This is a genomic window from Stenotrophomonas sp. YJH_SMC_43 (genome assembly GCF_059372535.1).
The window spans coordinates 228,159-283,039 of the sequence record NZ_JCAFVQ010000003.1; the positions used below are offsets into that span (position 1 = coordinate 228,159).

Here is a 54,881-nt window from a genome sequence, read left to right on the forward strand (position 1 = left end):
TCGCCAGCTTCTCGGCGGCTTTCAGGCGGCCATGCACCAGCCCCACGCGTACGCCGGGCAGCAGCGCCTGCAGCGATTCGTAGGTGGCCTGCGCGGGCGTGGCGTCCAGCTCTTCGCTTTCCTCGATGAGCGTGCACACCCAGTACACCTGCCGCCCTTCCTGGCAGGCCAGGGCGATGCGCTCGATCAGCTCCGGGCGACGATCGTTGTTCAATGCGACGGTCTGCACCGGGGTGCGGCCCGGCGGCAGTTCGTCGATGGCCGAGACATCCAGGTCTGCGTACTCGGACATCGCCAGCGTGCGCGGAATGGGCGTTGCGGTCATCACCAGCTGGTGCGGCACGCTGTTGCCGCCTGCGCCCTTGTCACGCAGCGCCAGCCGCTGGTGCACGCCGAAGCGATGCTGCTCGTCGACGATGGCCAGGGCGAGATCCTGGAACACCACCGCCTCCTGCATCAGCGCGTGGGTACCCACCACCACCTGCGCTTCGCCGCTGGCGACCTGCTCCATCACCTTGGCGCGCGCCTTGCCGGTGACCTTGCCGGCCAGCCAGGCGATGCGCACGCCGAGCGGTTCCAGCCAGCCGCGCAGATTGTTGAGATGTTGTTCGGCCAGCAGTTCGGTGGGGGCGGCCAATGCGACCTGCTTACCCTGCTCCACCGCCAGCATCGCCGCCAGCGCGGCGACCACGGTCTTGCCGGAGCCGACATCGCCCTGCACCAGCCGCAGCATCGGGCTGGGGCGCGCGAGGTCCTCGCGGATCTGCTTGAACACGCGCGCCTGTGCGCCGGTCAGGGCGAACGGCAGCTGCTTCAGCAATGCCTTGGCCAGCTTGCCGGGGCCGGCCAGCGGCGGTGCATGGTGCGCCTGCAGCGCGATGCGCTGGCGACGCAGGCTGAGGTGGTGGGCCAGCAGCTCTTCCATCGCCAGGCGACGCTGCGCTGGATGAGTGCCGGCGGCCAGTGCGGCCAGGTCGGCATCCGGCGGCGGCCGGTGCACGGTCAGCAGCGCACTGCGCAGCGACGGCAGGCCGAGGCCATCGAGCCAGCCGCTGGGCAGCAGTTCCAGCGTGCCTTCCTCGGGCAGGCGGTCCAGCGCCTGGCCGATCAGCTTGCGCATGGTCATCGGGCCGACGCCTTCGACGGTGGGATACACCGGGTCGAGGCGGTCACCGAGTTCGGGATCGTCGTTGCGGCCCAGTACCTGGTAGCTGGGGTGGACGATTTCCAGGCCGAGCTGGCCCGGTTTGGGCGTGCCGAAGCAGCGCAGCCGGTTGCCGACCGCGAACTGGCCGACCTGCTGCTGGCGGAAGTGGAAGAAGCGCAGCACCAGGGTGCCCCGCCCTTCGTCTTCCACTGCCACTTTCAGCATCGGCCGGTAGCGCATGCCGCGCTCGACCGCGACCACCCGCCCTTCCACCTGCGCCGGCACGCCGTTACGCAGGTCTTCGATGCGGGTCAGCCGGGTGCGGTCTTCATAGCGCAGCGGCAGGTGAAGCCAGAGATCCTGCAGGGTGGCCAGGCCACGCGCCTGCAGTTTGGCGGCCACGGCCGGACCGACGCCCGCGAGCATCGCCAGGGATGCTTCGCCGGACGGTGACAGGACCGGGGTGACCGCCGCCTTGCGTGCCACGTGGCGGTCAGTCGATGACCATCACCGCGTCGACCTCGAAGTTGGCGCCCTTCGGCAGGCCGGAGACTTCGATGGTGGAACGGGCCGGGTACGGGGCCTGGAAGTAGTCCTGCATGACCGCGTTGACCTTGGCGAACTCGCCCAGGTCGGTCAGGTACAGGCCCAGGCGCACGACCTTGTCCAGCGAGCCGCCGGCGGCTTCGGCCACGGCCTTGAGGTTGTCGAAGGCGCGGCGGGCCTGTGCTTCGACGTCACCGGCGCCGACGATGTCGCCGGTGGCCGGGTCGAGCGGGATCTGGCCGGAGAAGTACACGGTGTTGCCGGCGCGCACGGCCTGCGAGTACGGGCCGATGGCGGCGGGAGCCTTTTCGGTGTTGATGATCTGGCGGGACATGGGTCGCTCCGGTGCTTGGGGGAAAACAGAGCGGTGATTGTACCGGGTGGGGGTGCATCCACGCATGGCGTGGATCTACGGCAATCCGGTCATGTGATGCGCCGTCTGTAGAGCCGAGCCCATGCTCGGCTGCCTCGGGCTGGAGCAGCCGAGCATGGGCTCGGCTCTACAGAAAGCATCCACCCATGGCGTGGCTCTACTGCCGGCGTACCGATTGCACGACCGACAGGCGGCGCAGGCGGCGCATCACTTCGGCCAGGTGGTTGCGGTCGCGTACCTGGATGTTGAACGCCAGCACGGCGGCGTTGAAGTCGCGGTCCAGGTAATCCACGCGCTCGATGTTGGAATGGCTCTGCGCGATGGCGGCGGCCAGCTGCGCCAGCACGCCGGTGCCGTTCTCCACTTCCACCACCAGCGAGGTGTCGTAGTCGCCGGAAACGGTGGTGTCCCAGCCGATCGGCACCCAGCGCTCGGGCGACTTGCGCAGTTCGGCCAGGTTCGGGCAGTCCATGCGGTGCACCACGATGCCCTTGCCGGCGGTGTGGTAGCCCATGATCTCGTCGCCGGGAATCGGCTGGCAGCAGCCGGCGAAGGTGACCACGCCGCGCTCGCTGCCGTTGATCAGGATCTTTTCCTGCGAGTGGTGGCGCGAATGCGGGCCGCCACGCAGTTCGGCGTAGGCCATCAGCGCCTGCGCGGCCTGGGTCGGCATCCAGTTGCCCAGTGCGACCTCGGCCAGCAGCGCCTCCAGGCGTGGGAAACGATGCTCGGCCAGGAACGCATCCAGGCGCCCCTTCGGCAGCCGTTCCAGCGACGAATCCATCGCTTCCAGCGCGCGGTCGAGCATGCGGTGGCCCAGCTGCACGGCGTCCTCGTGCTCCAGCTGCTTGAGCTGGTGGCGGATGGCGGTGCGCGCCTTGCTGGTGACCACGAATTCCAGCCACTGCGGTTTCGGCGTGGCCGAGCGTGCGGTGATGATCTCCACCGACTGGCCCGACACCAGCTTGGTACGCAGCGGCACCAGTTTCTTGTCCACGCGCGAGGCCACGGCCATGTTGCCGACGTCGGTATGCACGGCGTAGGCGAAATCGAGCGCGGTGGAGTTGCGCGGCAGCGCCAGGATCTTGCCCTTCGGGGTGAACAGGTAGACCTCGTCCGGGAACAGGTCGACCTTGACGTTGTCGAGGAACTCCAGCGAGGAACCGGCAGCACGCTGCGAATCGATCAGTTCGACGATCCAGGCGTGCGCACGGCTCTGCGCACTGTTGGGTGAATCGCCGCCGAACTTGTAGGTCCAGTGCGCGGCCACGCCGCGTTCGGCGATCAGGTCCATTTCCTCGGTACGGATCTGCACTTCGATCGGCGAGCCATACGGCCCGAACAGCACCGTGTGCAGCGACTGGTAACCATTGGCCTTGGGAATGGCGATGAAATCGCGGAAGCGGCCATCCAGCGGCTTGAAGGTGGCATGCACCGACCCCAGCGCGTGGTAGCAGCTGGGCACGCTGCGCACGACCAGGCGGAAGCCGAACACGTCCATCACCTGGTCGAACGATTTGTTCTCGTCGCGCATCTTGTTGTAGATGCTCCACGGCGTCTTGATGCGGCTGACCAGGCGGTGCTCGATGCCTTCCTTCGCCAGCCGCTGCGACAGCTGAACTTCCACCTGTGCCAGCGCTTCACGGCGTACCACCGGCTGGCTGCGGATGTGCTTTTCCAGGATCGCGTGGCGCCACGGATACAGCGCCTTGAAGCCCAGGTTCTGCAACTCGCTCTTGACCAGGCTCATGCCCAGGCGTTGGGCGATGGGCGCATAGATCTCCAGCGTCTCGCGGGCGATGCGGCCGCGCGCTTCGCGGCTCTGCGCGCCCAGCGTGCGCATGTTGTGCAGGCGATCGGCCAGCTTGATCATGATCACGCGCAGGTCGCGCGACATTGCCAGCAGCATCTTGCGGAAGCTCTCGGCGGCCGCTTCCTGGCGGTCGCGGAACTTCAGCTTGTCCAGCTTGGTCACGCCGTCGACCAGTTCGGCCACGGCTTCGCCGAACTCGGCAGCCAGCGCCTCACGGGTCAGCGGGGTGTCTTCGATGGTGTCGTGCAGGATCGCGGCGATCAGCGCTTCCACGTCCAGGCCGAGCTCGGCCAGCACCTGGGCCACGGCCACCGGATGGGTGATATAGGGCTCGCCCGACTTGCGCGTCTGCCCAGCGTGCGCGGCGGCTCCGACTTCCCAGGCGCGGCGCAACAGCGGCAGCTGTTCCGGCGGCAGGTAATGGGCGGCGCGTTCAAGCTGGAGGACGTAGTCGGGTACGGCGGCAGCGGGGGCTGCGGCGACCTTGGCAGTGGGGCCTGGGTTCATGCCCGAAGCCTATTCCAGCGCGACGTTTACGGCAAATCCTGAATGCGAAACAGCCCGCACGGGGCGGGCTGTTCGGCGATCCAGCAATGACGTTGATCGATGCGATCAATCGTCGTTCTTGGACATGTCTTCGTCGGCGACCACTTCGGCGGCGGCCCACTCCAGCGCTTCGCGCTCGGCGCGCTCACGCTCGGCCTTCTCGACTTCGTCGATCAGCGCGTTGTCGATCTTGCGGGCGGCGATTTCGCGCAGCGCCAGCACGGTCGGCTTGTCCTCGGTCTCGCTGTTGTCCAGCGTGGCCTGCACGCCGTTGGCGAGCTGGCGGGCACGCTTGGAAGCCATCATGACCAGTTCGAAACGGTTGTTAACGACTTCCAGGCAATCTTCTACGGTGATGCGGGCCATACGGGCTCCCGGCGACCGGTCGGCCGCTCAGTCGAATGAGGGAAAGGGGACGGAGTGTACTGGCAGGGGCTGGACAAAATCAAGCCAACCCTCACCCGATTCTTTTGGAATCAGTCAGTTGCGCCCGAATCAGGGGTCAACAGGGCCTGGATCAGGCCGGCGTGGCGGACCTTCTGGGCCTCCCGGCGCAGGCGGCTGGCGGTGAAGATGGCGCACAGCTCGTCCACGGCGGTGTCGAACACCTCGTTGACGATGACGTAGTCGAACTCGTTGAAGTGCAGCATCTCGTCACGGGCCGCGCCCAGGCGCTGGGCGATGACCGCCTCGCTGTCCTGGCCGCGCTTGCGCATGCGGTCCTGCAGGGCCTGCTTGGACGGCGGCAGGATGAACACGGTGACCGTGCCCGGCACCAGCTGGCGCACCTGCTGCGCGCCCTGCCAGTCGATCTCCAGCAGCACGTCCTGGCCGGCGGCCAGCTGCGGTTCAACTGATTGGCGGGCGGTGCCCTTCCAGTCGCCATGCACCCAGGCATGCTCGAAGAAGTCGCCGGCGGCGATCATTTCCTCGAACTTTTCCGCAGAGACGAAATGGTAGTGCTGGCCGTTCACTTCACCCGGGCGCATCGCACGCGAGGTGAAGGAGATCGACAGGGCGATCTGCGGGTCACGCGCCAGGGTGGCATTGACGATGCTGCTCTTGCCGGCACCGGACGGGGCGGCAACGATGTACAGCGTGCCGCGCGCAACGGCCTCCGACGGCTTCGACGGTGCGCTCATGCGGGGGATCCAACGGGTTGATTTCGCAAAATTTTTCCTCGATGTTCCAGATCCGGCGCGGAGGATCGCGCCAGGACGGCGGGGGCTGCGCGGAACATCCTGGAACCAGGCCCGGCAGACGCTTTCCCCGGGGTGCGGGCACGCAACTTTACCAGAGCCGCCCCGTTGCGCGCCCGCCCGGCAGGCGCCGGGCCTTGTGCCACATGGGCGTGCGGGGGCCTGTGCTATAACCGGGCCGTACCCAACGACAGCCCGGAGGCCTGCGCCTCCCCGCCATCCCAGGAGAACGGCATGCCATCGATGAGCCGCCGCCAGTTCCTGAAAGTGACCGGGACAACCCTGGTCGGCTCCAGTCTGGCACTGATGGGCTTCGCGCCCGGCATCGCGCTCGCGGAGGTCAGGCAGTACAAGCTGACCCGCGCGACCGAGACCCGCAACACCTGTACCTACTGTTCGGTGGCCTGCGGCATCCTGATGTACAGCCTCGGCGATGGCGCCAAGAACGCCGAGCCGAGCATCTTCCATATCGAAGGCGACCCGGACCATCCGGTCAACCGCGGCACGCTGTGCCCGAAGGGTGCCGGCCTGGCCGACATCATCCACAGCAAGTCGCGCCTGCTCTACCCCGAGTACCGCGCGCCGGGCTCGAACGAGTGGAAGCGGCTGAGCTGGGACGATGCACTGGACCGCATCGCACGGCTGATGAAGGAAGACCGCGATGCCAATTTCGTGCAGAAGAACGAGGCCGGGCAGACGGTCAACCGCTGGCTGACCACCGGCATGCTGGCAGCCTCGGCCACCAGCAATGAAACCGCGGTGCTGACCCACAAGGTCGTCCGCTCCCTTGGCATGTTGGCATTCGACAACCAGGCACGTGTCTGACACGGCCCGACGGTGGCAGGTCTTGCCCCGACGCTAGGCCGTGGTGCGATGACGAATCACTGGGTCGACATCAAGAATGCCGACCTGATCCTGATCATGGGTGGCAATGCCGCCGAGGCGCATCCGTGCGGGTTCAAATGGGTGACCGAGGCCAAGGCACACAACAAGGCCCGGCTGATTGTGGTCGATCCGCGTTTCAACCGCTCGGCTGCGGTGGCCGACGTGTACGCGCCGATCCGCACCGGCACCGACATCGTGTTCCTGGGCGGCCTGATCAACTACCTGTTGACCGAGGACCGCATCCAGCACGAGTACGTGCTGAACTACACCGACATGTCGTTCCTGGTGAAGGACGAGTTCGCCTTCAAGGACGGCCTGTATTCGGGCTACAACGAAGAGAAGCGCAGCTACGACCGTTCCAGTTGGGACTACGCCTACGGTGACGATGGCTTCGTGCGCAGCGACCCGACGCTGCAGGACCCGCGCTGCGTCTACACCCTGCTCAAGCAGCACTACGCGCGCTATACCGTGGAGATGGTCGAACGCATCTGCGGCACGCCGGCCGACAGCATCCGGCAGGTCTGGGAGATGATCGCGTCCACCGCCGGCAAGGACAAGGCGATGACCATCCTGTACGCGCTGGGCTGGACGCAGCACTCCATCGGTGCGCAGAACGTGCGTGCCGGCACCATGGTGCAGCTGCTGCTGGGCAACATCGGCGTGGCCGGTGGTGGCATGAACGCGCTGCGCGGGCATTCCAACATCCAGGGCCTGACCGACATCGGCCTGATGTCCGACCTGCTGCCTGGCTACCTGACGCTGCCGAAGCAGGACGAGCAGGACTACGACGCCTACATCGCCAAGCGCACGCAGAAGCCCCTGCGCGCCAACCAGATGTCGTTCTGGCAGAACTACCCGAAGTTCCACGTCAGCCTGATGAAGTCGTGGTGGGGCGATGCTGCCACCGCCGACAACAACTGGTGCTTCGACCATCTGCCCAAGCTGGACAAGCCGTACGACATGCTGCAGGCGTACGAGCTGATGAACGAAGGCAAGATCCACGGCTACATCTGCCAGGGCTTCAATCCGCTGGCCTCGGCGCCGAACAAGGGCAAGCTGATCAGTGCGTTCTCCAAGCTGAAGTTCATGGTCAGCATGGACCCGCTGGAAACCGAGACCATCGCGTTCTGGCAGAACCACGGTGCGCTGAACGACGTCGACCCGAGCGCGATCCAGACCGAAGTGTTCCGGCTTCCGACCACCTCCTTCGCCGAGGAGAACGGCGCGGTGGTGAACTCCTCGCGCTGGCTGCAGTGGCACTGGAAGGGGGCCAATCCGCCGGGCGAAGCGCGCAGCGACATCGAGATCATGTCCGAGCTGTTCCATCGCATCAAAGCGATGTACGAGAAGGACGGCGGTGCGTGGTGGGAGCCGGTGCGTGATCTGGCCTGGAAGTATTCCAACCCGGAACTGCCGACGCCGGAAGAACTGGCGATGGAATACAACGGCAAGGCGCTGGCCGACGTGTTCGATCCGAAGGACCCGACCAAACTGGTGCGCAAGGCCGGCGAGCAGCTGGCTGCGTTCGGCGACCTGCGCGACGACGGCAGCACCGCCTCTGGCTGCTGGATCTACATCGGTGCCTGGGGCCCGACCGGCAACATGATGGCGCGGCGTGACAACAGCGACCCCACCGGCATCGGCAACACGCTGGGCTGGGCCTGGGCGTGGCCAGCCAACCGCCGCGTGATGTACAACCGCGCCTCGTGCGACGTGGCCGGCCAGCCCTTCGATCCGCGGCGCACGCTGCTGGCCTGGAACGGAAAGAACTGGGGCAGCGTGGACGTGCCGGACTTCAAGGCCGACGAAGACCCGGCCGGCGGCATGGGCCCGTTCATCATGAACCCGGAAGGCATCGCGCGCTTCTTCGCCAAGGCCGGCATGGCCGAAGGCCCGTTCCCGGAGCACTACGAGCCCTTCGATACTCCGCTGCGCAGCAACCCGCTCAGCCCGGGCCAGGCGCAGACGCTCAACAACCCGGCCGCGCGCGTGTTCGCCAGCGACCGTGCCCAGATCGGTTCGCCGGACGAGTTCCCGCACGTGGCCACTACCTACCGCCTGACCGAGCATTTCCACTTCTGGACCAAGCACGGCAAGCTCAACGCCATCATCCAGCCCGAACAGTTCGTCGAAATCGGTGCTGCACTGGCCGACGAGCTGGGCATCAACAACGGCAGCCGCGTGCGCGTGAGTTCCAAGCGCGGCCATATCGAAGCCGTTGCGATGGTGACCAAGCGCATCAAGGCCCTGCAGATCGATGGAAAGACCGTGCACCAGGTGGGCATTCCGATCCACTGGGGTTTCCTCGGTGCGGCCAAACCCGGCTACATCGCCAATACGCTGACCAACGCCATCGGTGACGGCAACTCGCAGACGCCCGAATCGAAGTGCATCCTGGTCAAGGTCGAGAAGGTGTAGGAGACACGCCATGTCACTGCAATCGCTGGACATCATCCGCCGCTCGGCCACCACCACGCCCTCGCCACAGGCGCGCAGCGCGCACACCGGCCAGGTCGCCAAACTGATCGACGTGAGCAAATGCATCGGCTGCAAGGCCTGCCAGGTCGCGTGCATGGAGTGGAACGACCTGCGCGACGAAGTGGGCAGCTGCGTTGGCAGCTATGACAATCCGCCGGACCTCAGCGACCAGTCGTGGACGGTGATGAAGTTCCGCGAGTACGAGGACGAGAAGGGCAAGCTGGAGTGGCTGATCCGCAAGGAAGGCTGCATGCACTGCAGCGATCCGGGCTGCCTCAAGGCCTGCCCATCGCCCGGCGCGATCATCCAGTACGCCAACGGCATCGTCGACTTCCAGGAAGAAAACTGCATCGGCTGCGGTTACTGCGTGACCGGTTGCCCGTTCGACGTGCCGCGCATTTCCAAGAAGGACCACAAGGCCTATAAATGCACGCTGTGTTCGGACCGGGTGGCGGTGGGCCAGGAACCGGCCTGCGTGAAGACCTGCCCGACCGGCGCGATCACCTTCGGCAGCAAGCAGGCGATGACCGAACATGCGGCCGGCCGTGTGGAAGACCTGAAATCGCGCGGCTACGAGAACGCCGGCCTGTACGACCCGCAGGGCGTGGGTGGCACCCACGTGATGTACGTGCTGCAGCATGTGGACAAACCCGAGCTGTACGCCGATCTGCCCAAGGACCCACGCATCAGCCCGATGGTGGAGGTCTGGAAGGGCGTGGCCAAGCCGCTGGGCGTGCTGGCGATCGCCGCCACCGCCTTCGCCGGCTTCCTGCATTACATCGGCATCGGCCGCAACACGGTCAATGACGAGGAAGAAGAGGAAGCCGAACACGAGGCGAAGCAGATCGAAGAGGAGCAGCGGCCATGAAGTACGCCCCGCATCCGCGCCAGATCATCCGCTACCGTGCGCCGACCCGCATCAATCACTGGATCGTGGCGATCTGCTTCGTGCTGACCGCGCTGTCCGGGTTGGCGTTGTTCCACCCTGCTCTGTTCCCTTTGACCCAGCTGTTCGGTGGTGGACCGTGGACGCGCATCCTGCACCCGTTCGTTGGCCTGGCCATGGTGGTGGGCTTTGCCTTGCTGGCCTTCCGCATGTGGCGCGATAACCTGCCGACCGCCGACGACCGCGCGTGGATGCGCGGCATGCGCGATGTACTGCGCAACGAGGATGAGAAGCTGCCGCCGGTGGGCCGTTTCAATGCCGGCCAGAAGCTGTTGTTCTGGGCCATCATCGGAAGCCTGTCGGCGCTGCTGCTGACCGGCTTCGTGATCTGGCGGCAGTACTTCAGCCACTTCTTCCCGATCGGGGTGATCCGCTTCTCGGTACTTGCCCATGCGCTGTTCGGCTGGGTGCTGATCTGCGCGATCGTGGTGCACATCTATGCGGCGATCTGGATCAAGGGGTCGGTGCGGGCGATGACCCAGGGCAAGGTGACCTACGGGTGGGCGTACAAGCATCACCGGCAGTGGTTCCGGGACATCCTGCGCGGGCGCCGGGAAGAGGGGTAGCGGCAGGGCCTGCGGCCCTGCACCCGCAGAGGCAACGTCAACGTCAAAAGCTGGCTGCCTTGGAGAGGCGGGGTGGGTCCGGTTGCGGGGGACGCCGTAAACCCGTCCTTGGGGGCTTGGCCGCGGCATCCATGCCGCGGACACCCCCGCAACCGGACCCACCCCGCCTTCGACAGTTTCCCGCTGCTGTCGGAATGGCATGAGCTGCTCTTGGTGGGTGTCGACCTTGGTCGACACGATGAACATGGCAACGACCGAAACCGGTTTTTGTAGAGTCGAGCCATGCTCGACTGCTTTGCTCGACTGCGTTGTTTGAACACGCTGGACGCCAGAGCCGACAACGGCGAGGATGGAGGCTGGTTCTTCTGGCTGGCCCTGCATGGCGCAACGCATCCTTGAACCCGGTGAGATCGAGACACTGGCCTCGCGCGATGTTCCGCGCATCATCCTGCCCGATGTCGCGTCCCTGTTCGCCGAGCGCGCGACGCGCCTGCGCAGCCTGGCCGCGCACAGTGCCATCGGCGGCTACCTGCAGCTGCTGGCGGCGTTGGCAGATGCACAGCAGGCACTGCTGGACGAACTGACACCACAGCAACGCGAAGCGCTGCAATCGCAGGCACGTGCGCAGCAGTCGAGTGCGGCGGCCGGTGCCGGCATGCCGTTGCGGCCGGCCAACACGCTTCACCTGGATGGACGCTGGCGCGGCTGGCTGCGCACGCTGTGCCAGCACTGTGCCGACGAGGCCGGGCTGCCGGCGGAAACCCGCCAGGAGTTGCAGCGCGTCGCTGCGGCCGACGATGCCTGGCTGGAGGCGCAGGCCCATGCCGTGCTGGAGCGTGATGATGCGCCATCGGTGGACGCGGTCGCGGCGCTGCTGGTAATGAACGCACTGCAGGTCTACTGGGCGGTGCTGGCGGACAGCTTCCGCTCCACCGACCTGAAACCGCTGGCCGATGCACCCGGCCTGTGCCCGTTGTGCGGCTCGCTACCGGTGGTCAGCGTGGTGCAGGCACGCCCACCCTATGCGTCCTACCGTTACCTGTCGTGCTCGCTGTGCGCGTGCCAGTGGCACTACGTGCGCGTGCAGTGCAGCCAGTGTGGCACCGCCGGCAAGGACATCGCCTACCGCGCCCTGGCCGATGTGGATGGCGACAGCGGCGAGGCCGTGCGCGAGAGCGCGGTCCGTGCCGAGACCTGCGACCACTGCCACAGCTACCGCAAGATCCTGTACCTGGAAAAGGATCCCTCACTGGAACCGGTCGCCGATGACCTCGGCACGTTGGCGCTGGACCTGCTGCTGGGCGAAGAAGGTTATGCGCGCGCCAGCCAGAATCCGCTGCTGTGGCAATCCGACGGCGAGTGAGGCGATGACAGCCACGCCCTCCACCCCGGCATCGGTTTCCGCCCTGCCCTCGCTGGACCGGTTGCTGCGCCTGCCTGCCCTGGCAGCACTGATCGAGGGCCACGGCCGTAGCCGCATCACCCAGCTGCTGCGTTCGCACCTGCAGGTGCTGCGCGACCGTATCAGCGCCGGCCAGCTTTCGGCCGCGCAGCTGCAGGAAGCGGTTGGCGGTCCGGCGCTGGTCGCGGCGATCGAGTCCGCACTGGCGGCCGATGCCCGGCTGGATCTGCAGCCGATGTTCAATCTGACCGGCACCGTACTGCACACCAATCTCGGGCGCGCATTGCTGCCCGATGCCGCGGTGCACGCAGTCAGCCGCGCGATGACCGCGCCGGTCGATCTGGAATTCGACATCTCCCGTGGCCGTCGCGGCGACCGCGATACGCGGGTGCAGGCATTGATCTGCGAACTGACCGGCGCTGAAGCCGCCACCGTGGTCAACAACAATGCGGCGGCGGTCCTGCTGCTGCTCAACAGCCTGGCCAACCGCCGCGACGTGGTGGTGTCGCGCGGCGAACTGGTGGAGATCGGTGGCGCCTTCCGCATTCCCGACGTGATGCGCAGCGCCGGTGCCCGGCTGCTGGAAGTGGGCACCACCAACCGTACCCATCCGGCTGACTTCGCCAACGCCATCGGCGCGCGCACCGCACTGCTGATGGAGGTGCACGCCAGCAACTACGCGATCACCGGCTTCACCGCCAAGGTCGACACCGCGGCGATGGCGGCAATCGCGCACGAACATGGCCTGCCGCTGGTGGTGGACCTGGGCAGTGGCAGCCTGTGCGATCTGGCCACGTTCGGCCTACCGCACGAGCCCACTGTGCAGGAAACGCTGGCAGCCGGCGCCGATCTGGTTTCGTTCAGTGGCGACAAGCTGCTGGGTGGGCCTCAGGCCGGCATCATCGCCGGCCGCGCCGACCTGATCGCGCGGATCAACCGCAACCCGCTCAAGCGCGCGCTGCGCATGGACAAGATGGGCCTGGCTGCGCTGGAAGCGGTGCTGGCCCTGTACCGCGAACCGGAGATGCTGGCACAGCGCCTGCCGACCCTGCGCACGCTGTCGCGCACGCAGGACGACATCGATGCGCAGGCCCAGCGCCTGCTGCAGCCGATGCGTGCCTCGCTGGCGACGGACTACACCCTCGATCCTGCTTCGATGCACAGCCAGATCGGCAGCGGCGCGCAGCCACAGGCGCAGCTTGCCAGCGCCGGACTGCGCATTGCCAGCGCACACCGTGGCGGACTGGATCGCCTGGCCAAGCGCTTGCGTCAGCTACCGCGCCCGGTGCTGGGCCGAATTGCCGATGACGCGTTGTGGCTGGACCTGCGCTGCCTGGAACCCGGGGACGAAGCGGCCTTCCTCGCCCAATGGAGCGCGCTGCAGGCATGATCGTCGGCACCGCCGGGCATATCGACCATGGCAAAACAAGCCTGGTACGCGCACTGACCGGCATCGAAACCGATCGCCTGCAGGAAGAGCGTACGCGCGGCATATCGATCGAACTGGGCTACGCCTATGTCCCGGTGGAAAGCAGGGACGTCGAAGGCTCGGCCGCGACGCTGGGCTTCGTCGACGTTCCGGGCCATGAGCGCTTCGTGCACACGATGGTGGCCGGCGCCACGGGTATCGATGTCGCCCTGCTGGTGATCGCTGCCGACGACGGCGTGATGCCACAGACCCGCGAGCATCTGGCCATCCTGCAACTGCTGGGCGTGAACCGGGGTGCGGTGGCGCTGACCAAAATCGACCGTGTGGATGTAGCGCGCATCGCCCGGGTCGAGATCGAGATCGCTGCGCTGCTGGCCGGAACGCCGCTACAGGATTCCCCTGTATTCGCCTGCAACAGCACCTCAGCCGATGATGCCGGCATCAGTGCACTGCGTACCCAGCTGCACGCGTGGGCGGCGGACGACGCCAGCGCGCGCCAGGCCGCACTGCGCAGCGAACTGTTCCGCATGCCGGTGGACCGCGTGTTCTCGCTGGCCGGCCACGGCACGCTGGTGACCGGCGCGGTACATGGCGGCATCGCCTTGGTGGGTGAGCATCTGCAGCTGATGCCGGCCGCCACTGAAGTGCGCATACGCAGCATCCACGCGCAGAACCAGGCCAGCGACCACGCGATGGCCGGGCAGCGCTGCGCGTTGAACCTGGCAGCCATCGCTCGTGACGACATCCGCCGTGGCGACTGGATCGCCGACCCGCGCGCACTGCTGCCCACCACCCGCGTTGATGTGCGCCTGCGGCTGTCCGCGTTGGCCGCGCCATTGCGCGACTGGGCGCCGCTGCATATCCACTGGGGCACGATGCACCGGCAGGCCCATGTGGTGCTGCTGGAGGACGACGATCACGGCAATGGGCAGTTGGTGCAACTGGTGTTCGATGCGCCGGTCTGTGCGATGTGTGGCGATCGCTTCATTGCCCGCGACTCGGCGGCAACCCGTACGCTGGGCGGCGGTGTCGTACTCGATCCGGATCCGCCACAGCGGCGGCGGCGCAGCCCTGCACGCCTGGCGTGGCTGGTGGCGCTGGAACAGCTGGCCACCAGCGCAGATGTTGGCCCGCTGCTTCAGCAGGCGGCCACCGGAATTCCATTGGCCGCACTGCAGCGCTACTGCCGGCGCGCCGCCGACCGGATCGATCTTCCTGCAGGCGCACAGCGCATCGCCACCCGCGACGACACGGTGGTCATCCTCGCTGCGCACTGGCAGGTGCTACGCGAACAGGTAATCGCCTCACTGCGTGGCTGGCATGAACGACGCCCTGACGAACCCGGTGTCGACAGCGGGCGCCTGCAACGCAGCACCCTGCCTGCACTGGCAACGAGCCTGTGGAACGCGCTTCTCCAGGACCTGCTGGACGACGGCAGCGTGCAGCGCGTGGGCGCCTGGTGGCGCCTGCCCGGCCATGACCATGCGCCACCGGAACGCGAGCGTCTGCTGCTGGAACGCGTGCTGCCGCAACTGCACGCCGGTGGCTTCGATCCGCCGTGGGTGCGCACCCTGGCCGCCGACATCGGCCTGGCCGAAGACGAGGTCCGCGCCATCCTGCGCCGTGCCACCACACGTGGCGAACTGTTCCAGGTGGTACCGGACCTGTTCTATGCACCGGCCCGCATTGCCGAGCTGGCCGCGATCGTCGCGCAGCTGTCGCAGGCCAGCGGCGCGGTGGATGCGGCCGCTTTCCGCGATGCCATCGGCCTGGGCCGCAAGCGCAGCATCCAGATCTTGGAGTTCTTCAATCGCGTTGGCTACACTCGACGCGTCGGTGACCAGCATCGGCCGCGTGGCGACCTGCAGTGGAACGCAGCCCGCGACTGAGCCCACCGCTACCGCCGTACTTTCGGAAGGCATGCGCATCCGGGCATGCGGCTGGGCTTCAAACCCAGTAGGGGGCGTCGATCGTTCCCTGGTAGGTTCGACTCCTGCTGCCTTCCGCCATTCGTGTTTCCGCAGGAGATGTCGGCATGGCCACGCACGCGCAGTCCCCCGCCCCATCCACGGCCGATGCCCCGCAACGACTGACGTCTCTCGCGCATGGCGGCGGCTGCGGCTGCAAGATCGCGCCGGGCGTGCTGACGGAACTGCTGCGCGGCGTTCCAGCACTTCCCGCACCGGCCGAACTGCTGGTCGGCCGCGAGACCAGCGACGACGCCGCGGTGTACCGCCTTGATGACCGCCAGGCGATTGTTGCCACCACTGATTTCTTCATGCCGATCGTCGACGATCCATTCGACTTCGGCCGCATCGCCGCCACCAACGCGCTGTCGGACCTGTATGCGATGGGCGCGCGCCCGCTGTTCGCACTAGCCATCGTCGGCATGCCGATCAACAGCCTGCCGCAGGACACCATCCGCGGCATCCTGCAGGGCGGCGAACGTGCCTGCGCCGATGCCGGCATCGTGGTGGCCGGTGGCCACAGCATCGATTCGGTGGAACCCATCTACGGCCTGGCCGCGATCGGCGTGCTCGATCCGCAGCGGCTCAAGCGCAATGCCGATGCCCGCGCCGGCGATGTGCTGGTGCTGGGCAAGCCGCTGGGCGTGGGCGTGTATTCGTCAGCATTGAAAAAAGAAGTGCTGGATGCCGACGGCTATCGGCAGATGATCGCGTCGACCACCCGACTTAACACCGTGGGCGTGCCGCTGGCCGCGCTGGACGGCGTGCATGCCATGACCGACGTCACCGGCTTCGGCCTGCTCGGCCACCTGCTGGAAGTGTGCCGTGCCAGTGGCGTTGCCGCCGAGGTGGACAGTGCACAGGTGCCGCTGCTGCCACAGGCGCTGGAGCTGCTGCAGCGTGGCTGCGTGACCGGCGCCTCCCACCGCAACTGGACTTCCTATGGCACCGAGGTGCGCTTCGCCGAGGGGTTGCCAGCACATTGGCAGCCGCTGCTGACCGACCCGCAGACCAGCGGTGGCCTGCTGGTGTCTTGCGCCCCGGAAGCGGTGGATGCGGTGCTGGCCTGTTTCCACGACGCAGGGTTCGTCCAGGCGGCCGTGGTGGGGCGCTTGGGCGAAGGAGCGCCGGGCGTCAGCGTGCGCTGATGCGCGGAAACGACAAGGGCGCCCGAAGGCGCCCTTGTCGTTTCGCCGGGTGCAGCATCACTCGATGTTCTGCACCTGTTCGCGGATCTGGTCGATCAGCACCTTCAGCTCCACCGCGGCATTGGACGTGCGGCTGTCCACCGACTTCGAGCCCAGCGTGTTGGCTTCGCGGTTGAACTCCTGCAGCAGGAAGTCCAGGCGGCGGCCGACCGGCTCACGCTGCTTGAGCACGCGGCGGATCTCGACGATGTGGCTGCCAAGACGGTCCAGCTCTTCATCCACGTCCAGCTTCTGCAGCCACAGCACCAGTTCCTGCTCGGTGCGGCCGGGATCGACCGGGTGCGGCAGGTCGGCCAGGCGTGCGGCCAGCTTGGCACGCTGGCCGTCGCGAATGGCCGGAATCAGCGTGCGGACTTCGGTGGCGATGCGTTCGATGCCGTCCACGCGCTCGCTGATGGCGGCCGACAACTTGCCGCCTTCGCGCTCACGGGCCTCGACGAAGCCGTCCAGCACCTGGTCCAGCAGGGCCAGTGCCTCGACCTGCAGCGCGGCGGCATCGGTGGCCTCGCCACGGGTCACGCCCGGCAGCTGCAGCAGGTCGGTGAAGCTGACCTGCAGGTTGGGGAAATCGGAGGTCAGGCGGTGGGCCAGGCGGCCCAGCTGGCCCAGCAGGGCCTCGTCCACCTGCAGGTTGGCCGCCGCTTCCGGCGCGCGCAGGCGCATCACCAGATCCAGCTTGCCACGGCTCAGGCGTGCGGCGATGCGCTCGCGCAGCTGCGGTTCGAGCGCCCGCAGTTCCTCGGGCAGGCGGGTGCCGACCTCCAGGAAGCGGTGGTTGACCGAGCGCAGCTCGCAGCCCAGCGTGCCCCACGGGGTGACCCGCTCGCCGCCGGCATAGGCGGTCATGCTTCGAATCATGGATTGTGTCCGGTGCGTGCAAAGGGGGAATGGTACCCTAGCGCCCTCATCAGAGCCCCCTTGCCCGCCCCGTGAAGGCCGCGGGCGTGGCGGCGTACTCCCTCGCCATTACGGAACCCGCACCATGTCCGATTCCCGCCCCAGCGGCCGCCAGCCCGACCAGCTCCGCCCGGTCGTCATCCAACGCGGCTTCACCCGCCACGCCGAAGGTTCGGTGCTGGTGTGCTTCGGTGAAACCCGCGTGCTGTGCACCGCCAGCGTCGAGAACCGCGTGCCGGGCTTCCTGCGCGGCAAGGGCGAAGGCTGGGTCACCGCCGAGTACGGCATGCTGCCGCGCGCCACCCACACCCGTAGTGACCGTGAAGCGGCCCGTGGCAAGCAGGGCGGCCGCACACTGGAGATCCAGCGCCTGATCGGCCGCAGCCTGCGCGCGTGCGTGGACCGCAACGCGCTGGGCGAACGCACCATCACCCTCGACTGCGACGTGCTGCAGGCCGACGGTGGCACCCGCACCGCCGCCATCACCGGCGCCTACGTGGCCCTGGTCGATGCAGTGAACGTGCTGATGAAGCGCGGCGACATCAAGCGCAACCCGATCCTGGGCGCAGTGGCCGCCGTGTCGGTGGGCGTCTACCGCGGCACCCCGGTGCTGGACCTGGACTACGCCGAAGACAGCGACTGCGACACCGACATGAACGTGGTGATGAACGACGGTGGCGGCTTCATCGAGCTGCAGGGCACCGCCGAAGGCCATGCCTTCCGTCGCGACGAGCTGGACGCGCTGCTGGGCCTGGCCGAAAAGGGCGTGCGCGAGCTGCTGGCCGCGCAGCAGGCAGCGCTGTCGGCATGAACCGGCGCCTTGCCCTGACCACCCTGGTGGTGGCCGATTACGACGAAGCCATCGCCTGGTACACCGGCAAGCTCGGCTTCGCACTGTTGGAGGACATCGACCAGGGCCACAAGCGCTGGGTGGTGGTCGGCCCGACCGATGGCAGTGCCGCCGCGCTGCTGCTGGCCCGTGCCAGCGACGAGGAACAGCGCAGCCGCATCGGCAACCAGACCGGTGGCCGGGTAGCCTTCTTCCTCAACACCGATGACTTCCACCGCGACCACGCGGCGATGCTGGCCGCCGGCGTCGAGTTCCTGGAAGCGCCGCGCGAAGAACCCTATGCAACGGTTGCGGTGTTCCGCGATCTGTATGGCAACACCTGGGACCTGCTGGAGCCCCGTCAATGAAGAAACTGGTACTGGCCAGCCACAACGCCGGCAAGCTGGTGGAGATGCAGGAGATCCTCGCCGACCTGCCGCTGCAGATCACCTCGGCCGCCGAGCTGGGCCTGGGTGACGTGGAAGAGACCGGCCTGACCTTCGTCGAGAACGCGCTGCTGAAGGCGCGCGCCGCCTGCGAAGCAACCGGCCTGCCGGCGCTGGCCGATGATTCGGGCCTGATCGTCGATGCCCTCGGCGGTGCGCCGGGCCTGTACAGCGCGCGCTATGCCGGTCACCCGACCAACGCCGCGGCCAACAACGCCAAGCTGCTGGACGCGATGGCCGATGTTCCCGACGGCCAGCGCAGCGCCCGCTTCTATGCGGTGATCGTGCTGCTGCGCCACGCCACCGACCCGCAGCCGCTGATCTGCGAAGGCCGCTGGGAAGGACAGATCATCCGCGAACTGCGTGGCACCAATGGTTTCGGCTACAACCCGGTATTCCTGGACACCACCCACGGCCTGACCGCCGCGGAAATGGAGCCGGCACTGAAGAACGCCATCAGCCACCGCGCCATTGCCCTGCAGCAGCTCAAGCAACAGCTGGCGACGCTGTACTGACGCCACCCGATCAAACCAGGGAAGCCGGCCAGCGGCCGGCACTACCGAAGAAGCCCATGCCGCACGCCCACGACCACTGCAACCACCTGCCCGGCGAAGCCTGCTCCGCTGACCACGACAGCCCGCCGCGGCTGGTGCCGCCACCGCTGTCGCTGTACGTGCACCTGCCGTGGTGCGTGCGCAAGTGCCCGTACTGCGATTTCAATTCGCACCAGGCCAAGGGCGAACTGCCGTTCGATGCCTACATCGACGCACTGCTGCGTGACCTGGACCAGGACCTGCCGCTGGTCTGGGGCCGGGTGGTGCACAGCGTGTTCTTCGGCGGGGGTACGCCCAGCCTGTTTCCGCCGGAAGCGATCGACCGCTTCCTGCAGCAGGCCAGTGCGCGCCTGCGCTTCGCACCGAACGCCGAAATCACCCTGGAAACCAACCCGGGCACCGCCGAGCATGGCCGCTTCGACCGCTACCGCGCGGCCGGCGTGAACCGCCTCAGCTTCGGCATCCAGAGTTTCGACGACGCGATGCTCAAGCGCCTGGGCCGCATCCACGACAGTGGCGAAGCCGAGCGCGCGGTGAAGATGGCGCAGGACGCGGGCTACGACAACTTCAACATCGACCTGATGTACGCGCTGCCGGAACAGACCCTGGCCGGCGCCGAGGCTGATCTGGAACGCGCGTTCGCGCTGCAGCCGGCGCACATCTCGCACTACCAGCTGACCCTGGAACCGAACACGGTGTTCTTCGCGCGGCCGCCGCAGGGCATTCCCGATGAGGACAACGCCTGGGACATGCAGGAACACTGCCAGGCACTGCTGGCGCAGGCCGGTTTCGGCCAGTACGAGGTCAGCGCCTATGCGCGCCCCGGCCGGCAGAGCGCACACAACCTGAACTACTGGCGCTTCGGCGATTATCTGGGCATCGGTGCCGGCGCGCACGGCAAGATCAGTTCAGGCGCCGAAGAACACGTGCTGCGCCGCTGGAAGCTGAAGCATCCGCAGGCCTACCTGGACAGCGCGGGTACCCCGGCCTCGTTCGGTGGCGACGACGTGATCGCAGCCGAGAGGCTGCCGTTCGAGTACATGCTGAATCTGCTGCGCCTGCACGAAGGTTTCGGCCTGCGCGATTTCGAGTCGCGCACCGGGCTGCCGCGCGGCGTGCTGGACGCACCGCTGGCCGAGGCCGTGCAGCGCGGCTGGCTGGACGTGACGGATGGCCATGTGCAGCCGACCGAGCTGGGCCGCCGCTTCACCAACGATGTGGTGAGCCTGTTCCTGGAAGATTGATCTCGCGTGACAGAGGGCCATGCCTGGCGAACGGAAGGCACATCCACCCTAAAGTAGCGCCGACAGCGGCCGACACGGTAGATTCACCAGATCGATCCGCGGGAATCCGGGTACCGCCTGCCGATGTCAGCCGTCTTTTCCATCACTCCTGCCGACAAGAACCGACTGGCCGCCAGCGACCTGCCACCGCGGGTACGTGAGCTGTTGGGCGCGCTGATCGGCCTGTGCCGGCAGACGCTGGCCGCGCCCCTGATCCTGACGGTGGAGGCGCTGGAGCAGAATCTGCTTCACGACGCCGACCGCGCACGTAATCCGCAGCAGCAGGCCGAGCTGATGGCGCAGCGTGGGCAGCTGCATGCGTTCTCCGGCCACTTCGCCGACCGTATGCTCGACGCCGTGGCCGATGCCCTCGCACGGCTGCGCGAACCGGCCAGCGGTGTCAGCACCAGTGCTACGCCGCCAGCGCTGCCGGGCATGCTCGGGCTGTCGCTGGTCGATGAGCATGAAGTGGATCGCGACCTGCTGCTGACCGAGATGGTGCGGCGCGAGACGCTGCGTTCAACCAACACACTGAACCTGCTGGGCCAACGCCTGGGCGTACTGGCGGCGGCGCCGGCCTTCGAGGCCGACACCCTGCCACTGGCACCGCAGGCACTGTGCGCGATGGTGCGCCGGATTGCCGAACAGGACGCGCTGAGCGTCGAGGTACAGCTGGCGCTGTATCGCAGTTTCGAACGGCAGGTGCTGGAACGGCTGGGCGATATCCTTGACCGTGCCAATGCCCTGCTGGCCCAGTCCGGCGTACTGCCGGGGCTGGTCTACACCCCCTACCTGGCACGCTCGTCGAGCACGCGGCGGATCATCACCCAGTCGGTGGGTGGCGGCCGCACCACGCAGCCGGCCAAGCGCGCCGCAGCCCCGCTGACCGGCTGGAACGGTTCGGCACCGGCCGGCTCCTGGTCCAGCCTGGTACAGGACGCCTTCCACGGGGGCGGCGCAGCCGGCCCCGCCACGCCGGGCGTAACCACGTCCACCGGCGGTGCATTGCATGAACTGCTGCAGCAGGCACGGCATGCCCGCCCTGCCCCGGCGGACAGCGGCGCGGTGCCCAGCGCGGCAGTCGACGCGGTCCTCGCGCGCCTGCAGGCCCAGTCCAGTGCCGCAACCGGAGTGGCCGACCTGCAGGCTGCCGTGGTCGCGCAGCTGCGCAGCGAGCATGGTGCGCAGGCCCAGCTGGGCAGTCACGACCGTGACAACCTCGACCTGCTGCGCATGCTGATGCAGCAGGTGCAACAGCAGCAGCGTCCCGATCCGGTGCCGGCCGCGCTGCTGGCGCGCCTGCAGGTGCCCCTGGCGCGCGCGGCCATGGCCGACCCGGGCTTCTTCGTGCGCGACGAACACCCCGCGCGTGAGCTGCTCAACCAGATCGCCGAAGTCGGCGCCAACTGGCTGGGCGATGACGATGTGGACCCACAGCTGCTGCAGCGCATGGCGCAAAGCGTGCAGGGCCTGCTGGGGCAGGATGCACGTGCGCCGGAGGCCTTTGCCGCCGCCAACGAAGACGTGCAGCAGCACCAGCGCGCGGCGGCCCATCGTGCCGAACTGGCCGAGCGCCGCCATGTGGAAGCCGCGCGCGGCAAGGAACGATTGGAACTGGCCCGTCGCCAGGCCACCGCGCAGATCGACCAGTGCTGCGACACGCAGTCGCCGCCGCGCTTCGTGCAGACCCTGCTGCGCCAGGCCTGGGCCGATGCACTGACCCTCACCCGCCTGCGCCATGGCGACGATTCGCCACAGTGGCAGGAGCGCCTGCAACAGACCGAGCGCATCGCTGCCATCACCGCACAGGCCATCGACGCCCCTGGCGGCACCGATACCGCGCTGGCAGCGGAGGTGGAAGCCGCACTGCTGCAGGTCGGCTACCACGCCGAGGAAGCCGCCGCCGTCGCGCGCAGGCTGGCCACGCCCGGCGGCGAGGATGAAAGCACCTCGCGTACCGAGCTCAGCGCACGCCTGAAGGCACGTGCGCGCCTGGGCGAGCACGCCGGCACGAACAGTGGCACCGCACCTGCCACACCGCGCAGCAGTGCTGAAGAAGCGGCCTACCAGCAGCTGTCCACGCTGCCGTTCGGCAGCTGGTTCGACATCGATACGGGCGATGGCACGCTGCGCCGCCAGCGCCTGTCCTGGTACAGCCTGCTGACCGGCCACGCGTTGTTCGTCAATGCGCGCGGGCAGAAGATCACCGATACCGACCTGGATACGCTGGCACGGCAGATCAGTGCCGGGCGCGCGCAGCTGGTCACCGAAGACAAGGGCCGGCTGGTCGACCGTGCCTGGGAAGCCAGCCTCGGTGCGCTGCGTGCACTGGCCACGGGCCGCGCACAGGAGACCCCCGCATGAAAGCCGTACCGCCGCAGGACACCCGCCGCGCGCCGCGCCGCCAGGTCTCGGACCTGGTGCCGGTCACCGACCAGATGCGCGAGTGCGTGGTCGGGCGCCTCGGCAATGTCTCCGAAACCGGCATGCTGATGCTGGCCAGCGTGCCGCTGCGCGAGGATGCGCTGTACCAGCTGCGCTTCCCGTTGCCACTGGGTGATGGCCGCCAGCAGGCCATCGACGTGGGCGTGCATCTGCTATGGAGCGAGCCCGCGCACGTACCCGGGCAGAGCTGGACCGGCTTCCGCTTCCTCACCCTGTCACGCGAGCATCGGCAGCTGCTGCGGCAGTGGGTGGGCGAGGACAGCGACGAGGGACCGGTTTCGACGGCCTGAGTGCCGGTTCCGGCACAGCGGTTTTTCGCGGTATGCGGCAGAATCTAGGGCCGTTTTCCGTGTCGAGCCACCGCAATGATCCAGCAAGACCCCGGCGCCCTGTATTCCGACCACCTGGCCGTGCTGTGCCGACGTGCCGAACAGGCGCTGGCCCGCGGTGGCTTCGATCACCTGGTGGTGCCCAGCGGCACCCTGCACTACCAGGTGTTCGACGACCGCGACTACCCATATGCGGTCAATCCGCAGTTCAAGGCTTGGCTGCCGCTGACCCGCGTGCCCAACAGCTGGATCGTGTTCACCCCGGGCAAGCGCCCGGCCGTGATCTTCCACCAGCCCTTCGACTACTGGCACGTGGTGCCGGACGCCCCCAGCGGCTGGTGGGTGGAGCACTTCGACATCCACATCATCCGCAAGCCCGAAGAGGCGCTGGCCCTGCTGCCGGCCGACCCGGCGCGCTGCGCGATCCTCGGCGAACCGCAGAGCGCGCTGGGCAACTACGCGCCGAACAACCCGGCGCCGGTGGTGAATTACCTGGAATGGCACCGCGGCAGCAAGACGCCGTATGAGATCGCGCTGATGCGTCAGGCGCAGGTGCTGGGCGTGCGTGGCCACCGTGCCGCCGAAGCCGCGTTCCGCAACGGCGCCGACGAGTTCAGCATCCACATGGCCTATTGCCAGGCCGTCGGCCAGGACGCCAACGAGCTGCCGTACGGCAACATCGTGGCCCTGAACGAGCACGCTGCGGTGCTGCACTACACCGAGCTGGGCCGCAAGGCGCCGCAGCCGCTGCGCAGCTTCCTGATCGATGCCGGTGCCAGCGCCTACGGCTACGCCAGCGACATCACCCGCACCTACGCCGCGCAGGGCCACGACGAGTTTGCTGCGATGATCGCCGCCGTCGACGCGGCCCAGCAGCAGATGTGCGCGGCGGTGCGCCCGGGCTTCGACTACAAGCAGCTGCACGTGGACGCGCATCTTTCGCTGATGGGCGTGCTGAAGGACTTCGGCGTGATCAAGGTATCGCCGCAGACCGCGCTGGAGACCGGCGTCAGCGCCGCATTCTTCCCGCACGGCATCGGCCACCTGATCGGCCTGCAGGTGCACGACGTGGCGGGTTTCGCGGCCAGCGACGAAGGCGGCCGCATCGAACGCCCGGCCGGCCACCCTTACCTGCGCCTGACCCGCGTGCTGGAACCGGGCATGGTGGTGACCATCGAACCGGGCCTGTACTTCATCGACATGCTGTTGAACGAAGTGAAGGACGCCGGCCATGGCGATGCGATCAACTGGGAGCGCGTGGACTTCTTCCGCCCGTATGGCGGCATCCGCATCGAAGACGAAGTGCTGTGCACAGAGGGCGAGGCGGACAACCTGACGCGGCCGGAGTTTGCGGCGGCCAACGGCTGAGCCCCTCGTGGTTGGGCGCTCAGAGCAAAAGCCGCGGTTGGCGGGGCGGGATGGGTTCGCGGGGGACGCCGTGAATCCGTCCGTGGAGGCTTGGCCGCGGCATCCATGCCGCGGACACCCCCGCGCCCCCATCCCCCCCCCCCTCTGACAGTTGCCTGCCGCGTCCAACCGCGGAAAAGAAAAAAGAAAAGCAGAAGCGGGTCGCTTGCTGCGCTCGCTCCGTGTCGACCAAGGTCGACACCTACCAACAGCCGCGCGAACCAACAACCGCAATTGCCAGTAGATCCACGCCATGCGTGGATGATTCATTCGATGTCTGACAGATGTGCCGACCAACGGTCGGCACCCACCAACAGCCCCGTGAACCTGTCGAAGGCGGGGTACTGTGGGTTTGCGGGGTGTGAGCCGCATGGATGCGGCGACCAAGCCTCCAGGGATGGATTCACGGCGTCCCCGCAAACCCACAGTGCCCCGCCAGCCCACGGATAGCCCGCTGTTGCTGTTGCTGTTGCCTCTGCGGGTGCAGGGCTGCAAGCCCTGCCGACCCCCCTTACCCCGCCATCACCGCTTCGATCTCGTCGGCGCTGCGCGCCAGGCCTTCGGTCAGCACACGATGTCCGTGATCGGTAATCAGCACGTCGTCCTCGGTACGGATGCCGATGCCGCGCCAGCGCGGCTCCACCGTCGTGTCGTCCACGCCGATGTACAGCCCCGGCTCGATGGTGAACGCCATGCCCGGCTCCAGCAGGCGTGAATCACCGGCGAGGCGGTAATCGCCTACATCGTGCACGTCCAATCCGATCCAGTGCCCGGTCTTGTGCCGGTAGAAACGCTGGTACAGGCCCTCGGACAGGTTCTTTTCCAGCGTGCCCTTCAACAGGCCCAGCCGCAGCAGGCCTTCGGTCAGGGTCTGTACCGCCGCCAGGTGGCCAGCCTCATACGGCACGCCCGGCTTGGCCTGGGCCAACGCAGCGGCCTGCGCATCGCCGACCAGGTCGTGCAGTGCACGCTGCTCGGCACTGAAACGGCCATTCACCGGGAAGGTGCGGGTGATGTCGCTGGCGTAGCCGCGGTATTCGGCACCGGCATCGATCAGCACCAGCTCACCATCGCGCGAACGCGCGTTGTTGTCGCGGTAATGCAGGATGCAGCCGTTGCGGCCGGCACCGACGATGCTGCAGTACGCCGGCACGGCATCGTTGGCACGGAACACACGCTCCAGCTCGGCCTGCAGTTCGTATTCGTGGATACCTGCCTTGGCCACCTGCATCGCAGCCAGATGCGCACGCACGCTGATCTGCGCGGCGTGGTGCATCAACGCGACTTCCGCACCCGACTTGAACAGGCGCTGCTCGTGCAGCAGGTGGCCCAGCTCCAGGAACTCATGCGGTGGCTGCGCGCCGTGGCGCACCTGCGAACGCACGCGGTTGACCCAGCCGATCAGCTTCAGGTCGAAGTCGGCATCGCGGCCGAAGTGGTAGTAGACGCGCGAGCGCCCTTCCAGCAGGCCCGGCAGGATGTCGTCCAGATCGTCGATCGGGTAGGCATCGTCCATGCCGTACTGCGCCACCGCCCCTTCCTGGCCGGCGCGGCTGCCGTCCCAGGCCTCGCGCTCGGCATCGCGTTCGCGGCAGAACAGGATGGCCTCGCCGTGGCGCCGGCCCGGAATCAGCACCAGCACCGCTTCCGGCTCCGGGAAGCCGCTCAGGTACTGGAAGTCCGAATCCTGGCGGAACGGGTAATGGGTATCGAGGCTGCGCACCTTCTCGGCTGCGGCCGGCAGTACCAGGATCGCGTCCTCGCCGGCCATGTCCATCAGCTGGCGGCGGCGACGCTTGTATTCGCCGGCCGCGATGCCGGTGCGCTGCTTGATGTCCATCAGTTCAGGCGCTGCCGATGGCGCGAGGCCAGCACCACGTCACCGTGCAGCAGCAGCACCGCCACGCGGATGAATTCCTCGATCTCCGACAGGGCTTCGTCGTCATCATCGCCGCCGGCCTCGAAATCCTCGCTGGAGGCGCGGGCCAGGCTGGCCATGTCGGTCAGCGCTTCCTCGCCCTCTTCGGACAGGGCTGGCCGGTTGCCACCACTGCCCAGACCGAAGCCGCCCAGGAACGAGCGGGTCCAGCTGAACATGGCATCGGCCTGCGCGGACACGTCATCGTTGTCGGTCAGCAGCAGTTCGAAGGCGAAGTCACGGTCTTCCAGCTGCTTGATGGTGGCCTGCAGCAGCTGCCCCAACACGCTGTCGGCGGCCACCGGCGGCAGGTTGTCGTCGGCCAGCACGCGCGCCGGCCAGTCATTGCCGGGGGCGCCGCCGGCGGCCAGCCAGCCACACAGCGCGCCGTGCAGCTCGGCAGCGGTGGCGCCCAGGCCCAGCTCCTGGCTGGCGCGGGTAACGTCGTCGACGGAGGGAAGTTCGGTCATCGTGCGGCTCGTTCGGAAAGGAAACCCGGGGCGCGCACGCGCGCGCCCGTGAGACCCCGTAGTGTAGCAACCCGACGGCATCCTCTCCGCAGCCGTCCAGCCTTGCTGCGACAACGCTTGACCGCCCTTACCCGGCTTGCCTATCGTGCCCGTATGGAACCCGCTGATCCCCTTGCCCAGCTGCAGGACTTCGCCGCCCGCGTGGAAGCGTTGCTTGAACGCAACCAGCGCCTGGCCGAGGAGAACCGCAGCCTGCGCCACCAGCAGGAACAGCTGGTGGCCGAGCGCTCGACGCTGCTGGCCAAGAATGAGCAGGCACGTTCGCGGGTGGAAGCAATGATCAGCCGGCTCAAATCCCTGGAGCAGCACACATGAGCGCCGAACCGGTCAGTGTCCGCATCCTCGATCGTGAATACACCGTGGGCGTCGGCGGCGATGAACGCGACAGCCTGATGGCCGCCGCGCGCCTGCTGGATGCGCGCATGCGCGAGATCCGCGGCAGCAACCGCATGGCCGCGGTCGATCGCGTCGCCGTGCTGGCCGCGTTGAACCTGGCCCACGAACTGCAGCTGCTGCGCGACGAAAACGCCCGCCAGGCGGTGGCCCTGCAGCAGACGCTGGCCGACCTGAACCGGCGCCTGGACCGCGCCATCGACGGCAACGCCTGAAGGTCGTGCACAACGCGTCTTCTCATATCTGAATTGGCACGGACTGTTGCCGACGAACGGCCTATCCAGATCCTGCGTGCTGGCTATAATGGCCACGCGTTCTCTGCGGTACTCGACGGCATGTGCAAACATTCGCCTTGTCCCTTAAGAACGACACCGGGAGCGCGACAGCGCCGGGAGTGCAGGTCCGCCTTGTAGCGGGAAGCCCGATGGTTCTCCAGCGTTCCCACTTGAGCCCCCGGGTTCAAGGTCGTTTCGCATGCATCGACATTGCGGAGAATGCAATATTCCAGCAAGGGCGGCGTCTTCGGGCGTCGCCCTTGTTCTTTGCGGCACAATGACGGCTGATCCTTGCCGCACGCTGCCATGACCGACCCGCGCCAGGCCCTGCGCCACGACCTGCGGCAACGCCGCCGTGACCTTTCCGCCGCTGAGCGCATCGCCGCCGCCGAATCCCTTGCCGATGCCCTGCTGGCGCTGCCGTTCGCCCCGCGCGAAGGCGCCGTGGCTGGCTACTGGGCGCTGGATGGCGAAATCGCCCTGCACCGCTGGCAGCTGCAACTGCCCGAAGGCCTCACCTACTGCCTGCCGGTGCTGGCCGGTGAGGTGCTGCGCTTCGCACCGTGGCGGCCGGGGCAGCCGCTGACCAGCAACCGCTACGGCATTCCCGAACCGGACGTGGCGCTGGAAGACACCCTGGAACCAGCGCAGATGGCGCTGGTAGTGACCCCGCTGGTGGGTTTCGACGCGCAGTGCCGGCGGCTGGGCATGGGGGGCGGCTGGTATGATCGCAGCTTCGCCTTCCGCCACGATCGGCCGGCGCCGCCCTGGCTGGTCGGTGCTGCGTTTGCGGTGCAGCAGGTCGAGTCCTTGCCGGTGGCGTCGTGGGACGTGCCGGTGGATGCGATCTGCACCGAAGACGGCACCCTGTTCCCCTCCGCTGCCCCCGTGAACGCATGACCGCCCGCAAGCGCTACTGGCTGATGAAGTCCGAACCGGACGCCTTCTCCATCGATGACCTGGCCAAGGTCAAGGTCGAACCCTGGAACGGGGTGCGCAACTACCAGGCGCGCAACTTCATGCGCGATGGCATGCAGGTGGGCGACGGCATCCTGTTCTACCACTCCAATACCAAGGTGCCGGGCATCGTCGGCCTGGCCACGGTGGCCAGCACGGCCTACCCGGACGACACCCAGTTCGATCCGAAATCCGACTACCACGACCCCAAGAGCACGCGCGAGAACCCGCGCTGGATGCTGGTGGACGTGGCCTTCGACCGCAAGCTCAAGCAGGTGATCGCGCTGGACGAGATCAAGCTGCACGCTGATGAGCTCGGCGAAGGCTTCCCGCTGGTTGCCAAGGGCAACCGCCTGTCGGTGTTCCCGGTGACGGCCGCGCAGTGGAAGCTGCTGCTGTCGCTGGAAAAGAAATCCTGATTCCCTGCCTGAGAGTTCTCCCATGTCCGAAGCCAAGCGCCTGGCCGCCGAGAAAGCCATCGAGTACGTAGAAGACGGCATGATCGTCGGTGTCGGCACCGGTTCCACCGTGGCCTATTTCATCGATGCCCTGGCCCGCATCCAGCACCGCATCAAGGGCGCCGTATCCAGCTCCGAGCAGAGCACCGCGCGCCTGAAGCAGCACGGCATCGAGGTGATCGAGCTGAACCACAGCGGCAACCTGTCGCTGTACGTGGACGGCGCCGATGAGTGCGACGCCAACAAGTGCCTGATCAAGGGCGGCGGTGCCGCGCTGACCCGCGAGAAGATCATCGCCGAGGCCAGCGAGCGCTTCATCTGCATCGTCGACCCGAGCAAGCAGGTGCCGGTGCTGGGCAAATTCCCGCTGCCGGTGGAAGTGATCCCGATGGCGCGCAGCCTGGTCGCCCGCCAGATCCGCGACATGACCGGCGGCCAGCCGACCTGGCGCGAAGGCGTGGTCACCGACAACGGCAACCAGATCCTGGACATCCACAACCTGCAGATCACCGATCCGGAAAAGCTGGAGCGCGAACTCAACCAGCTGCCGGGCGTGGTCTGCGTCGGCCTGTTCGCACGCCGCCGCGCCGATGTGGTGATCGTCGGCGGCGAGCCGCCGGTCGTGCTCTGACCCTTTCGAAGGATCCTGACGATGTCGCTGTTGCGTTCGCTGCTGATGCTTCCGCTGCTGGCCCTGGCCGGCTGTGCCACCGACGCGGCCCGCCATTGGGTCGAGCTGGATGGCGCCCGCTACCAGGTCGAGCTGGCCACCAACGATGAAACCCGCGCGCGCGGGTTGATGTTCCGCGACCAGATGGCCGCCGACCACGGCATGCTGTTCATCCACGACCGCGAGGAAATGCAGGCGTACTGGATGAAGAACACGAAGATCGCGCTGGACATCCTGTACTTCGACAGCGAGCGCAGGCTGGTCAGCCAGCAGCGCGACGTTCCGCCGTGCTCGGCCGGCGACATGTGCCCGCCGTATCCCAGCGGTGGCCCGGCCCGGTACGTGCTGGAGCTCAATGCGGGCCAGGCCGAGAAGCTGAAGCTGAAGGACGGCACCGCGCTGACCTTCGGCCCGGGCATCGAGTAGATCCTCGCCCTGCGTTGAGGAGGAGCGGTAGGCGCCGACCTTGGTCGGCACTGACTTGCCGCGCGCTGGCTGGCTGTGGTGTGGACCAAGGTCCACACCCACCGGAAACCCATCGCCCCAGGCCGTGACTTTTTCACGCGGCACCGCTTGAAACCGCCTGCAAATGTCGCCAGTCTGTGGTCATGCAGGACCGGATCTCTCTCCCCGACTGGGATGCACTGGCCGACCTCGAAGACGAGGCGCTGCCACTGTTGCCGACCGCACTGCTGATCGCGCGCGATGAATACCCCGATCTGCAGCCGTCCACCTACGACGCGTTGATCCAGAGCCATGTCGACCACCTCCGCTCGGAAGTGGACAGCATCGACAACAGCCCGCTGAAGATGGCAGCGATCAACCGTCACCTGTTCGACGAGCTGGGCTACAGCGGCGACCACGACGAGTACTACGACCCGCGCAACAGCTACCTCAACCAGGTATTCGAGCGGCGCCTGGGCAACCCGATCTCACTGGCGCTGGTGCAGATGGAAGTCGCGCGCCGGCTGGGCATTCCGCTCGATGGCGTGTCCTTCCCCGGCCACTTCCTGGTGCGCCTGCCGGTGGACGACGGCGTGCTGGTGATGGACCCGTTCAACGGTGGCCGCCCGTTGGACGTGGACGAACTGCGCGAGCGGGCCAAATCACACTTGGGTGGGCAGATGCCGGACGACCAGGTGCTGGCGCAGATCCTTGACCCGGCGCCGGCGCGCGCGATCCTGATGCGCATGCTGCGTAACCTGCATGGCGTGTATGCCGAGGCCGGCGAGTGGGACCGCGCTGCACGCAGTGCAGATCGCCTGCTGAAGCTGGCCCCGGAGCAGGACGACGCGCTGCGGGATCGCGGCCTGGCCTATCTGCAGCTGGAATATCTGGCCGGTGCCCGCCACGACCTGGGGCAGTACCTGAAGCGCAATCCCGAGGCCAGCGATGCGCAGTGGCTGCGTGAGAAGCTGATCGACCTGGGCGGGCCGGTGCCGCGGCTGCATTGAGGGAGTCGGTGTGTGGACCAACGGTCCACACCCACCCCAACGGTCCGCACCCACAGAAGGGCCTGCAGGCCCTACCGGTCAATCGACTTCAACCATCTCGAAATCGGCCTTGGTCACCCCGCAATCGGGGCAGGTCCAGGTCTCGGGGATGTCCTCCCAGCGCGTCCCCGGCGCGATGCCCTCCTCCGGCAAGCCTTCCGCTTCGCTGTAAAGGAAGCCGCAGACCACGCACATCCAGGTGCGCAAGGTGGTGGGGGTGGCATCGCTCATCGGATAATCAGGGCTGGATTCACGGGCCGCCATTGTCCCATCGCGGCCCACGCACCGGTAGCCATCGATGACTTCTGCTTCCCCGGCGCCCCGCGGCGTCTACCTGATCACCCCGGACGAGCCCGATACCGCGCGCCTGCTGGCCCGTACCGCGCCGCTGCTGGCCGCTGGCGCCACCTGGCTGCAGTACCGCAACAAGACCGCCAACGACGCGCTGCGGCAGGAACAGGCCACCGCCCTGCAGGCGCTGTGCGCGGAGCGCGGCGTGCCGCTGATCATCAACGACGACCCGGCGCTGGCCAAGGCCGTGGGCGCGGCCGGCGTGCACCTGGGCGGCACCGACGGTGACATCCCCAGCGCGCGCGCCCTGCTCGGCCCCGACGCCATCATCGGCGCCTCCTGCTACGACCAGTTGGCCAATGCCGAGAAGGCCGTGGCTGCCGGCGCCAGCTACGTGGCCTTCGGCGCGTTCTTCCCGACCACCACCAAGATCACCACCAGCCGCGCCCATACCGACCTGCTGCGGCAAAGCGCCGCACTGGGCGTGCCGCGGGTGGCGATCGGCGGGCTGACGCCGGACAATGTCGGTCCCATCATCGACGCCGGCGCCGACCTGGTGGCCGTGGTCAGCGGCATTTACGCCGCGCAGGACCCGGTCGCGACCCAGCGCGCCTACCTCGCCCAGTTCGCGTAACGCCCAGGAAAGCCCCATGAACCACGACCAGTCCCACGCCCTGTTCTCCCGCGCCCAGCAGCTGCTGCCGGGCGGCGTCAATTCGCCGGTGCGCGCGTTCAAGTCGGTCGGCGGCGAGCCGTTCTTCGTCGAACGCGCCGACGGCGCCTACCTGTACGACGTCGACGGCAACCGCTACATCGACTACGTCGGTTCCTGGGGCCCGATGATCGTCGGCCACAACCACCCGGCGGTGCGCCAGGCGGTGAAGAAGGCGATCGGCAACGGGCTGTCGTTCGGTGCGCCGTGCGCGGCCGAAGTGACCATGGCCGAAACCATCACCCGGCTGGTGCCGTCGTGCGAGATGGTGCGCATGGTCAACTCCGGCACCGAGGCCACGCTGTCGGCGATCCGGCTGGCGCGTGGCGCCACCGGCCGCAACCGCATCGTCAAGTTCGAAGGCTGCTACCACGGCCACGGCGACTCGTTCCTGGTCAAGGCCGGCAGTGGCATGCTGACCCTGGGCGTGCCGACCTCGCCAGGCGTCCCGGCCGGCCTGAGCGAGCTGACCCTGACCCTGCCCTACAACGATTTCGAAGCTGCCACCGCGCTGTTCGAACAGCAGGGTGACGACATCGCCGGCCTGATCATCGAACCGGTGGTCGGCAACGCCAACTGCATCCCGCCGCGCGAGGGCTACCTGCAGCACCTGCGCGAACTGTGCACGAAGCATGGCGCGCTGCTGATCTTCGACGAAGTGATGACCGGCTTCCGCGTCGCCCTCGGCGGTGCGCAGGCGCACTACGGCATCACCCCGGACCTGACCACCTTCGGCAAGATCATCGGCGGCGGCATGCCGGTGGGCGCCTACGGCGGTCGTCGCGAGCTGATGCAGCAGATCGCCCCGGCCGGCCCGATCTACCAGGCCGGCACGCTGAGCGGCAACCCGGTGGCGATGGCCGCTGGCCTGGCGATGCTGGAGCTGATCCAGCAGCCGGGTTTCCACGCCGACCTGGCCGAGCGCACGGCGCGCCTGTGCGCCGGCCTGGAAGCCGCCGCCGCCGAAGCCGGCGTGGCGGTGACCACCACCCGCGTGGGCGCGATGTTCGGGCTGTTCTTCACCAACGAGAAGGTGGAGACCTATGCACAGGCCACCGCCTGTGACATTCCGGCGTTCAACCGCTTCTTCCACGCAATGCTGGACCAGGGCGTGTTCCTGGCACCGTCTGCGTACGAGGCCGGCTTCCTGTCCAGCGCGCACGACGATGCCGTGATCGAAGCAACGCTGGCCGCTGCACGCGTGGCGTTCAAGGCCGCCAAGGGCTGATCGCAAAAAGGGGACGGAGCGGATCAAGTCGTTTGTACACAAACGACTTGATCCGCTCCGTCCCCTTTTTTCAACCGAAGACGAACTTGCCCTTCATCATCGCGAAGTGGCCGGGGAACGAGCAGAAGAAGGTGTAGTCACCGCCCTTCTGCAGGCCCTGGGTAGAGAAACGCACACGCGTGGTCTCACCACCGCCGATCACCTTGGTGTGCGCCAGCACGCGCTTGTCGGCCTTCGGCAGGTAGCTGTCGGCCAGGGTCATGCGCATGCCCGCCATCGCAACCGGCTGATAGTCGGCGGTGCGGGTCAGCACCCAGTTGTGGCCCATCGCGGTAGTGGCCAGCTTGCCGGTGTGGCGCAGGGTCAGGTCCACGGCGGTGCAGTCGGCGGCGACCTTGATCTCGCGGCTGCTGAAGCTCATCTGGTCGGTGCTGTCGATGCTCACCGCACACACCCGCGCCATCGCCGACGGCGCCAGCATCAGCGCGCCCACTCCCACTGCCACCCTCCAAGCCTTCATCGTTGCATCTCCTGCGGATTCAAGCGCCATTCTAGGCAGGCCCCTGTGGCCGCGTCTGCGACCGTCTGTCGCATGGCTGCTCCAGGGTTTCCCGAGTGTTCACTGCAATGGCATGCTCGGCCGATGCGGATCGATCTGTTGCTGTTGGATGTGGATGGCGTGCTGGTGCAGTACCAGCGCGCGCAACGCGTGCTGCACCTGGCCCAGGCGCTGCAGGTTCCGGCGCAGGCCGTGCAGGCCGCGCTGTATGACAGCGGACTGGAAGCGGCGCATGACAATGGCACGCTGGATGGCCCGGCCTATCTGGCGCAGCTGGGGGAGCGTCTGGGCACGACTGTCGATGTGGCTGCATGGACCGCGGCGCGGCGGGCCGCCAGCCATCCGCAGGCTGCCGTGCTGCAGCGGCTGCAGGCCCTGCAGCTGCCGATGGCGGTGCTGACCAACAACGGCGCGCTGATGCAGCAGGCCTTGCCTGCCCTGCTGCCGGAACTGTACCCGGCCCTGCGGGAGCGCGTGTTCTGCAGCGCCGGTTTCGGCCTGCGCAAACCCGCACCGGAAGTCTTCCTGCGCACGCTTGAGGTACTCGGCGTGGCGCCTTCGCACACGCTGTTCATTGATGACCTGTTCGCCAATGTGCGCGGCGCACGCGCTGCCGGCCTGCACGCGGAAACCGTGCGCGATGGCCGGGGATTGGGCAAGGTGTTGAAGCGCTATCGGATCGCATGACGCGCTGTAGAGCCGAGCCCATGCTCGGCTCCTGTTGCCTGACATCGCGATGAGCCGAGCGTAGGCTCGGCTCTACAGATGCCTCTGCAGGCTTCAGCGCGCGGCAATGAACGCAGCAATCGCTGCCCGCAGGCGCTTGAGGCCTTCGGCCACTTCTTCGTCGGTGATGTTCAGCGACGGCACGAAGCGCAGCACGTCCGGGCCGGCCTGCAGGGTCAGCAGGCCCTGCTCGGCGGCGTGATCAAGGATCGCACCGGCCTGGCCGGCAAAGTCCTTGCTCAGCACCGCGCCCAGCATCAGGCCACGGCCACGCACGTCGCTGAACACGCCGAATTCTTCGTTGATGCGCGCAAAGCCATCGCGCAGCGCCTTCGACTGGCGGCTGACATTGGCGGCGATCTCCGCCGAGGCCAGCTTGCGCAGCGCAACGCGTGCGACCGCAGCGGCCAACGGGTTGCCACCGAAGGTGGTGCCGTGTGCACCGAACTGCATGGTTTCGGCCACCTTCGGGCCGGCCAGCATCGCACCGATCGGGAAGCCGCCACCCAGCGCCTTGGCCAGGGTGACCATGTCCGGCACCACGTCGTCCTGCCAGTGCGCGAACAGCGTGCCGGTGCGGCCCATGCCGGCCTGGATCTCATCCAGCACCAGCAGCGCGTTGTGCTGGTCGCACAGCTCGCGCACGCGCTTGAGGAAACCGGACTTGGCCGGCATCACGCCGCCCTCGCCCTGGATCGGCTCCAGCATCACCGCTGCCACGTCACCGGCGGCCATCGCAGTTTCCAGCTGCACCTCATCGTTGAAATCGATGTAGCGGAAGCCACCGGGCAGCGGCTCGTAGCCTTCCTGGTACTTCGGCTGGGCAGTCGCGGTCACTGCGCCCATGGTGCGACCGTGGAAGCTGCCGCGGAAGGTGATGATCACCCGCTTGTCGGCCGGGCGGCCCTGGCTGGAGGCCCACTTGCGGACCATCTTGATCGCCACTTCATTGGCTTCGGCGCCGGAATTGCACAGGAACACGCGCTCGGCGAAGCGGCTGGCCTTCACCAGCTCCTCGGCCAGGTGCAGTGGCGGCGCGCTGTAGAACACGTTGCTGGTATGCCAGAGCTTGCCGGCCTGTTCGACCAGCGCGGCCACCAGGTCCGGGTCGTTGTGGCCCAGGCCGCACACGGCGATGCCGGCGGCCAGGTCGATGAACTCACGGCCCTGGCTGTCCCACACGCGGGCGCCCTGGCCTCGCTCCAGTACCACCTGGCGGGGCTTGTAGACCGGCAGGTAATAGTGCGAAAGGGAGATCAGCGGATCGGTAGCGGCGGTCATGGCAGTCGGCAGGATTCAGGAATCCCCATTCTCGCGCCGGAACCCCTGCGGCACAATGCGCCCATGCGACCGTTTTCCGCCCCCCAGCTGAACCCCGCCACCGAGACCGGCTGGCGCCGCCGGTGGTTCGACATCATCTACCGCCACGACACCCGCCCTTCGCGCAATTTCGACCTGATCCTGGTGGTGGCGATCGTCGCCAGCATCCTGGTGGTGATGATCGACAGCGTGCAGCACCTGCACGCCGAATGGTCCACCGGCCTGTACATCCTGGAATGGGGCTTCACGATCATCTTCACCGCCGAGTACCTGCTGCGGCTGGCGGTGGTCAAGCGCCCGCTGCGGTATGCGGTGAGCGTCTGGGGCATCATCGACCTGCTGTCGATCCTGCCCGCCTACCTGTCGATGTTCATCCCCGGCGCGCAGAGCCTGCTGGTGGTGCGCGCACTGCGCATCCTGCGCGTGTTCCGCATCCTCAAGCTGACCCGCTACATCGAAGAAAGCGGCGTGTTGATGACGTCGCTGTGGCGCAGCCGGCGCAAGGTGCTGGTGTTCCTGTTCACGGTGATCACCATCACCATCATCGCCGGTGCGCTGATGTACGTGATCGAGGGTCCCGAACACGGCTTCACCAATATCCCGGCCAGCATGTACTGGGCGGTGGTGACCATGGCCACGGTCGGCTTCGGTGACATCGTGCCGCAGACCGTGCTCGGCCGCTTCGTCACCTCGGTGCTGATCCTGATCGGCTACAGCATCATCGCCGTGCCCACCGGCATCTATACCGCCGAACTGGCCAGCACCATGCGCGAGGCCGAACAGGCCGCGCGCCGCGATGCGCGTGGCTGCCCGGACTGTGGGCTGGAAGGCCATGAGCCGGATGCACTGCACTGCCGCAAGTGCGGTGGCAAGCTGCCGGATGCGTTCAACCATTGAGGCACATGCCGGCCAGCGGCCGGCACTACCCCTTGGCGGTTACGCATGGATGCGTGCGCCGTTGCTCATCGCATGCGGTTGCTGGTGGTCACCAGATCGTTGTACGCGGCAAGGATCGTTGACTGCGCTCCCTCCGGGTCGGTGGTGAGCCAACTGCCCGACGCCTTCCGCTCTGCCGCCAGCGCTTCGGCGGTGATCGGCTTGTGCTGCTCCAGGCGCTCGACGCCGCGTCCCGCGGTACGCACCAGCTTGTCCGCCGAACGCTGCACGTGGCCCCACATCGGGTCGTCCTTGCCGACACCGCCGTTCTGGATTTCCGTCACCAGTGCCTGATAGTCAGCCAGCTGCGCGCGCAGCGCCGCGACGTCCGGTGCATCGTCCTGGAACGCCGTGGCCAATCGCTTGCCGTCGCCCAGCAGGCGAAGGTGGTAGTAGGCCAGCGAGCGCCCTTCGCTTTCCTCGATCTGCTTCAGCTGCGCGGTACGGCGATCGTTCTCGTTCTTTTCCAGCGCCACATCCATCGCTTCGCTGGCCTTGAAGAAATCGGCGTAGGCCTGCATCAACGGGGCATGCTGGCTGCGCATCCCTTCACCGCCATCACGGCGATAGTCCTCGCGGGTGAAGTAGCCATCGGCACGCTCGACCAGGGTGTTCAATGCCTGGAATGCCTGCTGATAGTCACGCGCGGGGCCATCCATCGGCAGTGCCGGGGTCTTCGCCAGCGCGTCGGTCAGTGGCTGGCCGCAGTACTCGACGCGGTGCGACAACAGCTTGCCCGGTGAGCGCGGCTGCGCTTCCTTGCCGGTCGGCCCCGCCTTGGGGTCCTTCATCCAGCCCGTGTAAGTCTGGAAGCCTTCGTGGATGGGCTGTTCGACGCCGTTGTAGCACTCGATGTAGGCGTTCACCTTCTCCAGCCCGGGGTCGGCGACCGCCAGCCCCGCCGGGCTGTTGCAGCCGGCCAGCGCGCCGAGCAGGAGAACGGGAATCAGGCGTGTGGATGCGTTCAAATCAGTTCCTTGCACCAGTGAAAACTGCAGCCATCGTCCTGCATGGCGCGCGCGCTCCAGCACCTCGGGAAGGTGCTGGCATTCGGGGCTGCGGTGCGTGTCATGTCGCGATCAACCTGCTCAATCGCGACAAAAAAAACGCGTTGAGCTTCTCGCTTACTGGCGGTTGCTCTGGAAAACCAGCGAGTTGTACTCCTGCATCAGCTTGCTGGCAGAGCCGCTCGGCGCCATCGAGGGCGAATCCAGCATGCGCCGTTCGAAATCGGTATAGGGCGTGTTCTCGCTGACGCGCTTCAGCCGCTCCTTGCCTTCGCGCCGGAAGTTCTCGGCCTCACGCTCGAAGCTGTTCCAGTCCAGCTTGCCCGGCTCCTGATCAGCCACCTTCGCATGCGCTTCGTCGGAAATGCGGTTGAACGCATCCAGACGCTCGCGCGCCTTGGCTTGGTCGAAATCGTCCTCGCTCATCAGATCCATGATGGCCTTGGCCTCCAGCATCATCGCCAGACGGTAGTACTCGCGCGTGCGCCCCTCAGCCTGCTCCAGCGCCTTGAGCTGCTCGCGCTGGGCGGCGTCGTTCTGGCGCTCCAGCTCGGCATTGAACCTTTCGCTTGCAGCCACGAAATCCTTGAAGGCGGCCATCAAGGGCGCGTGCAGCTGCTTGCCCTTGGCAAACTGGTCGTCTTCGTAGTCCTGGCGATCGTAGTAGTCGTGCGCGTCCTTGCTGACCGGCACCAGCGCCTTCAGCGCCTGCTGGTAATGGCCTGCAGCAGCATCGAGTTCGGCCAGCGCCGGCCTGGCAGCGATCGCCCCGGTCACCGGAGCGTCGCACTGCTTCATGTCGTAATCGCTGATCTCGAACGGTCCGTACACGTGCGTCTCGCGCCCGGTCGGGCCAGCGTCGACGTCCTTGATCCAGCGCGTGTAGGACTGGATGCTGCCGTGGGTCTTCGAATCCAGCGCGTTGAAGCAGCCGATGTAGGCGTTGAGCTTGGCGGTCAACTGCTGCTGTGTGTCGGACGGCGCCGCGCTGGCGTCCGGCGTGCCGGAGGCAGCGGCGCCGCCCGCAGCTGCGGGGGCCTTGCCACCGCAGGCGGTCAGGATCAACGACAACGAAGCGGCCAGCGCCGCGACGGAAAGAGTGCGTGACATGTGTTCACATCCCTGTTGAAAACGATTACAGCCACGTATTCTAACGCAGCAGGCCACGGGTCGCAGCCCTCGGCCTCTTCCCGCGATGCGCGATCATTCCAGGAACAGATCCGGCAACAGCGCGCGCGACGGATCCACCGCATAGCCCGAAAGATCGGTAATACCGGCCTGCGCCAGCACTTCATCGTCGATCAGGAACCGGCCGTGGAAGCCGGCCGCTTCGCGCACCAGCACCGCGTGTGCGGCATCGGCCATGATCTGTGGCGTGCGGCAGCCAGCCGCATCCACGCCCGGAATCATGTTGATCGCATCGGTGGCGATGACGGTGCGCGGCCACAGCGCATTCACCGCCACGCCCTGCGGGCCGAATTCCGCGGCCAGGCCCAGGGTGACGAAGCTCATGCCCATCTTCGCCAGCGTGTAGCCGGTATGTGCGCCCCACCACTTCGGCTCCAGGCTCGGCGGCGGCGCCAGGGTCAGGATGTGCGGGTTCGGCGCCTGCAGCAGGTACGGCAGGCAGGCCTGCGCACACAGGAAACTGCCGCGCGCATTGACCTGCTGCATCAGGTCGAAACGCTTCATCGGCGTATCCAGCGTGCCGCGCAACCAGATCGCGCTGGCGTTGTTGATCAGGATGTCGATGCCACCGAAGGTGTCGACCGTGGCCGCCACCGCCGCCTGCACCTGCTCTTCCTCCCGGATGTCGCACTTCAGCGCCAGGCCCTGCCCGCCTGCAGCCGTCACCGCTTCGGCGGCGGTGTGGATGGTGCCCGGCAGCTTCGGATTCGGCACCGACGACTTGGCCGCGATCGCCACGTTGGCCCCGTCGCGCGCGGCGCGCAGTGCGATGGCCAGGCCGATGCCACGCGAGGCACCGGTGATGAAAAGCGTTTTGCCCTGCAGACTGCCCACGTTCCGCACTCCAGCGTATGCAATGAGCCGCTAGTATGCCGCGCCGACGCGGAGTTCACCCGCCCTTGACGATACTCGGGCCTCCAGACAACGCACGAGGTCCACGCCATGCGCCGTTCCCGCCTGTTGCTGCCTGCCTTGGGGCTTGCCCTGCTGACTGCCTGCCAGGGCCGTTCGCCGGAACCCGGCAAGGAGCCACCCGCCGGTGACACGCCCAGCGCGGAGAAGGCCGCCGCCGACGGCAAGATGCGCTGGAGCGAGGCGGTGGTCTGGGATGGCGACCTCAACGCCTGCCGCCAGGGCGAGAACGCGGCCACCCGGGATTGCCTTCGCGACGCGATGCGCGCCGGTGGCGCCAGTGCCGAGGCCATCACCGCCGCCGAGCAGTTGTCCACCGGCGGTGAGTTGGCCTATGTGACCGCGTGGCACGAGAACGAAGGACTGGGCATTGCCACGGTCGAGTATCCGTTCCGCGCCAACACCAATGAAGGTACCCGCCTGGTCGATGCCAGCGGCAAGCGCATCGATGTGGATGCCGTGCAGTTGGACGACACCTTGCGTGCCGACCCCACTGTGCAGGAACTGCTGAAGGCCAACCCGCAAGCCACGCCGTTCGCACCGGCGCAGTCGGCCGGCGCCTCGCCGTTGGAGAATGGTGGCATCCGCCTGCTGTACCGCACGCCGCTGCGCGACTGCCACGCCTGCCCGGATGTCGGGCAGTTGCAGATCGCCTACGACTTCGACGCCAAGCGCAACTTCATCGGCCAGCAGGTCGTGCCGGCAACGCCGTAAGGCCACCGGCCTCTGTAGAGCCGAGCCCTGCTCGGCTCATTGAATGCAGCCGAGCATGGCTCGGCTCTACATTTCTATTCCTGGTACAGCACTGCCACGCCATCACCACGGGCAAGCCGCTTCACCTGATCCAACGTGTCCACCGCCATGACGGAGTACGTGACCTCCACGCCAGAGTGCAGGCGCCCCTCGGCAGAGTCCTGATCAATCGCCACTGATATCAGCTTGCGGATTCCGGCGAAACGATAAAGATACGCCCTACCGTCTTCACCCACCAGGCGGCCGGTCAGATCCTCATACCCGGAAGCAAGTGCTTCTGCATTCTCAAGAGCGTGTTCATCGTTGTCGGCACTGATCAGGTACACGTTCTCATGCACCAGGAACGATTCCTGCCCTTTGCTCTCGTAATAGAAAATGGCGTGTGCGCAGTACCACATGCATCACCTCAATGATTCCCTTGCGGGTTGTCCCTGGCTTGAATGTCGCGAGCCTTCTGCTGCCAGCGGAATCCACATTTATGCGGCACTTGGCAATGAGCCGTTTAGCCGTTAAGCAGCCCGCGGATCACAAACCGCATCCACGCATGGCGTGGATCTACCGGTACAACTGCACCTGCTTTTTCAACAGATGCGGCACGATCAACTGGTGCACCGGCGCAACCGGCAGCATGTACACGCGCCCGAACGCGTTGTGCGTATGCACCACGGTCGCCACTTCCAGCACGTCGCCCTGCCACTGCAGGGCCAGCTGCACACGCAAGTGGCGGTCGTTGTCCTCCAGCACGATGGCATCGTCATCCATCGACTGCAGGGTGAAGATGCCCAGCCGCTGGCCCGGTTGAGGATCTTCGACAACCTGCACCGCCCGCAACGAGCCCAGATGCTTCATGCCGAGCAGGCGCATGCCGTGGTTGCGCAGCGCCATCAGCCCATCGAACCAGCCGGGAATGGTCGCCGCCATGTCGCGGTAGGCCTGCAGTGCGGTACGCCCGTCGCGCCGGGTGGTGGCCTGACAGGCGTGCACGAAGTCGGCACCAGGCAACTGCGCACGCAACACATTGCCCGCGCTCGGCGGGCCGGTCACTATCCGCGAAGCCTTCACGGCTTGGGCCCCTGCCCTTCGTTGTCCTCCCAATGCAGGATGCGGCGGGTGACGAAGCGGTAGACCGGCTTGCCGGTAGCAAACCACAGTTCGCGCACCCACGAGGTGCGCTTGAGCAACCGCTTCTCCACCGGGGTGAGCGATTCACGGCAATACATGCGCTTGTGCTTGAGCAGGTGGCGCAGGTCCTCGCGCGCCAGCAGGCGCATCCAGCGCGAGCGAGGGTTGCCGATCACCGCCAGCTGGAAGTCGATCAGCGCCGGCCGTCCATCTTCAGTGACCAGCCAGTTGGCTTCCTTGGCCAGATCGTTGTGGGCCACGCCTTTGCGATGCAGCTGCTGCAGCAGCCGGCGCGCGGCGCGGAACCAGGCCAGGTCGCCGCGCGGCGGACGCTGGTACATGGCGTCGCCGGCCATGAAGCTGCGATCCAGGTGATGGCCATTCCAGGCCAGCAGCTGCGGTACGTCGGCCATGCCGTGAATGTGCTGCAGCGCGCGGGCTTCACGGCGGGCCAGCCACCACGCAGGCAGCCGCAACCACAGCGGCGTGGCGCCCAGATCACGGCGCACGAAGGGGCCATCAGGCCCTTTCACAAGGAGGATCCGGCCGAAGCTGTCGGCCTTCAAAGCATGCGGTTGAGCGTCGGGCGTATGTGGCATGAGCCCATTCTAGGCGATGGCACTGGTTGCAAACGGTCACGAAGCGGCTGGGAACCAGTCACCTTCACGCCCCTATAATCGGGCAATGGACTCTTCATGGATCGACGCCACCCTCGCGTGGATTGCCGCTCATCCCGTGTTGGCGGGTGCGGTCATTTTTCTGATCGCCTTCTGCGATGCGGTGATCATTCTCGGCGCCATCGTGCCGGCGCTGCCGCTGCTGTTCGCGGTGGGTGTGTTCATCGGCCTGGGCCAGATCTCCGGGCCGTACGCGGTGGCGGCGGCGGCGCTGGGTGCGTTCGCCGGTGATGGCATCAGCTACTGGATCGGCCGCCGCTGGGGCGACCGGCTGCGTGGCATCTGGCCGTTCAGCCGCTACCCGCAGCTGCTCGACCGCGGCGAGAACCTGTTCCGCCGCAATGCGTTCAAGAGCATCCTGGTGGCGCGCTACGTCGGCGCGATCCGGCCGTTCGTACCGGCCATCGCCGGCATGATGAAGATGCCCGCCAGCCGCTACGTGCAGGCCAGCGGCATCGCCAGCATTTCCTGGGCGGTACTGTTCCTGGCCCCGGGCTGGATCCTCGGCGAAGCGTATGACGCGGTGGCTGCCGTGGCCGGGCGGCTGGTGGTGGTGGTCGGCCTGCTGGCGGTAATCCTTGGCCTGGTCTGGGCCATCGTGCTGTACGGCTACCGCTGGTCGGCCGCGCGCATGGACAACTGGCTGGCACGCCTGCTGGACTGGTCCAACCGCCACCCGACGCTGGGCCGCTACACCGTCGGCGTGCTTGATCCCAAGCGCCGTGAATCGGTGCCGCTGGCGATGCTGGCGTTGATGCTGCTGGTACTGGGCTGGGGCTGGTTCGCATTGTTGACCGTGGTGGTCGCGCACGGCGAGCCGCTGGCGATCGACCTGCTGGTGCACCAGGCCATGCTGGCGCTGCGTAACCCGCTGGCCGATTACCCGATGGCCGCGCTGGCGTCGCTGGGCGCCTGGCAGGTACTGCTGCCGGCCACCGCTGCAGCGATGGGCTACCTGATCTGGCGCCGGCGCTGGATGGCGGCCGCACATTGGCTGGCCGCCCTCGCCTTCGGCCTGGCGCTGACCATGCTGCTGGGTGCCACCGTGGATGTGGTGCGCCCGGTCGACGCCAGCAGCGGCTTCGGCTTCCCTTCGGTGTCAGTGACCATGGCCACCATCACCTTCGGCTTCTTCGCAGTGCTGATCGCGCGTGAGATGCCCGGCCGCACCCGCGTCTGGCCGTACCTGGTGTCGGGCATCGTGGTCAGCCTGATCGGCTTCTCGCGCCTGTACCTGGGTGCGCATTGGCTGAGCGACGTGATCGGCGGCATGCTGTTCGGCACGTTCTGGCTGCTGGTGCTGGGCATCGCCTACCGCCGCCGCTTCAACCGCTCGTTCTGGGTGAAACCGGTGGCCTGGCTGTTCTATGGCGTCTTCGCCGTGGCGGCCATGTGCTATGCGCCGCGCAACATCCCGGTGAAGCTGGAACGCTTCGAACCGACCCTGCCGGCACCACAGGCGATGGACATCCAGGCCTGGTGGCAGCACGACTGGGTGACGCTGCCGGCGCGCCGCAATGAGTTCGACGACGACCAGCGCTGGCCGCTGGACGTGCAGGTGGCCGGCCCGCTGGCACCGCTGCAGGCGCAGCTGGAAGCACGTGGCTGGAAGCGGCAGGAACAGGCGGGCTGGCAACAGGCGCTGCTGATGCTGGACAAGAACACCGGCGCCGACGAACTACCGGTGCTGCCGGCCACGCTGGACACCCGCGTGGAAGCACTGCTGATGGTGCGCCAGGGCGCGCAGCCGGATGAGCGCTATGTGCTGCGCCTGTGGCCGGCGCCCGCGCAGTTGCAGCCGGGCAGCACGCCGCTGTGGCTGGGCAGCGCGCAGACTCTGCGCTACGAGCGCCACTTCGAATGGATCGGCATGTGGCACCCGCTGCGTGGCGTCGACCCGGCATTGAATGCCGTGAAGGACGCCGTGCAGGACCTGCCGCAGCGCGAGGATGTGCACAGCGAAACCGGATTGCCGGTGCTGCGGTTGAAGACCACCACGCCCTGACCGGTACCGGTGCGCGGCCACCCACTGTAGAGCCGAGCCCATGCTCGGCTGCCCTCCGCGGGATCCATCAAGCCGAGCATGGGCTCGGCTCTACAGCAGATCCACGCCATGCGTGGATGGCATTCCCCGCATACCCCAGCGTGTGCACCAAGGTGCACACCCACCCGGGGCGGGCTGCTACGGCATCCAGCCCAGCAACTGCTGCAGTCGCTGGTGCGGGTCGTCCATCTGCAGCAGCTGCAACCGCTGCTGCTCGCTCAGCGGCAGCAGCTCGGCCAGCCGCCAGCCGACCCAGCTGGCCTGGTCCAGCAACGCCGGGTTGGCCGGCGCATAGGCCTCGCCGGCCTGTTCGATGATGTGCCCCAGCACCGTGGCCAGCAGCGCATGCTGCGGCCGCAGTTCGTCGTCGGGGTCTTCCTCGCACCAGCGCACATCGGCTACCACCAGCCCGTTGTCGCGCACACGGGTGCGCTCGACATGGAAGCGGCGAGTGCCGCGCAGACGCAACTGCAGCACGCCGTCGGCGCCGACATCGAAGTCTTCGATGCGTACCTGCACGCCATACGCGGCCGGCGTTGCCGGGGCTCCCACTTCCTGGCCGTCGAGGATCAGGCAGACACCAAAGCCCTCACCACTGCGGCCGCTGTCGCGTACCAGATCCAGGTAGCGCCGTTCGAACACGCGCAGGCCCACCGCCGCACCTGGCACCAGCGTGGTGTGCAGCGGAAACAGCGGCAGCGAACCGTCGACGCTCATCGGGCCTGCAGCGCGGCAAGGAAGCGGCGCGGTGCGCCGTCGAAGCCACCGTTGGACATGAACACCACGTGGTCACCCCTGCGCGCGCTGGCCTGCAATTGCGCCAGCAGCGCGTCGGTATCGGGCACCGCGTGCGCTTCGCCACGCACTGCGGCGATCACCGCAGCAGCATCCCAGGCCAGTTCCGGGCGATGCAGGAACACCACTTCATCGGCCAGCGCCAGCGAGGGTGCCAGCGCCTGCGCGTGTGCGCCCAGCCGCATCGAATTGCTGCGCGGCTCCATCGCGACCACGATGCGCGCATCGCCCACCTTGGCGCGCAGCCCTTCCAGCGTGGTGGCGATTGCGGTCGGGTGGTGGGCGAAATCGTCGTAGACGGTGATGCCCTCGTGGCTGCCGATCACTTCCATGCGGCGCTTGACGCTGCGGAAGCGCGCCAGCGCCGGGATCACCTCAGCCGGCGCAACACCCACCGCATGTGCGGCTGCCAGCGCCGCCAGGCCGTTGAGCACGTTGTGGCGGCCCAGCAACGACCACTGCACATCACCCAGTGCCTGCCCGCGGTGGTGCACGCGGAACGCGCTGCCATCGGCAGCCAGCAGTTCCGCATGCCACTCCAGCGATGGATCGAAGCCGAAGCGCTCGATCGGGGTCCAGCAGCCCATCGCCAGCACTTCGGCCAGATGCTGATCCTCGCCATTGACGATCAGTCGGCCACGCGCCGGCACCGTGCGCACCAGGTGATGGAACTGGCGCTGGATCGCGGCCACGTCCGGGAAGATGTCGGCGTGGTCGTATTCAAGGTTGTTGAGGATGGCCACCAGCGGCCGGTAGTGCACGAACTTGCTGCGCTTGTCGAAGAAGGCGGTGTCGTACTCGTCGGCCTCGACCACGAACTCGCGGCCCTGGCCCAGGCGGGCGGAGACGCCGAAATCCTCGGCGACGCCGCCGATCAGGAAACCGGGCGAACGACCGGCGCTTTCCAGCAGCCAGGTCAGGATGGTGGTGGTGGTGGTCTTGCCGTGGGTGCCGGCCACGGCCAGCGTGTCACGGCCCGGCAGCACCTGTTCGGACAGCCACTGGGCACCGGAAATGTAGCGCTGGCCGGCGTCGAGCACGGCCTCAACGGCGGCATTGCCGCGCGAGAGTGCGTTGCCGATCACCACGTCGTCGGTACCGGCCGGCACGCTGTCGGCGCGGTAGCCCTGGTCCAGGGTGATGCCCAGCTGCTCGAGCTGGGTCGACATCGGCGGATAGATGGCCTGGTCGCTGCCACTGACCGTATGGCCCAGTTCCCGCGCCAGGGCGGCCACGCCGCCCATGAAAGTGCCTGCGATTGCAAGGATATGTACGCTGCTCATGACCGAGGATTGTGACCGATGACGGCTGTATAGGGCCAATGTCCGATCCGGGGTAAGACAAGTCCTACACAGGATGTGAGAAAACTCCAATCTTCTGTCAGGGAAATCCCGATAGCGATGTTCTGTGAACCCGGACACAATTCGAACTGCCAGCCGCAGTACCCGAACCGGTCCTACTCCCCAAGAGGCCATCCCCAAGGGAGCTCATGCTGCGGGGCCCTGAGCAAGCCCTCTGCTGGCGCCTATCAAACGACACAGGCCTGGTCCTCGCGGACCAGGCCTGTGTTTTTTGCGCCCGAAGGGCCGGCAGTGCACCGGCCCTGCAGGATCAACCCTTGATCGCCGCCAGGATGCGGGCTTCGATCTCGTCCAGCTCGCCGACGCCATCGACGCGGGCCAGGGTGCCACGGCCGGCGTAGAAGTCCACCACCGGGGCAGTCTGGTCGTTGTAGACCTGCAGGCGCTGGCGCACCGCTTCCGGCGTGTCATCGGCGCGGCCCTGCTCCTTGGCGCGACCGGCGATGCGCTCGACCAGCAGCTCGGTGGCCACGTCCAGCTGCACCACGGCATCCAGCGGCTGGCCGATCTTGGCCAGCAGGCCGTCCATCGCATTGGCCTGGGCCACATTGCGCGGGTAGCCATCGAGGATGAAGCCCTTGGCGACATCGGCCTGGGTCAGGCGCGACTCCAGCATGCCCAGCAGGATGTCGTCCGACACCAGGTTGCCGGCATCCATCACCGTCTTGGCCTGCTTGCCCAGCTCCGTGCCGGCGGCGATTTCCGCGCGCAGCATGTCACCGGTCGAAATGTGGGCGATCCCCAGCTTTTCCTTCAGGCGCGTCGCCTGTGTCCCCTTGCCCGAACCGGGCGGTCCCAACAGAACCAATCGCATTGACCTGACTCCAACGTGTTGAAAACAAAGAAGGTTCGCGTCCCGGACGGACCGGTATCGCTGCACCGCAATAGCGCCACTTTACCGCATCCGGGTAATGTCCCTGCAATGTCCCCTCCCCCGAGCAGGTAGAAGCATGCGCAACGGTACTCTCCTCTACGCCCAGTCCGGCGGTGTCACCGCGGTCATCAATGCCACGGCGGCAGCGGTGATCGAGCAGGCCCGGGCCAAGGGCATCAAGGTCCTTGCCGCCCGCAACGGCATCCTCGGCGCGCTGCGCGAGGAGCTGATCGACACCAGCAAGGAGAGCGCCGCCGCGATCCGCGCCCTGGCCCATACCCCGGGTGGCGCCTTCGGCTCGTGCCGGGTGAAGCTGAAATCGCTGGACGCCGACCGCGCCCGCTACGACCGCCTGCTGGAGGTGCTGCGCGCGCACGACGTGCGCTGGTTCCTCTACAACGGCGGCAACGACTCGGCCGATACCGCGCTGAAAGTCTCGCAGCTGGCCAAGGCCTCCGGCTACGACCTGACCTGCATCGGCGTGCCCAAGACCATCGACAACGACCTGGCAGTGACCGACACCTGCCCCGGCTTCGGCTCGGCGGCCAAGTACACCGCCGTCTCGGTGCGCGAAGCGGCGCTGGACGTGGCGGCGATGGCCGAAACCTCCACCCGCGTTTTCATCTACGAGGCCATGGGCCGCCACGCGGGCTGGCTGGCTGCGGCCGCCGGCCTTGCCGGCAACGGCGATGACGAAGCGCCGCACATCATCCTGCTGCCCGAACGCGCCTATGACGAGGCGACGTTCCTGGCCAAGGTCAAGGCCGTGGTCGACCGCGTCGGCTACTGCGTGGTGGTGGCGTCGGAAGGCATCGCCACCGCCGATGGCCGCTTCGTCGCCGATGCCGGTGGCGGCAAGGACTCGTTCGGGCACTCGCAGCTGGGCGGCGTGGCCGCGCACCTGGCTGGCCGGGTCAAGGACCAGCTGGGCCTGAAGGTCCATTGGGCGCTGCCCGATTACCTGCAGCGCTCGGCCCGCCACCTGGCCAGCAGGACCGACTGGGAGCAGGCGCAGGCGGTCGGCAAGGCCGCGGTGCAGCTGGCGCTGAAGGGCCAGAACGGGGTGATGCCGGTGATCGTGCGCAGCAGCGACGCACCGTACCGCTGGAAGATCGAAGCGGCGCCGCTGTCGAAGATCGCCAACCATGAAAAGAAGATGCCCGCCGGCTTCATCCGCCGCGACGGCTTCGGTATCACCGCCAAGGCGCGCGCCTACCTGTCACCGCTGATCAAGGGCGAAGCCCCGCTGCCGTATGGCACCGATGGACTGCCGAAGTACGTCACGCTGAAGAACGTGGCGGTGAAGCAGAAGCTGCCGCCGTTCGAGGGCTGACCCGAAAAAGGGGACGGAGGAACACCATGGCACTGCGTGTTGTTCGATTGGGTACACCACGTGCGCCCGGCGAGGGACTGCGTATCGGTACCGTGCGGCGCCCGCCGCGCGGCGTGCCGCGCAGCGAGTTCGCCCGGCAGGACTGGTATGACGTCTGGTTCCCGACCCTGTCACCCAGCGCCGAGCTGGTGAGGCAGGCGCATGAGGCGAAGTCGGCCGCCGACTGGACTGCGTTCTTCCGCCACTACAAGGCCGAGATGAGGGCGCCGGATGCGGCCCACGCGCTGGACCTGCTGGCCGCGATGTCACGGCACAGCGACATCAGCGTAGGGTGCTACTGCGAGGATGAAGTGCATTGCCATCGCAAGGCATTGCGCGAGTTGCTGGTCGCGCGGGGAGCAATGCTGGCGGAGTGATCACCCAGATGCCGGCCAGCGGCCGGCACTACCGGTGGATGACTGCGTGGGTGCACCGCCCACGCAACTTCAATTGCAGGCCTTGCCTTCCATCTGCAGCTGCGCGGCGAACATGGTCACCTGCGGAATCTGGCCGGCCGCGGCCTGCTTCTTGGCCTCTTCCAGATAGATGCGCGACTGGCCCTGACCGTCCAGCTCGACCTTGTTGCTCGACGGCAGTCGCCACACGCGCACCACCGCCTGCTGTGCCGGGCATGCTGCGCTGGGCACGCGGATCACATCATTGAGCTTCCAGCCCTTGTCGGCACTTGGCTGTGCCTTGGCGTAGTCGACGAAGCGCGCGCGTGGCTGGCACTGCTCACTGGTCCGCACCGGCGCAAAGCGGTACGGCTCGGCCGCCTGGCCGGTGAAGGCACCTTCCAGGCGCGCGCAGGCCTCGGGGATCTGCCGCAGGGTGTGCACTGCGCCCACTGCCTGGGGAGCGCCCACGGCGCGCTGCAGCTCCGGGGTTTCCGCGGCGAGTGCCGGTACGGCCGGGACCAGGGCGGCAAGCATCAACAGGGACAGGCGCATTGGGAATCTCCTACGGGACTGTGCGCAGGCTTGCAGAGGCTGGCTTAACGGGGTGCAAAGGCCTGCGGCTCTCGAATCTTGCCCCTGGCCCGGCGCCATGCGCCGCGGCTCGCAGGAGCCAGTCGAGCACGGCCTCTGGAAGCCAGTCGAGCATGGCTCGACTCTACAAGTGGCGGCACGCATACTGCGGGCACCAGGGAATGCTGAACACCGCCATACGTCGGACGACCACCAAGGTCGGTACGGGTTGGTTCCAGGCTGCAGCCCGTCGTCCCCCTCGTGGTGCCGTTCATCGCCACTGGATGCCTACATCCATTCTGCGGAGGGGTCTAATGCTGGAACGTCACGGGCTTTCATTGGCGCTGGGCTGCGCCATTCTCGCGATCCTGTTCGGAATCGTCTCGGCGCGCTGGATCCTGCGCCAACCCACCGGCAATGAACGCATGGTCGCGATCGCCACCGCGATCCAGGAAGGTGCGCGTGCCTACCTCAACCGCCAGTACCTGACCATCGGCGTGGCCGGCGTGGTGCTGTTCGTGCTGGTCGGTGTGTTCCTCAGCTGGTACACCGCGATCGGCTTCGCGGTCGGCGCGGTGCTGTCCGGCGCGGCCGGCTACATCGGCATGAACGTGTCGGTACGCGCCAACGTGCGCACCGCCGAGGCCGCACGCCATGGCATCAGTGCGGCGATGGACGTCGCCTTCCGCGGCGGTGCGATCACCGGCATGCTGGTGGTCGGCCTGGGCCTGCTGGGTGTGGCCGGCTATTACGCACTGCTGCTGCGGATCGGCCTGCCGATGGAACAGGCGCTGCACGCGCTGGTCGGTCTGGCGTTCGGTTCGTCGCTGATCTCGATCTTCGCGCGTCTGGGCGGTGGCATCTTCACCAAGGGCGCCGACGTCGGCGCCGATCTGGTCGGCAAGGTGGAAGCCGGCATTCCCGAGGATGACCCGCGCAACCCGGCGGTGATCGCCGACAACGTCGGTGACAACGTCGGCGACTGTGCCGGCATGGCCGCCGATCTGTTCGAGACCTATGCGGTCACCGTGATCGCCACCATGCTGCTGGGCAGCCTGATGCTGGCCGAGGCGGGCGCCAATGCCGTGCTGTATCCGCTGGTGCTGGGCGGTGTGTCGATCATTGCATCGATCATCGGTGCGCTGTTCGTCAAGGTGAAGCCTGGCGGCTCGATCATGGGCGCGTTGTACAAGGGCGTGATCGTCTCCGGCGTGCTGGCCGCGATCGCGTTCTACCCGATCACCACCGGGCTGATGGCCGACAATGTGCATGGTCCCATCGCGCTGTATGGATGCGCGCTGATCGGCCTGGTCCTGACCGGCCTGATCGTGTGGATCACCGAGTACTACACCGGCACCCAGTACAAGCCGGTGCAGCACGTGGCGCAGGCGTCGACCACCGGCCACGGCACCAACATCATCGCAGGCCTCGGCATCTCGATGAAGTCCACTGCACTGCCGGTCGTGGCGGTGTGTGCGGCGATCTGGGGCGCGTTCGCGCTGGGCGGCCTGTACGGCATCGCCATCGCCGCCACCGCGATGCTGTCGATGGCCGGCATGATCGTCGCCCTCGATGCCTATGGACCGATCACCGACAACGCTGGCGGCATCGCCGAGATGGCCGAGCTGCCCTCGGAGATCCGCGACATCACCGATCCACTGGATGCGGTGGGCAACACCACCAAGGCGGTGACCAAGGGCTATGCGATCGGCTCGGCGGCGCTGGCCGCACTGGTGCTGTTCGCCGACTACACGCACAACCTGCAGGCCGCGCATCCCGGCCAGGAGTTCCGCTTCGATCTCAGCGACCACACGGTGATCATCGGCCTGCTGATCGGTGGCCTGATCCCCTACCTGTTCGGTGCGATGGCGATGGAAGCGGTCGGTCGTGCGGCTGGCGCGGTGGTAGAGGAAGTGCGGCGCCAGTTCCGCGAGATCCCCGGCATCATGCAGGGCACCGGCAAGCCGCAGTACGACAAAGCGGTGGACATGCTGACCCGTTCGGCGATCCGCGAAATGATCGTGCCGTCGCTGTTGCCGGTGGCGGTACCGGTGGTGGTCGGCCTGCTGCTGGGGCCGCGCGCACTGGGCGGCCTGTTGATCGGTACGATCGTGACCGGCCTGTTCGTGGCCATCTCGATGACCACCGGCGGCGGCGCCTGGGACAACGCCAAGAAGTACATCGAGGATGGCCACTTCGGTGGCAAGGGGAGCGAAGCGCACAAGGCAGCGGTGACCGGTGATACCGTCGGTGACCCGTACAAGGACACCGCCGGCCCGGCGATCAATCCGCTGATCAAGATCATCAACATCGTGGCGTTGCTGCTGGTGCCGTTGCTGTAAAGGCCTTCTGTAGAGCCGAGCCCATGCTCGGCTCAACGGCTTCGCGGGATCGGAGAACAGCCAGGCAGCGGCTCAGCTCTACAACGTCACCGGCCGCGCAGGAAGAAGGACACCGGCACCATCACTTCCACCGGGTCGCCGGCCACTTCGGCTGGCGGCGCCGGTACCGGGCTGGCCCGCTGCACGGTGTCCAGCGTCTCCTGGTCGAGCAGCGCGAAGCCACTGCTGCGGCCCAGTTTCAAACCTGAGACCGCGCCATCGCGGGCTACTGCGAAGCGCACGTAGACCACACCCTGCTGACGCAGCCGCTCGGCCTGGCGCGGATAGCGCCGATGCTTCTGCAGATGCCCGAGCAGGCGCCCTTCCCAGGTTGCCTCGGCGCGACTGCGTTCGCCGGCCGTGGTCTGCGGTGCGGTGTAGCGTGCGGCCGCGGCGGCCGCCACCTGCGGCGGCGCGCTGGTCTGCGTGACGTTGGTCTCGGCGGTGTCCGGCGAGGGCGTCGGCTCAGGTGTGCGCGGCGGCGGCAGGTCACCCTGTGGCTGCACCGGTGCCTTGGGTTGCTCGCGCAGGGCCGGCTTCGGCGCCTGTCGCTGCTGTTGCTGCTGCAGGGGCCCGGTTGCCACCTCGCGCGGCGGCACCGGCGGTGCCTGTGCCATCGGCGCAAGTTCCAGCATCAGCGCGGCGGGCGGCGCCGTCGCAGCCAGCACCGGTGCACGCGTCGCCCACCAGCAGGCCGCAACGATCAGCAGCGCATGCACCAGCAGCACGATCGCCAGGCTGGTCGCCCAGCGCCGCAGTCCACTCATCGTGCGCCCTGCTCCAGGCCAACCAGCGCCACCTTCAGGTAACCGGCCGCACGCAATGCATCCAGCGTCGCCATCAGTTCGCCGTAGGGCACGTGGGTATCGGCGCGCAGGTAGATGCGCTGCGCGGTGTCGCCGTGGGTGGCCGCCTGCAATGCAGCGGCCAGCCCGTCACGCGCCACGGACTGTTCGCCAACACGCAGCGACAGATCGGCCTGCACGGTCACATACACCGGTGCCTGGTCCGGCGGCGTGGCCCTGGCGCTACTGGCCGGCAGCTGCACCGGCACTGATACGGTGGCCAGCGGTGCGGCCACCATGAAGATGATCAACAGCACCAGCATCACGTCGATGAAGGGCGTGACATTGATCTCGTGCGCTTCTTCCGGCGTGTCGTCGCGGTCGGACGCGGTCCTGATCGCCATCGCCGGGCCTCAGTGCACCGCGCGCAGCGGCGTCGCTGCGCTACGCGGCACAGCACGATCAAGATCGCGCGAGACCAGCTGCTGAACGGCGGCCGACAGATCACCAAGCAGCCCTCGCAGGCCGGCCAGCACACGGCTGAAGTGGTTGTAGACCAGCACTGCGGGAATCGCCGCGACCAGGCCGAGTGCCGTCGCCAGCAGCGCCTCGGCGATGCCGGGCGCAACTACCGCCAGGTGGGTGGTGTTGCTGTGCGCGATGCCGATGAAACTGTTCATGATGCCCCACACCGTGCCGAACAGGCCGACAAAGGGCGCCACCGCGCCGATGCTGGCGAGCACACCGATGCCGCGCCGCTGCACGCGCGCGGTCTCCAGCTCGATACGGTCCAGGCGCGAGGCGATGCGTTCCTTGATGCCGTCGCGCCCTTCCAGATCCTGCGACAGGCGCAGTTCGGTACGGGCCGCATCCAGCATCGCCCCTGCGATGCCCTGCTGCACATTGGCGTCAGCGCTCTCGCCGGGCAGGCTCGGCGCCTGCAGCAACAGCGCGCGCGCCGCCCGCAGCTGCCGGGCCTGGCGAGCCAGCTCCCAGCCCTTTGCCAGCAGCACGGTCCAGGTGGCCAGCGACGCCAATGCCAGCGCGATCATCACGGCTTTCACCACCACGTCGGCGGCCAGGTACATGCCCCACGGGGTCAGTGCAGGGGCGGCCACAGGGGCCAGGTCAGCAGGCAGCATCGTCTCGGTTTCCATCAGCATCAGAGGTCGCTGCGCGACGACGGGCCGCGCGCGGATCATTGGCGTCGTCCACTTCCACGACCGGATTGGGCTCCAGCCGCGGTGCGGGTCGACTGAGCACGTAGCCGGCGCTGACGGCGAAGAACAGGCCCACGCCCAGCAGCAGGCGCCACGACGGGTGCGCGCCCCAACAGAACAGGGCAAAGCCCACCGCCATGCCGGCACTGGCGAACGCCTTGCCCTTGCGCGACACCGCCCCCTGCTCACGCCACAGCCGCAGTGACGGGCCGTAGCGCGGATGCGCCAGCAGGCGCTGCTCGAACTTCGGCGAGCTGCGTG

Annotated in this window: 55 protein-coding genes, 1 tRNA gene and 1 other RNA gene (2 of these 57 cut by a window edge); 32 read left to right on the top strand and 25 right to left on the bottom strand. The window is 67.3% G+C overall.

Features of this window, described 5'->3' with window-relative positions:
• The 5 genes from recG to gmk form a co-directional block, all read right to left on the bottom strand.
• Positions 1–1,633, bottom strand: partial view of an ATP-dependent DNA helicase RecG gene (gene recG / locus AC5QAH_RS13230; RefSeq protein WP_019338766.1) — the 5' portion only. It extends 479 nt beyond the left edge of the window; 1,633 of the gene's 2,112 nt are visible here — the first part of the coding sequence; the start codon lies at positions 1,631–1,633; its stop codon lies beyond the left edge, outside the window.
• Positions 1,634–1,640: 7 nt separating this feature from the next.
• Positions 1,641–2,027: a RidA family protein gene (locus AC5QAH_RS13235; RefSeq protein WP_005410875.1), complete on the bottom strand. Its 387-nt coding sequence runs from the start codon at positions 2,025–2,027 to the stop codon at positions 1,641–1,643.
• 196 nt (positions 2,028–2,223) lie between these two features.
• Positions 2,224–4,386 (bottom strand): RelA/SpoT family protein, encoded by a 2,163-nt coding sequence (locus AC5QAH_RS13240; RefSeq protein WP_010484045.1) that lies wholly within the window; start codon positions 4,384–4,386, stop codon positions 2,224–2,226.
• Between the two features lie 105 nt (positions 4,387–4,491).
• Entirely contained in the window at positions 4,492–4,791 is a 300-nt protein-coding gene (rpoZ, locus tag AC5QAH_RS13245; RefSeq protein ID WP_005410877.1) for a DNA-directed RNA polymerase subunit omega, read from the bottom strand.
• 110 nt (positions 4,792–4,901) lie between these two features.
• Entirely contained in the window at positions 4,902–5,567 is a 666-nt protein-coding gene (gene gmk / locus AC5QAH_RS13250; protein ID WP_010484044.1) for a guanylate kinase, read from the bottom strand.
• Between the two features lie 291 nt (positions 5,568–5,858).
• Here gmk and fdnG point away from each other — a divergent pair, with 291 nt between their 5' ends.
• The 8 genes from fdnG (at position 5,859) to selD (ending at position 16,445) form a co-directional block, all read left to right on the top strand.
• Positions 5,859–8,927 carry a formate dehydrogenase-N subunit alpha gene (gene fdnG, locus AC5QAH_RS13255; RefSeq protein WP_152906408.1) on the top strand — a complete coding sequence of 1,023 codons (3,069 nt, stop codon included), beginning with the start codon at positions 5,859–5,861 and terminating at the stop codon, positions 8,925–8,927.
• 10 nt (positions 8,928–8,937) lie between these two features.
• Positions 8,938–9,855 carry a formate dehydrogenase subunit beta gene (gene fdxH / locus AC5QAH_RS13260; RefSeq protein WP_010484042.1) on the top strand — a complete coding sequence of 306 codons (918 nt, stop codon included), beginning with the start codon at positions 8,938–8,940 and terminating at the stop codon, positions 9,853–9,855.
• Complete coding sequence (locus tag AC5QAH_RS13265) at positions 9,852–10,499, top strand: formate dehydrogenase subunit gamma (protein ID WP_099559969.1); 648 nt, start codon at positions 9,852–9,854, stop codon at positions 10,497–10,499. The genes fdxH and AC5QAH_RS13265 overlap by 4 nt, the downstream gene beginning before the upstream one ends.
• Positions 10,500–10,878: 379 nt before the next feature.
• Positions 10,879–11,862 carry a formate dehydrogenase accessory protein FdhE gene (gene fdhE, locus AC5QAH_RS13270; RefSeq protein ID WP_049481643.1) on the top strand — a complete coding sequence of 328 codons (984 nt, stop codon included), beginning with the start codon at positions 10,879–10,881 and terminating at the stop codon, positions 11,860–11,862.
• Positions 11,863–11,866: 4 nt separating this feature from the next.
• A complete protein-coding gene (gene selA, locus AC5QAH_RS13275; RefSeq protein ID WP_224328516.1) occupies positions 11,867–13,291 on the top strand; it encodes an L-seryl-tRNA(Sec) selenium transferase in 1,425 nt (474 codons plus the stop codon).
• Positions 13,288–15,219, top strand: a complete 1,932-nt coding sequence (selB, locus tag AC5QAH_RS13280) for a selenocysteine-specific translation elongation factor (RefSeq protein WP_126561042.1) — start codon at positions 13,288–13,290, stop codon at positions 15,217–15,219. The genes selA and selB overlap by 4 nt, the downstream gene beginning before the upstream one ends.
• A gap of 24 nt (positions 15,220–15,243) precedes the next feature.
• A tRNA-Sec gene (locus tag AC5QAH_RS13285) sits at positions 15,244–15,339 on the top strand.
• A 26-nt stretch (positions 15,340–15,365) separates the two neighbouring features.
• A complete protein-coding gene (gene selD / locus AC5QAH_RS13290; protein ID WP_171955059.1) occupies positions 15,366–16,445 on the top strand; it encodes a selenide, water dikinase SelD in 1,080 nt (359 codons plus the stop codon).
• A gap of 57 nt (positions 16,446–16,502) precedes the next feature.
• Here the strand turns inward: selD and AC5QAH_RS13295 are convergent, their stop codons facing one another.
• Entirely contained in the window at positions 16,503–17,363 is an 861-nt protein-coding gene (locus tag AC5QAH_RS13295) for a YicC/YloC family endoribonuclease (protein WP_010484036.1), read from the bottom strand.
• A gap of 124 nt (positions 17,364–17,487) precedes the next feature.
• Here AC5QAH_RS13295 and rph point away from each other — a divergent pair, with 124 nt between their 5' ends.
• The 7 genes from rph (at position 17,488) to pepQ (ending at position 24,656) form a co-directional block, all read left to right on the top strand.
• Complete coding sequence (rph, locus tag AC5QAH_RS13300) at positions 17,488–18,213, top strand: ribonuclease PH (protein ID WP_008267511.1); 726 nt, start codon at positions 17,488–17,490, stop codon at positions 18,211–18,213.
• Complete coding sequence (locus AC5QAH_RS13305) at positions 18,210–18,599, top strand: VOC family protein (protein ID WP_049464260.1); 390 nt, start codon at positions 18,210–18,212, stop codon at positions 18,597–18,599. The genes rph and AC5QAH_RS13305 overlap by 4 nt, the downstream gene beginning before the upstream one ends.
• A complete protein-coding gene (gene rdgB / locus AC5QAH_RS13310) occupies positions 18,596–19,192 on the top strand; it encodes an RdgB/HAM1 family non-canonical purine NTP pyrophosphatase (protein WP_010484033.1) in 597 nt (198 codons plus the stop codon). The genes AC5QAH_RS13305 and rdgB overlap by 4 nt, the downstream gene beginning before the upstream one ends.
• Before the next feature lie 56 nt (positions 19,193–19,248).
• Complete coding sequence (hemW, locus tag AC5QAH_RS13315) at positions 19,249–20,475, top strand: radical SAM family heme chaperone HemW (protein WP_224328520.1); 1,227 nt, start codon at positions 19,249–19,251, stop codon at positions 20,473–20,475.
• Positions 20,476–20,598: 123 nt separating this feature from the next.
• On the top strand, positions 20,599–22,878 hold the full coding sequence (locus AC5QAH_RS13320; protein WP_224328521.1) for a DUF1631 family protein: 2,280 nt from the start codon (positions 20,599–20,601) through the stop codon (positions 22,876–22,878).
• Complete coding sequence (locus AC5QAH_RS13325) at positions 22,875–23,249, top strand: PilZ domain-containing protein (RefSeq protein WP_010484030.1); 375 nt, start codon at positions 22,875–22,877, stop codon at positions 23,247–23,249. Before AC5QAH_RS13320 ends, AC5QAH_RS13325 begins: the two co-directional genes overlap by 4 nt.
• 75 nt (positions 23,250–23,324) lie before the next feature.
• Positions 23,325–24,656: a Xaa-Pro dipeptidase gene (gene pepQ, locus AC5QAH_RS13330; RefSeq protein WP_071306608.1), complete on the top strand. Its 1,332-nt coding sequence runs from the start codon at positions 23,325–23,327 to the stop codon at positions 24,654–24,656.
• A 550-nt stretch (positions 24,657–25,206) separates the two neighbouring features.
• Here the strand turns inward: pepQ and AC5QAH_RS13335 are convergent.
• Together AC5QAH_RS13335 and AC5QAH_RS13340 are read right to left on the bottom strand one after the other, a co-directional pair.
• Entirely contained in the window at positions 25,207–26,529 is a 1,323-nt protein-coding gene (locus tag AC5QAH_RS13335; RefSeq protein WP_349744444.1) for an aminopeptidase P N-terminal domain-containing protein, read from the bottom strand.
• A gap of 5 nt (positions 26,530–26,534) precedes the next feature.
• Positions 26,535–27,083 (bottom strand): YecA/YgfB family protein, encoded by a 549-nt coding sequence (locus AC5QAH_RS13340; RefSeq protein ID WP_010484027.1) that lies wholly within the window; start codon positions 27,081–27,083, stop codon positions 26,535–26,537.
• A gap of 153 nt (positions 27,084–27,236) precedes the next feature.
• On the opposite strand from AC5QAH_RS13340, the gene AC5QAH_RS13345 reads away from it, so the two are divergent.
• The 8 genes from AC5QAH_RS13345 to AC5QAH_RS13380 all read left to right on the top strand — a co-directional run bounded on the left by AC5QAH_RS13345 (position 27,237) and on the right by AC5QAH_RS13380 (position 31,350).
• Entirely contained in the window at positions 27,237–27,458 is a 222-nt protein-coding gene (locus tag AC5QAH_RS13345; RefSeq protein WP_005410898.1) for a TIGR02449 family protein, read from the top strand.
• Positions 27,455–27,751 (top strand): cell division protein ZapA, encoded by a 297-nt coding sequence (locus tag AC5QAH_RS13350; protein WP_010484026.1) that lies wholly within the window; start codon positions 27,455–27,457, stop codon positions 27,749–27,751. Before AC5QAH_RS13345 ends, AC5QAH_RS13350 begins: the two co-directional genes overlap by 4 nt.
• A 97-nt stretch (positions 27,752–27,848) precedes the next feature.
• A non-coding RNA gene (gene ssrS, locus AC5QAH_RS13355) (6S RNA) lies at positions 27,849–28,034 on the top strand.
• Between the two features lie 83 nt (positions 28,035–28,117).
• The gene (locus AC5QAH_RS13360; RefSeq protein WP_241875303.1) at positions 28,118–28,711 is read left to right on the top strand and encodes a 5-formyltetrahydrofolate cyclo-ligase; all 594 of its coding nucleotides are present in this window, start codon (positions 28,118–28,120) and stop codon (positions 28,709–28,711) included.
• On the top strand, positions 28,708–29,187 hold the full coding sequence (locus tag AC5QAH_RS13365) for an EVE domain-containing protein (protein WP_019338636.1): 480 nt from the start codon (positions 28,708–28,710) through the stop codon (positions 29,185–29,187). The genes AC5QAH_RS13360 and AC5QAH_RS13365 overlap by 4 nt, the downstream gene beginning before the upstream one ends.
• A 22-nt stretch (positions 29,188–29,209) precedes the next feature.
• A complete protein-coding gene (rpiA, locus tag AC5QAH_RS13370; RefSeq protein ID WP_006389802.1) occupies positions 29,210–29,857 on the top strand; it encodes a ribose-5-phosphate isomerase RpiA in 648 nt (215 codons plus the stop codon).
• A 21-nt stretch (positions 29,858–29,878) separates the two neighbouring features.
• The gene (locus AC5QAH_RS13375; protein ID WP_010484023.1) at positions 29,879–30,322 is read left to right on the top strand and encodes a DUF192 domain-containing protein; all 444 of its coding nucleotides are present in this window, start codon (positions 29,879–29,881) and stop codon (positions 30,320–30,322) included.
• A 182-nt stretch (positions 30,323–30,504) separates the two neighbouring features.
• Positions 30,505–31,350 (top strand): SirB1 family protein, encoded by an 846-nt coding sequence (locus AC5QAH_RS13380; protein WP_010484022.1) that lies wholly within the window; start codon positions 30,505–30,507, stop codon positions 31,348–31,350.
• 78 nt (positions 31,351–31,428) lie between these two features.
• Here AC5QAH_RS13380 and AC5QAH_RS13385 read toward each other — a convergent pair whose 3' ends face one another.
• The gene (locus AC5QAH_RS13385) at positions 31,429–31,653 is read right to left on the bottom strand and encodes a rubredoxin (protein ID WP_014038358.1); all 225 of its coding nucleotides are present in this window, start codon (positions 31,651–31,653) and stop codon (positions 31,429–31,431) included.
• A gap of 34 nt (positions 31,654–31,687) precedes the next feature.
• Here AC5QAH_RS13385 and thiE point away from each other — a divergent pair, with 34 nt between their 5' ends.
• Entirely contained in the window at positions 31,688–32,314 is a 627-nt protein-coding gene (gene thiE / locus AC5QAH_RS13390; protein ID WP_010484020.1) for a thiamine phosphate synthase, read from the top strand.
• Positions 32,315–32,330: 16 nt separating this feature from the next.
• On the top strand, positions 32,331–33,620 hold the full coding sequence (hemL, locus tag AC5QAH_RS13395) for a glutamate-1-semialdehyde 2,1-aminomutase (protein WP_010484019.1): 1,290 nt from the start codon (positions 32,331–32,333) through the stop codon (positions 33,618–33,620).
• A gap of 70 nt (positions 33,621–33,690) precedes the next feature.
• Here the strand turns inward: hemL and azu are convergent, their stop codons facing one another.
• A complete protein-coding gene (gene azu / locus AC5QAH_RS13400) occupies positions 33,691–34,140 on the bottom strand; it encodes an azurin (RefSeq protein ID WP_019338772.1) in 450 nt (149 codons plus the stop codon).
• A gap of 123 nt (positions 34,141–34,263) precedes the next feature.
• Between azu and AC5QAH_RS13405 the strand changes: the two genes are divergently transcribed.
• The gene (locus AC5QAH_RS13405; RefSeq protein ID WP_010484017.1) at positions 34,264–34,866 is read left to right on the top strand and encodes an HAD-IA family hydrolase; all 603 of its coding nucleotides are present in this window, start codon (positions 34,264–34,266) and stop codon (positions 34,864–34,866) included.
• 93 nt (positions 34,867–34,959) lie between these two features.
• On the opposite strand, the gene AC5QAH_RS13410 is transcribed toward AC5QAH_RS13405, so the two are convergent.
• Positions 34,960–36,186: an acetylornithine transaminase gene (locus AC5QAH_RS13410; RefSeq protein WP_010484016.1), complete on the bottom strand. Its 1,227-nt coding sequence runs from the start codon at positions 36,184–36,186 to the stop codon at positions 34,960–34,962.
• A gap of 63 nt (positions 36,187–36,249) precedes the next feature.
• Between AC5QAH_RS13410 and AC5QAH_RS13415 the strand changes: the two genes are divergently transcribed.
• The gene (locus AC5QAH_RS13415; RefSeq protein ID WP_010484015.1) at positions 36,250–37,122 is read left to right on the top strand and encodes an ion transporter; all 873 of its coding nucleotides are present in this window, start codon (positions 36,250–36,252) and stop codon (positions 37,120–37,122) included.
• Between the two features lie 65 nt (positions 37,123–37,187).
• Here AC5QAH_RS13415 and AC5QAH_RS13420 read toward each other — a convergent pair whose 3' ends face one another.
• The 3 genes from AC5QAH_RS13420 to AC5QAH_RS13430 form a co-directional block, all read right to left on the bottom strand.
• Positions 37,188–38,129 carry a YiiG family protein gene (locus AC5QAH_RS13420; RefSeq protein ID WP_241875302.1) on the bottom strand — a complete coding sequence of 314 codons (942 nt, stop codon included), beginning with the start codon at positions 38,127–38,129 and terminating at the stop codon, positions 37,188–37,190.
• 156 nt (positions 38,130–38,285) lie between these two features.
• Entirely contained in the window at positions 38,286–39,278 is a 993-nt protein-coding gene (locus AC5QAH_RS13425; protein WP_241875301.1) for a YiiG family protein, read from the bottom strand.
• A gap of 93 nt (positions 39,279–39,371) precedes the next feature.
• Positions 39,372–40,190 carry an SDR family oxidoreductase gene (locus AC5QAH_RS13430; RefSeq protein ID WP_134958402.1) on the bottom strand — a complete coding sequence of 273 codons (819 nt, stop codon included), beginning with the start codon at positions 40,188–40,190 and terminating at the stop codon, positions 39,372–39,374.
• Between the two features lie 108 nt (positions 40,191–40,298).
• On the opposite strand from AC5QAH_RS13430, the gene AC5QAH_RS13435 reads away from it, so the two are divergent.
• Complete coding sequence (locus tag AC5QAH_RS13435) at positions 40,299–40,982, top strand: hypothetical protein (protein WP_021203633.1); 684 nt, start codon at positions 40,299–40,301, stop codon at positions 40,980–40,982.
• 74 nt (positions 40,983–41,056) lie between these two features.
• Here AC5QAH_RS13435 and AC5QAH_RS13440 read toward each other — a convergent pair whose 3' ends face one another.
• The 3 genes from AC5QAH_RS13440 to AC5QAH_RS13450 all read right to left on the bottom strand — a co-directional run bounded on the left by AC5QAH_RS13440 (position 41,057) and on the right by AC5QAH_RS13450 (position 42,742).
• A complete protein-coding gene (locus AC5QAH_RS13440; protein ID WP_019662010.1) occupies positions 41,057–41,419 on the bottom strand; it encodes a DUF4288 domain-containing protein in 363 nt (120 codons plus the stop codon).
• A 157-nt stretch (positions 41,420–41,576) separates the two neighbouring features.
• Positions 41,577–42,065: a DUF2867 domain-containing protein gene (locus AC5QAH_RS13445; protein WP_413409805.1), complete on the bottom strand. Its 489-nt coding sequence runs from the start codon at positions 42,063–42,065 to the stop codon at positions 41,577–41,579.
• Positions 42,066–42,079: 14 nt separating this feature from the next.
• A complete protein-coding gene (locus tag AC5QAH_RS13450; RefSeq protein WP_241875300.1) occupies positions 42,080–42,742 on the bottom strand; it encodes a serine/threonine-protein kinase in 663 nt (220 codons plus the stop codon).
• A gap of 85 nt (positions 42,743–42,827) precedes the next feature.
• Here AC5QAH_RS13450 and AC5QAH_RS13455 point away from each other — a divergent pair, with 85 nt between their 5' ends.
• On the top strand, positions 42,828–44,825 hold the full coding sequence (locus AC5QAH_RS13455; protein ID WP_349744280.1) for a bifunctional DedA family/phosphatase PAP2 family protein: 1,998 nt from the start codon (positions 42,828–42,830) through the stop codon (positions 44,823–44,825).
• Positions 44,826–45,002: 177 nt separating this feature from the next.
• Here AC5QAH_RS13455 and AC5QAH_RS13460 read toward each other — a convergent pair whose 3' ends face one another.
• The 3 genes from AC5QAH_RS13460 to AC5QAH_RS13470 all read right to left on the bottom strand — a co-directional run bounded on the left by AC5QAH_RS13460 (position 45,003) and on the right by AC5QAH_RS13470 (position 47,834).
• On the bottom strand, positions 45,003–45,581 hold the full coding sequence (locus AC5QAH_RS13460) for an LON peptidase substrate-binding domain-containing protein (protein WP_019338782.1): 579 nt from the start codon (positions 45,579–45,581) through the stop codon (positions 45,003–45,005).
• A complete protein-coding gene (mpl, locus tag AC5QAH_RS13465; RefSeq protein ID WP_053443475.1) occupies positions 45,578–46,942 on the bottom strand; it encodes a UDP-N-acetylmuramate:L-alanyl-gamma-D-glutamyl-meso-diaminopimelate ligase in 1,365 nt (454 codons plus the stop codon). Before mpl ends, AC5QAH_RS13460 begins: the two co-directional genes overlap by 4 nt.
• 328 nt (positions 46,943–47,270) lie before the next feature.
• Positions 47,271–47,834 carry an adenylate kinase gene (locus AC5QAH_RS13470; protein ID WP_032128385.1) on the bottom strand — a complete coding sequence of 188 codons (564 nt, stop codon included), beginning with the start codon at positions 47,832–47,834 and terminating at the stop codon, positions 47,271–47,273.
• Between the two features lie 136 nt (positions 47,835–47,970).
• On the opposite strand from AC5QAH_RS13470, the gene AC5QAH_RS13475 reads away from it, so the two are divergent.
• A complete protein-coding gene (locus tag AC5QAH_RS13475; RefSeq protein WP_049453652.1) occupies positions 47,971–49,227 on the top strand; it encodes a 6-phosphofructokinase in 1,257 nt (418 codons plus the stop codon).
• A gap of 26 nt (positions 49,228–49,253) precedes the next feature.
• The gene (locus AC5QAH_RS13480; RefSeq protein WP_053443476.1) at positions 49,254–49,643 is read left to right on the top strand and encodes a DUF488 domain-containing protein; all 390 of its coding nucleotides are present in this window, start codon (positions 49,254–49,256) and stop codon (positions 49,641–49,643) included.
• 69 nt (positions 49,644–49,712) lie between these two features.
• Here AC5QAH_RS13480 and AC5QAH_RS13485 read toward each other — a convergent pair whose 3' ends face one another.
• On the bottom strand, positions 49,713–50,216 hold the full coding sequence (locus AC5QAH_RS13485; protein WP_010484000.1) for a hypothetical protein: 504 nt from the start codon (positions 50,214–50,216) through the stop codon (positions 49,713–49,715).
• A 332-nt stretch (positions 50,217–50,548) separates the two neighbouring features.
• Here AC5QAH_RS13485 and AC5QAH_RS13490 point away from each other — a divergent pair, with 332 nt between their 5' ends.
• Positions 50,549–52,576, top strand: coding sequence for a sodium-translocating pyrophosphatase (locus tag AC5QAH_RS13490; protein ID WP_053443477.1), 2,028 nt, complete (start codon positions 50,549–50,551; stop codon positions 52,574–52,576).
• An 86-nt stretch (positions 52,577–52,662) separates the two neighbouring features.
• Here the strand turns inward: AC5QAH_RS13490 and AC5QAH_RS13495 are convergent, their stop codons facing one another.
• The 4 genes in view from AC5QAH_RS13495 to AC5QAH_RS13510 are tightly spaced (at most 9 nt apart) and all read right to left on the bottom strand, a layout consistent with a single transcriptional unit that may run on beyond the window.
• A complete protein-coding gene (locus tag AC5QAH_RS13495; protein ID WP_049453647.1) occupies positions 52,663–53,382 on the bottom strand; it encodes an energy transducer TonB in 720 nt (239 codons plus the stop codon).
• Positions 53,379–53,804 (bottom strand): TonB system transport protein ExbD, encoded by a 426-nt coding sequence (exbD, locus tag AC5QAH_RS13500; protein ID WP_043400240.1) that lies wholly within the window; start codon positions 53,802–53,804, stop codon positions 53,379–53,381. The genes AC5QAH_RS13495 and exbD overlap by 4 nt, the downstream gene beginning before the upstream one ends.
• Positions 53,805–53,813: 9 nt before the next feature.
• Positions 53,814–54,542 carry a tonB-system energizer ExbB gene (exbB, locus tag AC5QAH_RS13505; RefSeq protein WP_049437203.1) on the bottom strand — a complete coding sequence of 243 codons (729 nt, stop codon included), beginning with the start codon at positions 54,540–54,542 and terminating at the stop codon, positions 53,814–53,816.
• On the bottom strand, positions 54,529–54,881 hold the 3' portion of the coding sequence (locus AC5QAH_RS13510; RefSeq protein WP_043400233.1) for a YbaN family protein. It continues 115 nt past the right edge of the window; only the last 353 of its 468 coding nucleotides appear in the window; its start codon lies beyond the right edge, outside the window; the stop codon is at positions 54,529–54,531. Before AC5QAH_RS13510 ends, exbB begins: the two co-directional genes overlap by 14 nt.

What these genes read in the sequence shown, in the direction of transcription:
- AC5QAH_RS13450 (WP_241875300.1), bottom strand. Translation starts at nt 42,742, where the DNA reads ATGCCACATACGCCCGACGCTCAACCGCATGCTTTGAAGGCCGACAGC.
- thiE (WP_010484020.1), top strand. Translation starts at nt 31,688, where the DNA reads ATGACTTCTGCTTCCCCGGCGCCCCGCGGCGTCTACCTGATCACCCCG.
- rph (WP_008267511.1), top strand. Translation starts at nt 17,488, where the DNA reads ATGTCCGATTCCCGCCCCAGCGGCCGCCAGCCCGACCAGCTCCGCCCG.
- rpoZ (WP_005410877.1), bottom strand. Translation starts at nt 4,791, where the DNA reads ATGGCCCGCATCACCGTAGAAGATTGCCTGGAAGTCGTTAACAACCGT.
- AC5QAH_RS13490 (WP_053443477.1), top strand. Translation starts at nt 50,549, where the DNA reads ATGCTGGAACGTCACGGGCTTTCATTGGCGCTGGGCTGCGCCATTCTC.
- fdhE (WP_049481643.1), top strand. Translation starts at nt 10,879, where the DNA reads ATGGCGCAACGCATCCTTGAACCCGGTGAGATCGAGACACTGGCCTCG.
- AC5QAH_RS13325 (WP_010484030.1), top strand. Translation starts at nt 22,875, where the DNA reads ATGAAAGCCGTACCGCCGCAGGACACCCGCCGCGCGCCGCGCCGCCAG.
- fdxH (WP_010484042.1), top strand. Translation starts at nt 8,938, where the DNA reads ATGTCACTGCAATCGCTGGACATCATCCGCCGCTCGGCCACCACCACG.
- AC5QAH_RS13305 (WP_049464260.1), top strand. Translation starts at nt 18,210, where the DNA reads ATGAACCGGCGCCTTGCCCTGACCACCCTGGTGGTGGCCGATTACGAC.
- exbD (WP_043400240.1), bottom strand. Translation starts at nt 53,804, where the DNA reads ATGGCGATCAGGACCGCGTCCGACCGCGACGACACGCCGGAAGAAGCG.
- AC5QAH_RS13425 (WP_241875301.1), bottom strand. Translation starts at nt 39,278, where the DNA reads ATGTCACGCACTCTTTCCGTCGCGGCGCTGGCCGCTTCGTTGTCGTTG.
- AC5QAH_RS13340 (WP_010484027.1), bottom strand. Translation starts at nt 27,083, where the DNA reads ATGACCGAACTTCCCTCCGTCGACGACGTTACCCGCGCCAGCCAGGAG.
- AC5QAH_RS13240 (WP_010484045.1), bottom strand. Translation starts at nt 4,386, where the DNA reads ATGAACCCAGGCCCCACTGCCAAGGTCGCCGCAGCCCCCGCTGCCGCC.
- AC5QAH_RS13345 (WP_005410898.1), top strand. Translation starts at nt 27,237, where the DNA reads ATGGAACCCGCTGATCCCCTTGCCCAGCTGCAGGACTTCGCCGCCCGC.
- AC5QAH_RS13455 (WP_349744280.1), top strand. Translation starts at nt 42,828, where the DNA reads ATGGACTCTTCATGGATCGACGCCACCCTCGCGTGGATTGCCGCTCAT.
- hemW (WP_224328520.1), top strand. Translation starts at nt 19,249, where the DNA reads ATGCCGCACGCCCACGACCACTGCAACCACCTGCCCGGCGAAGCCTGC.
- AC5QAH_RS13495 (WP_049453647.1), bottom strand. Translation starts at nt 53,382, where the DNA reads ATGAGTGGACTGCGGCGCTGGGCGACCAGCCTGGCGATCGTGCTGCTG.
- AC5QAH_RS13265 (WP_099559969.1), top strand. Translation starts at nt 9,852, where the DNA reads ATGAAGTACGCCCCGCATCCGCGCCAGATCATCCGCTACCGTGCGCCG.
- AC5QAH_RS13470 (WP_032128385.1), bottom strand. Translation starts at nt 47,834, where the DNA reads ATGCGATTGGTTCTGTTGGGACCGCCCGGTTCGGGCAAGGGGACACAG.
- AC5QAH_RS13360 (WP_241875303.1), top strand. Translation starts at nt 28,118, where the DNA reads ATGACCGACCCGCGCCAGGCCCTGCGCCACGACCTGCGGCAACGCCGC.
- rpiA (WP_006389802.1), top strand. Translation starts at nt 29,210, where the DNA reads ATGTCCGAAGCCAAGCGCCTGGCCGCCGAGAAAGCCATCGAGTACGTA.
- pepQ (WP_071306608.1), top strand. Translation starts at nt 23,325, where the DNA reads ATGATCCAGCAAGACCCCGGCGCCCTGTATTCCGACCACCTGGCCGTG.
- AC5QAH_RS13460 (WP_019338782.1), bottom strand. Translation starts at nt 45,581, where the DNA reads ATGAGCGTCGACGGTTCGCTGCCGCTGTTTCCGCTGCACACCACGCTG.
- AC5QAH_RS13440 (WP_019662010.1), bottom strand. Translation starts at nt 41,419, where the DNA reads ATGTGGTACTGCGCACACGCCATTTTCTATTACGAGAGCAAAGGGCAG.
- AC5QAH_RS13385 (WP_014038358.1), bottom strand. Translation starts at nt 31,653, where the DNA reads ATGGCGGCCCGTGAATCCAGCCCTGATTATCCGATGAGCGATGCCACC.
- AC5QAH_RS13485 (WP_010484000.1), bottom strand. Translation starts at nt 50,216, where the DNA reads ATGCGCCTGTCCCTGTTGATGCTTGCCGCCCTGGTCCCGGCCGTACCG.
- rdgB (WP_010484033.1), top strand. Translation starts at nt 18,596, where the DNA reads ATGAAGAAACTGGTACTGGCCAGCCACAACGCCGGCAAGCTGGTGGAG.
- selA (WP_224328516.1), top strand. Translation starts at nt 11,867, where the DNA reads ATGACAGCCACGCCCTCCACCCCGGCATCGGTTTCCGCCCTGCCCTCG.
- AC5QAH_RS13415 (WP_010484015.1), top strand. Translation starts at nt 36,250, where the DNA reads ATGCGACCGTTTTCCGCCCCCCAGCTGAACCCCGCCACCGAGACCGGC.
- mpl (WP_053443475.1), bottom strand. Translation starts at nt 46,942, where the DNA reads ATGAGCAGCGTACATATCCTTGCAATCGCAGGCACTTTCATGGGCGGC.
- AC5QAH_RS13375 (WP_010484023.1), top strand. Translation starts at nt 29,879, where the DNA reads ATGTCGCTGTTGCGTTCGCTGCTGATGCTTCCGCTGCTGGCCCTGGCC.
- selB (WP_126561042.1), top strand. Translation starts at nt 13,288, where the DNA reads ATGATCGTCGGCACCGCCGGGCATATCGACCATGGCAAAACAAGCCTG.
- AC5QAH_RS13235 (WP_005410875.1), bottom strand. Translation starts at nt 2,027, where the DNA reads ATGTCCCGCCAGATCATCAACACCGAAAAGGCTCCCGCCGCCATCGGC.
- AC5QAH_RS13410 (WP_010484016.1), bottom strand. Translation starts at nt 36,186, where the DNA reads ATGACCGCCGCTACCGATCCGCTGATCTCCCTTTCGCACTATTACCTG.
- AC5QAH_RS13480 (WP_053443476.1), top strand. Translation starts at nt 49,254, where the DNA reads ATGGCACTGCGTGTTGTTCGATTGGGTACACCACGTGCGCCCGGCGAG.
- AC5QAH_RS13350 (WP_010484026.1), top strand. Translation starts at nt 27,455, where the DNA reads ATGAGCGCCGAACCGGTCAGTGTCCGCATCCTCGATCGTGAATACACC.
- azu (WP_019338772.1), bottom strand. Translation starts at nt 34,140, where the DNA reads ATGAAGGCTTGGAGGGTGGCAGTGGGAGTGGGCGCGCTGATGCTGGCG.
- gmk (WP_010484044.1), bottom strand. Translation starts at nt 5,567, where the DNA reads ATGAGCGCACCGTCGAAGCCGTCGGAGGCCGTTGCGCGCGGCACGCTG.
- selD (WP_171955059.1), top strand. Translation starts at nt 15,366, where the DNA reads ATGGCCACGCACGCGCAGTCCCCCGCCCCATCCACGGCCGATGCCCCG.
- AC5QAH_RS13435 (WP_021203633.1), top strand. Translation starts at nt 40,299, where the DNA reads ATGCGCCGTTCCCGCCTGTTGCTGCCTGCCTTGGGGCTTGCCCTGCTG.
- AC5QAH_RS13475 (WP_049453652.1), top strand. Translation starts at nt 47,971, where the DNA reads ATGCGCAACGGTACTCTCCTCTACGCCCAGTCCGGCGGTGTCACCGCG.
- AC5QAH_RS13295 (WP_010484036.1), bottom strand. Translation starts at nt 17,363, where the DNA reads ATGATTCGAAGCATGACCGCCTATGCCGGCGGCGAGCGGGTCACCCCG.
- hemL (WP_010484019.1), top strand. Translation starts at nt 32,331, where the DNA reads ATGAACCACGACCAGTCCCACGCCCTGTTCTCCCGCGCCCAGCAGCTG.
- AC5QAH_RS13365 (WP_019338636.1), top strand. Translation starts at nt 28,708, where the DNA reads ATGACCGCCCGCAAGCGCTACTGGCTGATGAAGTCCGAACCGGACGCC.
- AC5QAH_RS13380 (WP_010484022.1), top strand. Translation starts at nt 30,505, where the DNA reads ATGCAGGACCGGATCTCTCTCCCCGACTGGGATGCACTGGCCGACCTC.
- AC5QAH_RS13320 (WP_224328521.1), top strand. Translation starts at nt 20,599, where the DNA reads ATGTCAGCCGTCTTTTCCATCACTCCTGCCGACAAGAACCGACTGGCC.
- exbB (WP_049437203.1), bottom strand. Translation starts at nt 54,542, where the DNA reads ATGCTGCCTGCTGACCTGGCCCCTGTGGCCGCCCCTGCACTGACCCCG.
- AC5QAH_RS13405 (WP_010484017.1), top strand. Translation starts at nt 34,264, where the DNA reads ATGCGGATCGATCTGTTGCTGTTGGATGTGGATGGCGTGCTGGTGCAG.